Annotated in this window: 58 protein-coding genes, 1 tRNA gene and 1 pseudogene (1 of these 60 running past the window's edge); 29 read left to right on the top strand and 31 right to left on the bottom strand. The window is 67.2% G+C overall.

Annotation, left to right across the window (positions count from 1 at the left end):
* Positions 1–2,141 carry the 5' portion of a primosomal protein N' gene (locus HMPREF3113_RS10510; protein ID WP_070472590.1) on the bottom strand. 40 nt of this gene lie to the left of the window's left edge, so 2,141 of the gene's 2,181 nt are visible here — the first part of the coding sequence; it begins with the start codon at positions 2,139–2,141; its stop codon lies beyond the left edge, outside the window.
* Between the two features lie 437 nt (positions 2,142–2,578).
* Here HMPREF3113_RS10510 and HMPREF3113_RS10505 point away from each other — a divergent pair, with 437 nt between their 5' ends.
* The 4 genes from HMPREF3113_RS10505 (at position 2,579) to sppA (ending at position 7,606) form a co-directional block, all read left to right on the top strand.
* Positions 2,579–3,583 (top strand): hypothetical protein, encoded by a 1,005-nt coding sequence (locus HMPREF3113_RS10505; RefSeq protein WP_070472120.1) that lies wholly within the window; start codon positions 2,579–2,581, stop codon positions 3,581–3,583.
* Positions 3,576–4,139 carry a DUF3106 domain-containing protein gene (locus HMPREF3113_RS10500; RefSeq protein ID WP_070472118.1) on the top strand — a complete coding sequence of 188 codons (564 nt, stop codon included), beginning with the start codon at positions 3,576–3,578 and terminating at the stop codon, positions 4,137–4,139. The genes HMPREF3113_RS10505 and HMPREF3113_RS10500 overlap by 8 nt, the downstream gene beginning before the upstream one ends.
* A 119-nt stretch (positions 4,140–4,258) precedes the next feature.
* On the top strand, positions 4,259–5,623 hold the full coding sequence (locus HMPREF3113_RS10495) for an MATE family efflux transporter (RefSeq protein ID WP_019183573.1): 1,365 nt from the start codon (positions 4,259–4,261) through the stop codon (positions 5,621–5,623).
* Between the two features lie 75 nt (positions 5,624–5,698).
* Complete coding sequence (gene sppA / locus HMPREF3113_RS10490; protein ID WP_070472115.1) at positions 5,699–7,606, top strand: signal peptide peptidase SppA; 1,908 nt, start codon at positions 5,699–5,701, stop codon at positions 7,604–7,606.
* A gap of 73 nt (positions 7,607–7,679) precedes the next feature.
* Here the strand turns inward: sppA and HMPREF3113_RS10485 are convergent, their stop codons facing one another.
* Complete coding sequence (locus tag HMPREF3113_RS10485) at positions 7,680–7,916, bottom strand: hypothetical protein (protein WP_019183575.1); 237 nt, start codon at positions 7,914–7,916, stop codon at positions 7,680–7,682.
* 154 nt (positions 7,917–8,070) lie between these two features.
* On the opposite strand from HMPREF3113_RS10485, the gene HMPREF3113_RS10480 reads away from it, so the two are divergent.
* Entirely contained in the window at positions 8,071–8,847 is a 777-nt protein-coding gene (locus HMPREF3113_RS10480; protein WP_019183576.1) for an SDR family oxidoreductase, read from the top strand.
* A gap of 112 nt (positions 8,848–8,959) precedes the next feature.
* Here HMPREF3113_RS10480 and HMPREF3113_RS10475 read toward each other — a convergent pair whose 3' ends face one another.
* From HMPREF3113_RS10475 to HMPREF3113_RS10435, 9 genes are all read right to left on the bottom strand, one after another.
* Positions 8,960–9,613, bottom strand: coding sequence for a DUF4124 domain-containing protein (locus HMPREF3113_RS10475; RefSeq protein ID WP_070472113.1), 654 nt, complete (start codon positions 9,611–9,613; stop codon positions 8,960–8,962).
* A 25-nt stretch (positions 9,614–9,638) separates the two neighbouring features.
* Positions 9,639–10,442 carry a DUF4124 domain-containing protein gene (locus tag HMPREF3113_RS10470; RefSeq protein WP_070472111.1) on the bottom strand — a complete coding sequence of 268 codons (804 nt, stop codon included), beginning with the start codon at positions 10,440–10,442 and terminating at the stop codon, positions 9,639–9,641.
* Positions 10,443–10,485: 43 nt separating this feature from the next.
* Complete coding sequence (locus HMPREF3113_RS10465) at positions 10,486–11,046, bottom strand: L-threonylcarbamoyladenylate synthase type 1 TsaC (protein WP_019183579.1); 561 nt, start codon at positions 11,044–11,046, stop codon at positions 10,486–10,488.
* A gap of 102 nt (positions 11,047–11,148) precedes the next feature.
* On the bottom strand, positions 11,149–13,647 hold the full coding sequence (locus HMPREF3113_RS10460) for a DNA topoisomerase I (RefSeq protein ID WP_046272835.1): 2,499 nt from the start codon (positions 13,645–13,647) through the stop codon (positions 11,149–11,151).
* Positions 13,648–13,841: 194 nt separating this feature from the next.
* Positions 13,842–14,750, bottom strand: a complete 909-nt coding sequence (locus tag HMPREF3113_RS10455; RefSeq protein ID WP_070472108.1) for an RDD family protein — start codon at positions 14,748–14,750, stop codon at positions 13,842–13,844.
* A 45-nt stretch (positions 14,751–14,795) separates the two neighbouring features.
* Positions 14,796–15,542, bottom strand: coding sequence for a GYF domain-containing protein (locus tag HMPREF3113_RS10450; RefSeq protein WP_070472105.1), 747 nt, complete (start codon positions 15,540–15,542; stop codon positions 14,796–14,798).
* A 38-nt stretch (positions 15,543–15,580) separates the two neighbouring features.
* Positions 15,581–16,054 (bottom strand): DUF494 family protein, encoded by a 474-nt coding sequence (locus HMPREF3113_RS10445; RefSeq protein ID WP_019183583.1) that lies wholly within the window; start codon positions 16,052–16,054, stop codon positions 15,581–15,583.
* A gap of 42 nt (positions 16,055–16,096) precedes the next feature.
* The gene (gene dprA, locus HMPREF3113_RS10440) at positions 16,097–17,236 is read right to left on the bottom strand and encodes a DNA-processing protein DprA (protein ID WP_070472102.1); all 1,140 of its coding nucleotides are present in this window, start codon (positions 17,234–17,236) and stop codon (positions 16,097–16,099) included.
* Between the two features lie 74 nt (positions 17,237–17,310).
* A complete protein-coding gene (locus HMPREF3113_RS10435) occupies positions 17,311–18,441 on the bottom strand; it encodes a LysM peptidoglycan-binding domain-containing protein (protein WP_019183585.1) in 1,131 nt (376 codons plus the stop codon).
* Positions 18,442–18,567: 126 nt separating this feature from the next.
* On the opposite strand from HMPREF3113_RS10435, the gene def reads away from it, so the two are divergent.
* From def to HMPREF3113_RS10410, 5 genes are all read left to right on the top strand, one after another.
* Positions 18,568–19,080, top strand: a complete 513-nt coding sequence (gene def, locus HMPREF3113_RS10430) for a peptide deformylase (RefSeq protein WP_019183586.1) — start codon at positions 18,568–18,570, stop codon at positions 19,078–19,080.
* A 99-nt stretch (positions 19,081–19,179) separates the two neighbouring features.
* On the top strand, positions 19,180–20,103 hold the full coding sequence (gene fmt, locus HMPREF3113_RS10425; protein WP_070472099.1) for a methionyl-tRNA formyltransferase: 924 nt from the start codon (positions 19,180–19,182) through the stop codon (positions 20,101–20,103).
* A gap of 1 nt (position 20,104) precedes the next feature.
* Positions 20,105–21,448, top strand: a complete 1,344-nt coding sequence (gene rsmB, locus HMPREF3113_RS10420) for a 16S rRNA (cytosine(967)-C(5))-methyltransferase RsmB (protein WP_070472588.1) — start codon at positions 20,105–20,107, stop codon at positions 21,446–21,448.
* Positions 21,449–21,474: 26 nt separating this feature from the next.
* The gene (locus tag HMPREF3113_RS10415; RefSeq protein WP_070472091.1) at positions 21,475–23,196 is read left to right on the top strand and encodes an ArnT family glycosyltransferase; all 1,722 of its coding nucleotides are present in this window, start codon (positions 21,475–21,477) and stop codon (positions 23,194–23,196) included.
* Between the two features lie 111 nt (positions 23,197–23,307).
* A complete protein-coding gene (locus HMPREF3113_RS10410; RefSeq protein ID WP_083298769.1) occupies positions 23,308–24,615 on the top strand; it encodes an O-antigen ligase family protein in 1,308 nt (435 codons plus the stop codon).
* Here HMPREF3113_RS10410 and HMPREF3113_RS10405 read toward each other — a convergent pair.
* On the bottom strand, positions 24,600–25,418 hold the full coding sequence (locus HMPREF3113_RS10405) for a glycosyltransferase family 2 protein (protein WP_070472087.1): 819 nt from the start codon (positions 25,416–25,418) through the stop codon (positions 24,600–24,602). The two genes, HMPREF3113_RS10410 and HMPREF3113_RS10405, sit on opposite strands and share 16 nt — an antisense overlap.
* Here HMPREF3113_RS10405 and HMPREF3113_RS10400 point away from each other — a divergent pair.
* Entirely contained in the window at positions 25,417–26,475 is a 1,059-nt protein-coding gene (locus HMPREF3113_RS10400) for a CDP-glycerol glycerophosphotransferase family protein (RefSeq protein ID WP_070472083.1), read from the top strand. The two genes, HMPREF3113_RS10405 and HMPREF3113_RS10400, sit on opposite strands and share 2 nt — an antisense overlap.
* A 120-nt stretch (positions 26,476–26,595) precedes the next feature.
* Here the strand turns inward: HMPREF3113_RS10400 and HMPREF3113_RS10395 are convergent, their stop codons facing one another.
* From HMPREF3113_RS10395 to HMPREF3113_RS10380, 4 genes are all read right to left on the bottom strand, one after another.
* Positions 26,596–28,113, bottom strand: a complete 1,518-nt coding sequence (locus tag HMPREF3113_RS10395) for a PH domain-containing protein (protein ID WP_070472080.1) — start codon at positions 28,111–28,113, stop codon at positions 26,596–26,598.
* On the bottom strand, positions 28,110–28,634 hold the full coding sequence (locus HMPREF3113_RS10390) for a PH domain-containing protein (protein ID WP_070472077.1): 525 nt from the start codon (positions 28,632–28,634) through the stop codon (positions 28,110–28,112). The genes HMPREF3113_RS10395 and HMPREF3113_RS10390 overlap by 4 nt, the downstream gene beginning before the upstream one ends.
* An 85-nt stretch (positions 28,635–28,719) precedes the next feature.
* Positions 28,720–29,853 carry a GTP cyclohydrolase II RibA gene (ribA, locus tag HMPREF3113_RS10385; protein ID WP_070472075.1) on the bottom strand — a complete coding sequence of 378 codons (1,134 nt, stop codon included), beginning with the start codon at positions 29,851–29,853 and terminating at the stop codon, positions 28,720–28,722.
* 68 nt (positions 29,854–29,921) lie between these two features.
* Positions 29,922–30,839 carry a lauroyl acyltransferase gene (locus HMPREF3113_RS10380; RefSeq protein WP_070472073.1) on the bottom strand — a complete coding sequence of 306 codons (918 nt, stop codon included), beginning with the start codon at positions 30,837–30,839 and terminating at the stop codon, positions 29,922–29,924.
* An 85-nt stretch (positions 30,840–30,924) separates the two neighbouring features.
* Between HMPREF3113_RS10380 and dtd the strand changes: the two genes are divergently transcribed.
* From dtd to HMPREF3113_RS18375, 5 genes are all read left to right on the top strand, one after another.
* Positions 30,925–31,365, top strand: coding sequence for a D-aminoacyl-tRNA deacylase (dtd, locus tag HMPREF3113_RS18875; RefSeq protein ID WP_070426029.1), 441 nt, complete (start codon positions 30,925–30,927; stop codon positions 31,363–31,365).
* Positions 31,366–31,455: 90 nt separating this feature from the next.
* Positions 31,456–33,303: an RNA polymerase sigma factor RpoD gene (gene rpoD, locus HMPREF3113_RS10370; protein ID WP_019183598.1), complete on the top strand. Its 1,848-nt coding sequence runs from the start codon at positions 31,456–31,458 to the stop codon at positions 33,301–33,303.
* Positions 33,304–33,590: 287 nt separating this feature from the next.
* Positions 33,591–34,991, top strand: a complete 1,401-nt coding sequence (gene yjjJ / locus HMPREF3113_RS10365; RefSeq protein WP_083298768.1) for a type II toxin-antitoxin system HipA family toxin YjjJ — start codon at positions 33,591–33,593, stop codon at positions 34,989–34,991.
* Between the two features lie 56 nt (positions 34,992–35,047).
* Positions 35,048–35,123 (top strand) — tRNA-Ile (locus HMPREF3113_RS10360).
* Between the two features lie 307 nt (positions 35,124–35,430).
* Positions 35,431–36,459 (top strand): SDH family Clp fold serine proteinase, encoded by a 1,029-nt coding sequence (locus HMPREF3113_RS18375; protein WP_217628703.1) that lies wholly within the window; start codon positions 35,431–35,433, stop codon positions 36,457–36,459.
* Positions 36,460–36,505: 46 nt separating this feature from the next.
* Here the strand turns inward: HMPREF3113_RS18375 and HMPREF3113_RS10350 are convergent, their stop codons facing one another.
* The 13 genes from HMPREF3113_RS10350 to HMPREF3113_RS10285 all read right to left on the bottom strand — a co-directional run bounded on the left by HMPREF3113_RS10350 (position 36,506) and on the right by HMPREF3113_RS10285 (position 42,683).
* A complete protein-coding gene (locus HMPREF3113_RS10350; RefSeq protein ID WP_070472071.1) occupies positions 36,506–36,727 on the bottom strand; it encodes a helix-turn-helix transcriptional regulator in 222 nt (73 codons plus the stop codon).
* Complete coding sequence (locus HMPREF3113_RS10345) at positions 36,714–37,118, bottom strand: hypothetical protein (RefSeq protein ID WP_070472069.1); 405 nt, start codon at positions 37,116–37,118, stop codon at positions 36,714–36,716. Before HMPREF3113_RS10345 ends, HMPREF3113_RS10350 begins: the two co-directional genes overlap by 14 nt.
* Before the next feature lie 53 nt (positions 37,119–37,171).
* Complete coding sequence (locus HMPREF3113_RS18975; protein WP_254665279.1) at positions 37,172–37,495, bottom strand: hypothetical protein; 324 nt, start codon at positions 37,493–37,495, stop codon at positions 37,172–37,174.
* 91 nt (positions 37,496–37,586) lie between these two features.
* Entirely contained in the window at positions 37,587–38,555 is a 969-nt protein-coding gene (locus tag HMPREF3113_RS10335; RefSeq protein WP_254665278.1) for a DNA cytosine methyltransferase, read from the bottom strand.
* Positions 38,548–38,814 (bottom strand): hypothetical protein, encoded by a 267-nt coding sequence (locus tag HMPREF3113_RS10330; RefSeq protein ID WP_070472067.1) that lies wholly within the window; start codon positions 38,812–38,814, stop codon positions 38,548–38,550. The genes HMPREF3113_RS10335 and HMPREF3113_RS10330 overlap by 8 nt, the downstream gene beginning before the upstream one ends.
* Positions 38,807–39,025 (bottom strand): hypothetical protein, encoded by a 219-nt coding sequence (locus tag HMPREF3113_RS10325; RefSeq protein WP_070472065.1) that lies wholly within the window; start codon positions 39,023–39,025, stop codon positions 38,807–38,809. The genes HMPREF3113_RS10330 and HMPREF3113_RS10325 overlap by 8 nt, the downstream gene beginning before the upstream one ends.
* Positions 39,018–39,521, bottom strand: coding sequence for a phiTE_015 family protein (locus HMPREF3113_RS10320; RefSeq protein WP_070472063.1), 504 nt, complete (start codon positions 39,519–39,521; stop codon positions 39,018–39,020). Before HMPREF3113_RS10320 ends, HMPREF3113_RS10325 begins: the two co-directional genes overlap by 8 nt.
* Positions 39,518–40,057, bottom strand: a complete 540-nt coding sequence (locus tag HMPREF3113_RS10315; protein WP_070472061.1) for a hypothetical protein — start codon at positions 40,055–40,057, stop codon at positions 39,518–39,520. Before HMPREF3113_RS10315 ends, HMPREF3113_RS10320 begins: the two co-directional genes overlap by 4 nt.
* A gap of 2 nt (positions 40,058–40,059) precedes the next feature.
* Positions 40,060–40,968 (bottom strand): recombination-associated protein RdgC, encoded by a 909-nt coding sequence (locus HMPREF3113_RS10310; RefSeq protein ID WP_070472059.1) that lies wholly within the window; start codon positions 40,966–40,968, stop codon positions 40,060–40,062.
* A gap of 76 nt (positions 40,969–41,044) precedes the next feature.
* Positions 41,045–41,305: a hypothetical protein gene (locus HMPREF3113_RS10305; RefSeq protein ID WP_070472057.1), complete on the bottom strand. Its 261-nt coding sequence runs from the start codon at positions 41,303–41,305 to the stop codon at positions 41,045–41,047.
* A 181-nt stretch (positions 41,306–41,486) separates the two neighbouring features.
* On the bottom strand, positions 41,487–41,666 hold the full coding sequence (locus HMPREF3113_RS10300; protein WP_070472055.1) for a hypothetical protein: 180 nt from the start codon (positions 41,664–41,666) through the stop codon (positions 41,487–41,489).
* 217 nt (positions 41,667–41,883) lie between these two features.
* Positions 41,884–42,132: a helix-turn-helix domain-containing protein gene (locus HMPREF3113_RS10290; RefSeq protein ID WP_070472050.1), complete on the bottom strand. Its 249-nt coding sequence runs from the start codon at positions 42,130–42,132 to the stop codon at positions 41,884–41,886.
* 32 nt (positions 42,133–42,164) lie between these two features.
* The gene (locus HMPREF3113_RS10285; RefSeq protein WP_253247703.1) at positions 42,165–42,683 is read right to left on the bottom strand and encodes a hypothetical protein; all 519 of its coding nucleotides are present in this window, start codon (positions 42,681–42,683) and stop codon (positions 42,165–42,167) included.
* 142 nt (positions 42,684–42,825) lie between these two features.
* On the opposite strand from HMPREF3113_RS10285, the gene HMPREF3113_RS10280 reads away from it, so the two are divergent.
* Entirely contained in the window at positions 42,826–43,506 is a 681-nt protein-coding gene (locus HMPREF3113_RS10280; protein WP_175440349.1) for a hypothetical protein, read from the top strand.
* A 2-nt stretch (positions 43,507–43,508) separates the two neighbouring features.
* On the opposite strand, the gene HMPREF3113_RS18370 is transcribed toward HMPREF3113_RS10280, so the two are convergent.
* Positions 43,509–44,216, bottom strand: coding sequence for a S24 family peptidase (locus tag HMPREF3113_RS18370; protein WP_083298767.1), 708 nt, complete (start codon positions 44,214–44,216; stop codon positions 43,509–43,511).
* Between the two features lie 76 nt (positions 44,217–44,292).
* Between HMPREF3113_RS18370 and HMPREF3113_RS10270 the strand changes: the two genes are divergently transcribed.
* The gene (locus HMPREF3113_RS10270; RefSeq protein WP_139146344.1) at positions 44,293–44,529 is read left to right on the top strand and encodes a Cro/CI family transcriptional regulator; all 237 of its coding nucleotides are present in this window, start codon (positions 44,293–44,295) and stop codon (positions 44,527–44,529) included.
* Positions 44,530–44,628: 99 nt separating this feature from the next.
* On the opposite strand, the gene HMPREF3113_RS10265 is transcribed toward HMPREF3113_RS10270, so the two are convergent.
* Entirely contained in the window at positions 44,629–44,862 is a 234-nt protein-coding gene (locus HMPREF3113_RS10265; protein ID WP_070472042.1) for a hypothetical protein, read from the bottom strand.
* A gap of 165 nt (positions 44,863–45,027) precedes the next feature.
* Here HMPREF3113_RS10265 and HMPREF3113_RS10260 point away from each other — a divergent pair, with 165 nt between their 5' ends.
* The 11 genes and pseudogenes from HMPREF3113_RS10260 to HMPREF3113_RS10210 form a co-directional block, all read left to right on the top strand.
* Positions 45,028–45,591, top strand: a complete 564-nt coding sequence (locus HMPREF3113_RS10260; RefSeq protein WP_083298766.1) for a hypothetical protein — start codon at positions 45,028–45,030, stop codon at positions 45,589–45,591.
* Positions 45,588–45,914 (top strand): helix-turn-helix domain-containing protein, encoded by a 327-nt coding sequence (locus HMPREF3113_RS10255; protein ID WP_139146343.1) that lies wholly within the window; start codon positions 45,588–45,590, stop codon positions 45,912–45,914. The genes HMPREF3113_RS10260 and HMPREF3113_RS10255 overlap by 4 nt, the downstream gene beginning before the upstream one ends.
* Complete coding sequence (locus tag HMPREF3113_RS10250; protein ID WP_070472036.1) at positions 45,911–46,915, top strand: YdaU family protein; 1,005 nt, start codon at positions 45,911–45,913, stop codon at positions 46,913–46,915. Before HMPREF3113_RS10255 ends, HMPREF3113_RS10250 begins: the two co-directional genes overlap by 4 nt.
* Before the next feature lie 16 nt (positions 46,916–46,931).
* A complete protein-coding gene (locus HMPREF3113_RS10245) occupies positions 46,932–47,492 on the top strand; it encodes a hypothetical protein (RefSeq protein WP_254665277.1) in 561 nt (186 codons plus the stop codon).
* Complete coding sequence (locus HMPREF3113_RS10240; protein ID WP_070472033.1) at positions 47,479–48,009, top strand: hypothetical protein; 531 nt, start codon at positions 47,479–47,481, stop codon at positions 48,007–48,009. The genes HMPREF3113_RS10245 and HMPREF3113_RS10240 overlap by 14 nt, the downstream gene beginning before the upstream one ends.
* Positions 48,009–48,521 carry a hypothetical protein gene (locus HMPREF3113_RS18970; RefSeq protein WP_254665276.1) on the top strand — a complete coding sequence of 171 codons (513 nt, stop codon included), beginning with the start codon at positions 48,009–48,011 and terminating at the stop codon, positions 48,519–48,521. Before HMPREF3113_RS10240 ends, HMPREF3113_RS18970 begins: the two co-directional genes overlap by 1 nt.
* Positions 48,522–48,526: 5 nt before the next feature.
* Positions 48,527–49,309, top strand: a complete 783-nt coding sequence (locus HMPREF3113_RS10230) for a phage antirepressor KilAC domain-containing protein (RefSeq protein ID WP_070472030.1) — start codon at positions 48,527–48,529, stop codon at positions 49,307–49,309.
* Positions 49,309–49,737, top strand: coding sequence for an HD domain-containing protein (locus tag HMPREF3113_RS10225; RefSeq protein WP_070472028.1), 429 nt, complete (start codon positions 49,309–49,311; stop codon positions 49,735–49,737). Before HMPREF3113_RS10230 ends, HMPREF3113_RS10225 begins: the two co-directional genes overlap by 1 nt.
* Positions 49,738–49,775: 38 nt before the next feature.
* Positions 49,776–50,168, top strand: a complete 393-nt coding sequence (locus HMPREF3113_RS10220) for a hypothetical protein (protein ID WP_254665275.1) — start codon at positions 49,776–49,778, stop codon at positions 50,166–50,168.
* Positions 50,168–51,916, top strand: a complete 1,749-nt coding sequence (locus HMPREF3113_RS10215; protein WP_070472026.1) for an SNF2-related protein — start codon at positions 50,168–50,170, stop codon at positions 51,914–51,916. Before HMPREF3113_RS10220 ends, HMPREF3113_RS10215 begins: the two co-directional genes overlap by 1 nt.
* A gap of 148 nt (positions 51,917–52,064) precedes the next feature.
* Positions 52,065–52,694, top strand: a pseudogene (locus HMPREF3113_RS10210) (Lar family restriction alleviation protein); the annotation flags it as partial.

Here is a 52,694-nt window from a genome sequence, read left to right as displayed (position 1 = left end):
ACCCTGCGTGCCTGCGGCAGCGCGGAGATCTGCGGCGTCACCTGGTCCAGCACGCCATGCAGTGGGCGTCGCGCGGGTGAGGACAGCAGCAGCTGGGTGCGCTGGTAGCCGGCGCGGCGGGGCATCGGTGCCGGCATCGGGCCGTAGCGTTCCACCGCGGCATCGTCGGGAATCAACGCGCGCACCGCACTGAGCATCGCGTTGGCATGCTCCACCTGCTGCGCTTCGGCACGCAGCAGCGCCAGGTGCGCGAACGGCGGGAAACCGGCCGCCTCGCGCTGCTGAAGCTCCGCATCGGCAAAGGCGTGGTAGCCGCCGTTGACCAGCGTCTCCAGCAGGGGATGCCCCGGGTGGTGGGTCTGCAGCCAGACCTCGCCGGCATCCACCGCACGCCCGGCGCGGCCGGCGACCTGGATCAACTGCTGGGCGAGCTTTTCACTGGCGCGGAAGTCGGCCGAGAACAGACCTTCATCGATGCCGACCACTACCACCAGGGTCAGCTTCGGCAGGTCGTGACCCTTGGCCAGGATCTGCGTGCCGACCAGAATCCCCGCGCGATCGCCCAGCAAGGCCAGCTGGGTTTCCAGCGCATCGCGCTTGCCGGTGGTGCCGCGGTCGATGCGGATCACCGGGAACTCCGGGAAGGCCTCGACCAGATGTTCTTCCAGCCGTTCGGTACCGATGCCCTGCGGCTGCAGCGCCAGGCTGCCGCAGTCCGGGCACGCCAGCGGCGCGGACTGGCGCGCACCACAATGGTGGCATTGCAGGCGCCGGCCACCGGCATGCACGGTCATCGGCGCATCGCAGCGCTGGCACGGCGCGGTCCAGCCACAGTCATGGCAGAGCAGTACGGGCGCATAACCGCGGCGGTTCTTGAACACCAGCACCTGGTGCCCGGCCTGCAGATGCTGGGTGATGCCGGCCAGTACTTCCGGCGAGAGCCCATCGCGCAACGGTCGTTTGCGCACATCGAGCACGCGCACCACCGGCGGGCGCGCGGCGCCGGCGCGCTGCTTCAGGCGCAGGTGGGTGTAACGGCCGGCATACGCGTTGTGCAGCGATTCCAGCGACGGCGTGGCACTGCCGAGCACCACCGCCACGTCCAGTGCCTTGGCGCGCACCAGCGCGAAATCCCGCGCGTGGTAGCGGATGCCGTCCTGTTGCTTGTAGCTGCCGTCGTGCTCTTCGTCGATCACGATCAGGCCCGCATTCGGCAGCGGGGTGAACACCGCCGAGCGCGTGCCGACGATGACCTGCGCTTCACCCCGCGCGGCAGCCGCCCACACGCGGGCACGCTCGTTGTCGTTCAGGCCCGAGTGCAGCACATGCACCGGTATGCCCAGGCGGTTGCGGAAGCGCGACAGCGTCTGTGGGGTCAGCCCGATCTCCGGCACCAGCACCAGCGCCTGCTTGCCACGCGCAAGGCACGCCACGATCGCCTGCAGGTAGACCTCGGTCTTGCCACTGCCGGTGACGCCATCCAGCAGGTAGGCGGCAAAGCCGTCGGCGGCGGTGATCGCGGCGATCGCGTCGGCCTGTTCGGCGTTGGGCGCGGGGCCGCCCGCGGGCGAGGCCACGGCCGGCGAATGGGCCAGCGCGATCCGTTCAACCAGCCCGCGCTTGGCCAGCGAGCGGGCGGCGCTGCGCCAGTCGTCCATCAACGTATCCAGGCGGTCTTCGTTCACCACACCCTCGGCCAGGCACTCGGCCAATCGCTGCGGGCGCGTGCCGTTGCGCAACTTCGGCTGCGGGTCGTGCCCGGCGTCGGTGAGCTGCCAGCCCCACTGATGGGTGTCCGGCACTGCTTCACCGCGTCGCAGCGGGCCGGGCAGGCCCGTGCTGATCACCTCGCCCAGCGGCGCATGGGTGTAGCGCGCCAGCCACTGCAGCGAGCGCCACAGCTCGCCGGTCAGCAGCGGCGTGGTGTCGATCCACTCGATCGCCGCGCGCAGGCTGCCGGGATCCTCCACCTGGCCGATCCCGGCCACCACCCCCACCAGCTCGCGGGAGCCGAACGGCACCCGTACCCGTTGCCCGGTCATTCCCGGGTCCGGTACCGGCCCGGGCGGCGGGGCGTAGTCGAACAGTTGCGGCAGCGGCACCGGCAGGGCGACGCGCAGGGTCGAAGACGAGGAGGTCATCGGGCCAGTGTAGCGGGGCAGGTGGACCCGGATCACGCCCATTCACCGTCTCAACCAGGTGCGCGCCGAATCATAAATCCCACCTAAATATCCGACTTGATTGGAGATTCAGGCTTATCCACATCTTCTGTGGATAAGTCTGTGTGCCATTGCGTATGTGACCGCCTTGCGTCAGGAACTTCCGATGTTCTCCTTAGGTTGGTCAAAAAATAGCCAAGAAACAATGATCAATAAAAACAACAAGATAGCTGTGAAACAAAGTTGAAACAGACTTGACGTGGGCCTCACCTGCGGTTCTACCCCGGTTTTTCGTGGTGCTGTGCACAACCTTTTCCACCAGAACGCTTTGCAGACCGTGGCCGCTCACAGGAAATGAACATCTGCGCGCCGCAGCAGTGACGCAATCGCTATCATTTCCCCACAATGATGGAGTTGCTATGACGGCTGCGCCCGCCCCTGTTTCCTCTACCGCAGCCGGCGCGCTGTCGGCATTTCTTCGTGGCGTTGAACGCCGGGCCCTGGTCGTGGCCGAGCTGCAGTGCGGCGACCCGACCGTGGCCGAGCAGGCCCTGGTCGCGGTCATGCGCGCCTTTGCCGGGATCGCCAGCGACCTGCCCATGGCCCAGTGGCCAGAGCGGTTCTGGTCGCTGCTGGTGCACCGCGCACCGTTGCGGGACCCGGCCGCAGGCCAGTGGCCGGCGCCGCTGGCGCATCTGGCCGGGCTGGCCCCGCCGGCACGGCTGGCGTTCGTGCTGCGGATCGGCGGTGGGCTGGATGAAGCCGCTGCCGCACAGGTCCTGGATCTGCCGATGGCCGACTACCAGCACGCCCTGGCCGATGCCTGCCCGCGCGATGCCCATGGCAATCCCGATGCCGCTGGCTGGCGCGCCCTGGCCGAGCAGGTCCAGCTGCGCATCCGGGATCTGCCCGCCAGCCGTCTGCAGCGGCTGCAGCAACCCGTGGCCGCCCCGGCCAGCCAGCCATCGGACGCAGCGTCCTGGCGCACCCCGGCCAAGTCCGATGCCCCCGCCCAGCGCCGCCCGGACAGGCGCCAACGCGGCCGCCGTTTCCCATGGAAGGGCGTGCTGATCGTGGCCGTGACCGTCGGCGTGCTGCTGGGCGGTGCCACCTGGTGGAAACACGCCCGCCAGGCTGGCGACCCCGTGATGGATACCCCCGAAGGCGCGGTTGCCGATGCGGGCCCGGTGAAGGTTGAAGCGCTCCCGGCTGACGATCTGCCGAGCGTGGCCCCGGCTGCCTCGCCGTACGCCGCCAGCGATGCGGCGATGCTGGCCGATCCGGATCTGCCGACCGCCCGCGATGCCGATCTGTACGCCTGGTTCGCCGCCGGCGGCCCGGTCCCGGTCGACGAATCGCAGGCCCAGCCGAGCCGCCCCGAACCCGCCACCGCCGGCCTGGAGACGGCTGCCGCCGATGAGTAAGCCTGCCTTCCTGCTGATCGCCCTTGGGCTGTCCAGTGCGGCCATCGCCGCCCCCAACCGGGTCGAAGTGCCGCTGGCGGTGCCCGCGCCTGCCAGTGCCACCGCCCCGGCGATCCCGGCCACGCCTGCGGCGCTGGATCCGGCCCAGCTGCGCGAGCTGCGCAGCCGCTATGCCGCCTGGCAGGCCATGACCGAAAGCGAGCGTGCCCGTGTCCGCGCCGCGGCGGCGCGCGTGGCGGCCCTGCCGCCTGCCCAGCAGCAGGCGCTTCGCCAGCGCTTCGCCGAACAGGACCAGCGCTTCCGCGACGGCTGGCTGCTTGGCCCACAGCTCGGGCATGAGTTCACCAAGCTGCAGGGCCTGTTCGGGTATCTGCCGGCCGAGCAGCGCCCCACCGCGCTGGCGGTGCTGCGCCAGCTCACGCCCTCCCAGCTCACCCAGCTGACCCTGGTCGCCCAGCGCACTCCACCGCAGGACCGCGACCGCGTGCGCGCCGAATTCCTTGGCGTGGCGCCGGCCGCACGGGACAGCTGGCTGCGCGAGAACGTGGGCCACTGACGGCTTCGGCCCGTTTACCTGAAAGCGCGGCTTTTCCCCGGCCGCGCGCGTAAGATGGCGGGCCGCAACCCGGTGCCTGTGCCCTCCGCGCGCGACCGTAGTTGCCGTCTGTGACTCCCATGTCTACCGCTTCCTCCACGCCGCGCCTCTCCCGGGAAGTGCGCGCCACCGGTCTGCTCGCGCTGCCGCTGGTTCTGGGCCACGTCTCCACCGGCCTGATTTCCTTCGTCGACAACGTGATCGCCGGTCACCACGGCACCCACACGCTCGCCGCCGTCACCATCGGTACGGCGCTGCTGTGGCTGCCGATGCTGATCCCGATCGGCACGCTGATTTCGCTGACCGCTTCGGTGTCGCAGCTGCATGGCGCCGGCCGCGAGCGCGAGATCGGCCCGCTGTTCCGCCAGGCCCTGTGGCTGGCGCTCGGCCTGGGCCTGATCATGTTCACCTTCCTCACGGTGGTGCCGCCGCTGCTTCCCGCGTTCGGCATCGCGCCGGACATCGTGCCGGGCGCAACCGCGTTCCTGCACGCGGTGCGCTGGGGCGGGCCGGCGCTGACCCTGTACTTCTGCATGCGCTACCTCAGCGAAGGCATGCACTGGACGCTGCCGACGATGCTGCTCGGCTTTGGCGGCCTGCTGGTGCTCGCGCCGCTGGGCTATGTGCTGTGTTACGGCAAGCTCGGCTTCCCCGAGCTGGGCGCCGAAGGCCTGGGCATGGCCTCGGCGATCATGATGTGGCTGCAGGCGCTGTGCTTTGCCGGTTATCTGTGGAAGACCAAGCGTTTCGCCCACCTGCAGCTGTTTTCGCATCTCGAAGCGCCGCGCTGGTCGGCGATCTGGGACCTGCTGCGGACCGGCCTGCCGATCGGCATCACCGTGCTGATGGAAGGTGGGTTGTTCATCGTCACCGCGCTGCTGATCGGTCGTCTCGGCGCCACCGAAGCCGCCTCGCACCAGATCGCCATCAACGTCGCGCAGCTGTGCTTCATGATCCCGATGGGCGTGGCCGAGGCCACCACGGTACGGGTCGGCCATGCGGTCGGCAGCGGCAACGGGCTGGGCGTGCGCCGCGCGGCGATCGCCGGGCTCGTGATCATCCTCGGCACGCAGACGTTGTCCGCGCTGGTGCTGCTGTTTGGCCATGACGCCATCGTCGGCGTCTACACGGCCGACATGGGCGTGGCCGCACTGGCCTCGACGCTGTTGCTGTACGCGGCGGCGTTCCAGTTCCCGGATGGCATCCAGGTGCTCTCGGCCGGCGCATTGCGCGGGCTGAAGGACACCCGCGTGCCGATGTTCATCGCCATGTTCTCGTACTGGGGCCTGGGCATGCCGCTTGGCGCCGGGCTGGGGCTCGGCCTGGGCATGGGCCCGCAGGGCATGTGGCTGGGCCTCATCCTGGGCCTGACCGCCGCCGCGATCCTGATGGGCTGGCGCCTGCGCGTGAGCAGCGCCCGCGCCGGTCTCCCTTCGACACCCTGACTTGTGTCCGATGCCGGCGCGCCCGGCACCGGCTATTCTGGCACCACGGCAAGAAGCCACTCTGGAGTTACCCCCATGAACCAACCCGCGCGTCGCAATCCCGTCGCCAGCTTCTTCATCGGGCTGTGGGATGTGATGAACTTTACCCGCCGGCTGATCCTCAACCTGGTGTTCTTCGGCCTGCTGTTCCTGATCCTGATCCTGTTCATCGTCGCGATGGGCAAGAGCGCGACCTCCAAGGCCTCGCTGCAGGACCGCACGACCCTGGTGATCGCACCGGAAGGCCGGCTGGTCGAGCAGTTCAGCGCCGATCCGGTCAGCCGCGCGCTGGGCAAGGCAGTGGGTGACAAAGGCGCCGATGAGATCCAGCTGCGCGATCTGATCCGCGCGTTGGAGGCAGCAAAGACCGACAAGAAGATCGAGCGCGTGGTGCTGGAGCTGGACAAGCTGCAGCCGAGCGGCTTCGCTTCCATGCGCGAAGTGACCGTCGCGCTGCAGGAGCTGCGCGCCGCCGGCAAGCAGGTGGTGGCCTTCAGCGAGAACATGAGCCAGTCGCAGTACCTGCTCGCTTCGCAGGCCGATGAGGTCTACCTGGACCCGATGGGCGGCGTGGTGCTCGAGGGCCTGGGCCGCTACCGCCAGTATTTCCGCACCGGCCTGCAGGACAAGCTGGGCGTGGACGTGCACCTGTTCAAGGTGGGCGAGTACAAGTCGGCCGCCGAGCCGTATGTGCTCGATGCCGCCTCGCCGCAGGCCAAGGAAGCCGATCTGTTCTGGATGAACGATGTGTGGCAGCGCTACCTGTCCGACATCGCCAAGGCACGCAAGCTCGATCCGGCACAGCTGGCCGCCGGCATCGACACCATGCCCGAAGGGATCGCTGCCGCCGGTGGCGACCTGGCCAAGTTCGCCCTGCAGCAGAAGCTGGTGGACGGCCTGAAGACGCGCGAGGAAGTGGACACCCTGCTGACCGAGCGTGGCATCGCCGACGATGACGCCGACGGTGGCTACCGCAACGTCAATCTCGACGCCTACCTGAGCGTGCTGGACGGCCGTCGCTCGCCGGTGGATTCGCGTCCGCAGGTGGCGGTGATCGTGGCGTCCGGTGAAATCTCCGGTGGCGATCTGCCGGCCGGCCGCATCGGTGGCGAGTCGACCTCGGCGCTGCTGCGCGAAGCGCGCGACGACAAGGACGTGAAGGCCGTGGTGCTGCGCGTGAGCTCGCCGGGTGGTGAAGTGTTCGCCTCCGAACAGATCCGCCGCGAAGTGGTCGCGCTGAAGGAAGCCGGCAAGCCGGTGGTGGTCTCGATGGGCGACCTGGCTGCCTCGGGCGGTTACTGGATCAGCATGAACGCTGATCGCATCTACGCCGATCCCTCCACGATCACCGGTTCCATCGGCATCTTCGGCATGATCCCGAACGTGGCGCGCTCGCTGGACAAGATCGGCGTGCATACCGACGGCGTGGGCACCACCCGTTTCGCCGGTGCGTTCGACATCACCCGCCCGATGGATCCGGCCGTGGGCCAGGTGATCCAGTCGGTGATCAACAAGGGCTACGCCGATTTCACCGGCAAGGTCGCCGCCGCGCGCAACAAGCCGGTGGAAGCGGTCGATGAAGTCGCCCGCGGTCGGGTGTGGAGCGGTGCGCAGGCCAAGGAACGCGGCCTGGTGGATGACTTCGGTGGCTTGAAGGCCGCGGTGGCCGATGCCGCCAGCCGTGCCAAGCTCGGCGAGGCCGGCAAGTTCCGCGTGCGTTACATCGAGAAGGCGGCCACGCCGTTCGCGCAGTTCCTCAGCGGCTTCGCCAACAGCCATGCCGGTGCCTGGATGCTGGGCGAATCGGGCATGGCCCGGCTGATGCTGGCCCGTTCGATGCCGGAGCTGGACACCCAGCTGCGCTTTGTCGAAGAGGCCGCGCGTGACCCGCGCAACAACGCCGCGCCGGTCAAGACGCTGGTGTACTGCTTCTGCGGGCTGTAAGCGGCTTCAGCGGTTCTGTGTGACACCCGAACGCCCGGCCTGTGCCGGGCGTTCTGCCATCCGGCCGATGGGGTCAGGGGCTGGGCGGTGGCGCATCGCCGGTAGCGCGGTCCACCTCGGCGGCTTGAGCGTCGGCGGTCTTCTGCAACGTATCGCCCACGCCCTTGGCGCGGTCGATCGGATCGTGGATCGCATCGCGCAGTGCGGTCGCCTGCGGTTCCGGCGGTGTGTCCGGTGCCGGGGGCACCGGGCGGTTGCAGGCGCTCAGCGCGAGCATCGCGAGCAGCGGCAGGGCAGTACGGATCGTCATGGCAACCTCCCTCGGTGAGCCGGTGGCAGAGGACCAGTGTCCCACCGCCTCGCGCCCCGCGCGTGATGGCGCCCGGCGTGCCGGCCATCGCGCGTTATCCTATCCGGGCAGCACGACCGGTGCCGCATTCCATGGATTACCGCAGGAGAGGCACGTGAGCGCGCAACGTTGGCGACTGGATGGACAGACCGCATTGATCACCGGCGCCAGCGCCGGCATCGGCTTGGCGATCGCGCGCGAACTGCTGGGCTTCGGTGCGGACCTGCTGATCGTGGGCCGTGATGCCGATGCGCTGGAGATGGCGCGCGACGAGCTCGCCGATGCCTTCCCGGACCGTGAGATCCACGGCCTGGCCGCCGACGTCTCCGATGACGAAGACCGCCGCGAGATCCTGGACTGGGTAGAAGACCACAGCGATGGGCTGCACATCCTGGTCAACAACGCCGGCGGCAACATCAGCAAGCCGGCCACCGAATACACCGAGGACGAATGGCGCGGGATCTTCGAGACCAACCTGTTCTCGGCCTTCGAGCTGTCGCGCTACGCGCACCCGCTGCTGGCGCGGCATGCGGCTTCGGCCATCGTCAACGTCGGCAGCGTCTCCGGCCTGACCCACGTACGCAGCGGCGCGGTGTACGGTATGACCAAGGCCGCCATGCACCAGATGACCCGCAACCTGGCCGTGGAGTGGGCCGAGGACGGCATCCGCGTCAACGCGGTGGCGCCGTGGTACATCCGCACCCGGCGGACCTCAGGGCCGTTGTCGGATCCGGATTACTACGAGCAGGTGATCGACCGCACCCCGATGCGGCGCATCGGCGAGCCCGAAGAAGTCGCTGCCGCCGTCGGCTTCCTGTGCCTGCCGGCCTCCAGCTACGTCACCGGTGAGTGCATCGCGGTGGATGGCGGGTTCCTGCGCTACGGGTTCTGAGCCGGCCAGCGGCCGGCACTACCGATCACACAGTGCGTGGCAGCTCACAGGGTGCGCGGCAGCACGCGGTCATGGCGCACGGTCAATCCAGTCACGACGCGGGCAAACCGGGTCACGGGACCGGGCAATCGCTGTCGGCCAGCACCGCTTCCAGGCGCGCGCGCTCGGCGGTTGCAGCGGCCTGATTCTCCGGCGCAGCAAAGCGCTCGCGGCCGCGCGCGTCGCGGAAGCGCTGCTGCCAGCTGCTGCAGCGCTGCGCCTCGGCCACCGGCTCGCAGGCATCGCGGACCACTTCGCAGCTGGCCGCATTGCCTGGTGCCTGGCTGCCACCCAGCCCGGTCAGGGCCAGCGATTCGCACCGTGACGGGGCCGGTTCGCGCTCATGCAGGTAACGAACACCTTCTGCGGAGATGCATTGGTAGATGTCCGGCAGCGGCGGCTTGGGCGGCCCTGCAGCGTCGTGCTCGGCCGCCGGCGGTTGCGGGCGCAGGGCTGCACTGTCGAGCAGGCCACTGTCCTCATCGCCCGCCTGCGGCAGCGGTGGCATGGTGTGCGCGGTGGTGGGCACGGACGGCGCTGCCTCGGCCACGGCGGCGCCACGCACCGGCGCGCTGATCCGCTGGATGCGCTGTTCGCTGCCGGCGGGACAGGCCACGCTCTGGATGGTGAGGTTGCCGCCTGCATCGGTGCAGCGGAAGAACACCGCCTCGTCTGCCGCAGCGGGCAAGGACACGAACAGCAGGGGCAGCAGGAACCGTCGTTTCATCGCATCAGTGTAGAGCGCAGCGCGCTCAGTGGCCGCCGCAGTCCTGGTCCAGGCGCGCATCGATCCCGCGCTGCTCGCGGGTCAGCGCGTCACGCTCGCTCTGCAGCGCACTGTTGTAGCGGCGGATCAGGTCCCAGCGCCGGTCTTTCAACCGCGAGCAGACCTCCTGCGCGGGCAGGGCATGACATTCATCGCGCACCAGCACGTTGCCGGCCGGTACCACCACGCTGTTCCCCACGCCCGGGTACGGATAGCCACCGCCTTCCCACTGCGAGCTGCCACCACCGATGTTGATGCTGCCGCCGACCCGTGAGCCGCCGCCACTGACGGAGAGCGAGCCTCCACTGCTGCGCACCGAGCCGCTGCCCATCGGCATGATCGGTGGCAACGGCCGTGAGGGTGGATGGCTGCCCGAGGGCGGCCTCGGGCCAGGCGGATACGGCAGATAGGCCTCGGTCCAGATCGGCACCCAGCGCGGATTGCCTTCATTGCTGTCGCTGACGTAGCTGTCGCCCTCGCTGGTGGTGCATTCGTACATCGGCTGCGGCGGCTGCACGTGCACATACCGCACCTCGCGCTCGGGCGCGCGCGGCGCAGGCGTCGGCTCGGGCGCGCGGTCGCTGCGAACGACCTGCGGGGCCGGGTCGCGTGGGCGCTGCAGGTCGCGGACCTGCTGTCGGCCCTCGCGGCACGGGGCATCCTGCAGCGAGACGGCGCCGTTGCTGCCAACGCAGCGATAGATGCGTACGTTGTCGTTCTGCGCCGCAGCGGGCAGCACAGGGCCCACCAGTGCGAGCAGGGCCAACCACAGGGCAGGGCGCAGGATCATGCAGCCAGTGTGCGGGTTTGCCTGCCTGCGCGCAAAAGGCGGCTCAGCTGCGCAACACCTGGCCGCTGAGCGCATCGCGGATCGGCGTGGGCTGTGCCAGGCCACCGGTCTGGCCATCGATCAGGCCATCGAGCAGGGCCAGCAGGCGCGGGTCCAGCTCGGCACGCGTGCGTGCCGGCGGCTCGCCGGCAAGGTTGGCACTGGTGGAGACCAGTGGCCCGCCCCAGGCACGGCAGAGCGCGGCGACCAGCGGGTGGGCGCTGATCCGTACGGCGATGCCGCTGTGTTCGCCGGTGATCCAGCGCGGCGCGCGAACGCCGGCGGGCAGGATCCAGGTATTGGCACCGGGCCAGCTGGCCAGCACTGCGCTTTGGCGCTCCAGGGGCAGGACCTCCATCCGCACCCACCCTTCCAGCTGGGCCGGATCGGCGGCGACGAGGATCATGCCTTTTTCGACCGGCCGCTGCTTGAGCTGCAGCAGCTTCATCACGGCCGCCTCGTGCGCGGGGTCGCAGCCCAGGCCCCAGACCGCTTCGGTGGGATAGGCGATCACCCCGCCAGCGCGCAGCACGGGCAGGGCAGTGTCCACAGTGAGTTCGTTCATGGCAGGCAGGCCGGATGCATGGCCCGCATTATCCTCCCGCCGTGGCGGGAGGGGTCAACCCGGCCACAGGCAGGTTCACGTGACGTGACCTGCCCGAGGGGGTCAGGAGGCCTTTTTGACCGCCTTCTTCACGGCTTTCTTGGCCACCTTCTTGGTCGCCTTCTTCGCCGTGGCCTTCTTGGCGACCTTCTTCACCGCCTTCTTGGTTGCGGTTTTCTTGGTCGCTTCACCGGCAGCGGCTTTCTTGGCCGGTGCCTTCTTGGCCACGACCTTCTTGGCGGCCTTTTTGCCGAAGCCCTTGCGCACCGGCTTGCCGGTTTCTTCCATCAGCTTCTGCACCTCGGCCAGGGTCAGCGAGGCCGGCTCGCGATCCTTCGGGATCTTGCCGTTCATCTTGCCGTCGCTGATGTACGGGCCGAAGCGACCGTTCAGCACCTGGATCTCGCTGCCCTCGAATTCCTTGATGATCCGGTTGCGCGCGATCTCTTCCTTCTCTTCGATCAGGAACACGGCGCGGGCCAGGTCGATCGTGTACGGGTCGTCTTCCTTCTTCAGCGAGGCATAGGTGCTGCCGCGCTTGGCGAACGGACCGAAGCGACCGATGCCGACGCTGACGTCCTCATCCTTGTCCTGGCCGAGCGCACGCGGCATCAGGAACAGCTCCAGCGCGTCTTCCAGGGAGATGGTGTGCATCGACTGGCCGGGGCGCAGCGAGGCGAACTTCGGCTTGTCCTCGGCATCTTCGGCGGTACTGCCGATCGCCGCGTAGGGCCCGAAGCGGCCCAGGCGCACGCTGACCGGCTTGCCGGTCTTGGGGTCGGTGCCGAGCTCGCGCGCGCCACTGGCCTCGGCGCGGTCGACCGATTCGTTCTTCTCGCCGACCAGCTTGTGGAACGGTTCCCAGAAGCGCGCCATCAGCGGGATCCAGTCTTCCTCGCCACGCGACACCGCATCGAGCTCATCTTCGAGCTTGGCGGTGAAGTCGTAATCCACGTACTGGGTGAAATGGCTGGACAGGAACTTGGAGACCGCGCGGCCCACGTCGGACGGGCGGAAGCTGCGGCCTTCCATCTCCACGTACTTGCGGAACAGCAGGGTCTGGATGATCGAGGCGTAGGTCGACGGGCGGCCGATGCCATATTCTTCGAGCGCCTTGACCAGCGCCGCTTCGGTGAAGCGCGGCGGCGGCTGGGTGAAGTGCTGTTCGGCCAGGATGCGCTCGAGTGGCACGCGGTCGCCGGGCTTCATCGCGGGCAGCTTGCGGCCTTCATCGTCGTCCTCGGCACTCTTGTTGTCCTTGCCTTCTTCGTACACGGCCAGGAAGCCGGGCACGACCACGGTGGTGCCGCTGGCGCGGAACACGTGCTCGCTGCCGGCCGACAGGTCCACGCTGACGGTATTGAGCGTGGCCGGGATCATCTGGCAGGCGACGGCGCGCTTCCAGATCAGCTCGTACAGCTTGCGCTCGTCGTCGGTGAGGAAGCGCGCCACCTGGGCAGGGGTGCGCAGCGCCGAGGTCGGACGCACGGCTTCGTGCGCTTCCTGGGCGTTCTTGGATTTGGTCTGGTAGGTGTTGGGCTGGTCCGGCAGCGAGGCGATGCCGAAGTCGCGCGCAATCACGTCGCGGATCTCGGCCAGCGCGTCCTGGGAGAGGTTCACCGAGTCGGTACGCATGTACGAGATCAGGCCGACCGTGCCCTCTTCCTCACCGATCGCCACGCCTTCATACAGCTTCTGCGCGACCTGCATGGTCTTGCGCGTGGTGAAGCCGAGCTTGCGCGAGGCTTCCTGCTGCAGGGTGGAGGTGGTGAACGGCGGGGCCGGGCGGCGCTTGCGCTCCTTGCTGACCACGTCGGTGACGTGCAGGGCGCCCTGGGCGGCCTGCTGGATGCGCATGCGCGCGGCCTCGGCGGTGTCGCCGTCGGTCACGGTGAACTGTTCGAACTTCTGGCCGTCCAGCTTGATCAGGCGCGCATTGAAGTGCTGGGAGGGATGCGCGCACAGCGCGTCGATGCTCCAGTACTCGCGCGCGATGAAGGCTTCGATCTCTTCTTCGCGCTCGACGATCATGCGCAGCGCCGGGCTCTGCACGCGGCCGGCGGACAGGCCGCGCTGCACCTTGCGCCACAGCACCGGGGACAGGTTGAAACCGACCAGATAGTCCAGCGCGCGGCGCGCCTGCTGCGCATCGACCAGGTCGCCGGCAATCTCGCGCGGGTGACCCATCGCTTCCTTGATGGCGCGCGGGGTGATCTCGGTGAAGACCACGCGCTGCATCGGCTTGTCCTTGACCAAGCCGCGCTCGCGCAGGATTTCAGCGATGTGCCAGCTGATCGCTTCCCCCTCGCGATCCGGATCGGTCGCCAGGAAGATGTCGTCGGCGCCCTTGGCGGCCTTGACGATGGCATCGACGTGCTTTTCGTTCTTCTCGATGAGGTCGTAGCGCATCGCGAAGTTGTTGTCGGGGTCGACCGCACCTTCCTTGGGCACCAGGTCGCGCACATGCCCATACGAGGCCAGGACGGTGAAGTCCTTGCCGAGGTATTTGTTGATCGTCTTGGCCTTGGCGGGCGATTCGACGATGAGCAGGTGCTTGGGCATGGCGTCAGGATTCTATGGGCAGGGCCCCGGGGAGGGCCGCTAGGGTGGAGCAAATGGCCGCATTAGTGAAGCGGCGCGGGCGATATACATAAACCGAACGCCCGGGGGTGGGCCGGGCGTTCAGCTTTCTGCCTATTAGTGGAATCACGCCGGGCCGGCTCATGTCAAGCGGCCCGGTGTGAGGATTGCCCGGATCAGGACATCGATGCGATCACGCCGATCATGGCGATCATCACGCCGAACAGGGCCACCATGGCCAGCGCGGCGAGCACCAGGATCACGATGGTGACCGTGCCCAGGCCGCGCTGCTGCAGCTCGGGATGCTCGGTGAAGGCCCACTTGTCGACCACCAGGGTGTCGCACATCATGTCGTGCAGGGCCTGCTTGCGCTCGGTGAAGGCCGCCATGATGAAACCGATCATCAGGATCAGGCTGCTGACGATGGTCGCCAGGTAGCGGCAGAACGCGCGCAGGAAGCTGATCCGCTCGCCGTTGCCGCGCACGACCTTGATGCCGACGGCCATCTTGCCCAGCGTGGCGCCGCCGCGCGAGGCGTGGAAGCCGGCGTAGTAGCCGATGCTGATGACCATGCTGAGCAGCATCACCACCAGGGTCAGCGCGACCTGCACGCTTTCGTTGCCCGAGCCGGCACCCGTCAGGTTGATGATCATGCTCAGCGGCAGGGTGACCACGGTGAGCAGGATGTAATCGATGAAGTAGGCGGCGTAGCGTTTCCAGAACCCGGCATAGACCACGTCCTGGCCGTTGACCACCGCGGCGTTGGCGTAGCCGGTGGCCGCGGCCGGCGCGGTGTACGGCGAGTACGTGCCGCCGCCGGTGCCGGGCAGCGGGGCGGTGCCGTTGTCGATGGCGGTGTAATCCCCGCGCAGGTCGATGCCGCTGCCGAGGTCGCTGGCCGCAGCGGCCAGGTTCTGCAGCTGCAGCTCATCGACGGCCTCGGACAGGGGCGCCCACTGCGCGAACCCTTCCCGCCACACCAGCGTGGCCAGGGTGATGTCACCGCGCTGGAAGCGCTGGCGCATGTCGTCTGCGCTCAACGGACCCTGTCGGTCCTGGCCATCGGCGAAATACCACTCAGTCATTGCTTCAATCCCCTGTTGGGTGCATCCATGGACGTGTGTCCGTTATCAGCCGCGGCATTCCTGCGGCAGGTACTTGTCATCGGGCTCGCCGCTGCATTCCCAATGATCGGCGCCGTTGTAGTCCAACCACAGCAGCTTCCCATCCAGCGCGGCGTTGCCGGGCACGGTGAGCTGGGCTTCCACGCCGCAGTGGCCGTTGTTGAAACGGCCGATCCGCACGGTGCTGATGGCACCGTCGGCATAGCCTTCGGCCGGCTGGAAGCCCTCGTCATCGTTGACCGGGCAGCGGCCATGTGCGCTGTGGAACCCGGCCACCGCGAGCTTGACCGGGGCCAGCGTCACCAGTGCTTCACTGGTTTTGGCCCGCGCCACATAGTCCCGATAGGCGGGCAGCGCAAACGAGGCGAGGACCGCGCCGACGATCAGCACCAGCACCACGATCACGGCCGCAACGATGCCCACGATCGCGCACCCGCTCAATCCCTTGCGGGGTGGGGGAACGGCGGCGGGGTTGGCGGGGGACACGGGGGTGACGGGAACGCCGGGCGCGGCGGGCAGCGCCGGTGGCACGGCGGGGCCGGGAACCGGCTCTGCCACCACCTCGACGGCGGGGGCGAGGTCCAGCCCGATCTCGGCGGCCACGGTTTCCAGCGGCTGCCACTGGGCCATGCCGTCGCGCCAGACCAGCGTATCGCGCCCGATGCGGCTGGAACGGTAGAGCGCGATCAGCTCGTCAGCAGGCAGCGGACCGCGCTGCTGACTGTTTCCTTCTGCAAAGAACCACTGGTCCACCGGCCCGCTCCTGAATGCGCAAGGCGCTCAGTGTAAGGTCAGTGAAGCGGTTCCGGCTCGTCCACGAACATCTGGGTTTCCATCCAGGCGTAGGCAGCCTCTGCCCCTGGTTGGTTGAACAGCACCATCAGCACGACCCACTTGAGGTCGTCCAGGTCCAGTTCGTCCTGGTCCAGCGCCATCGCACGGTCCAGTACCAGCTCGCGCTGGCTGGCGTCGAGAATACCGTGCTGCTCCAGGAACATGAGGAAACCGCGGCTTTCCACGTCCAGCTTGTCCAGCTCGGGGCCATGGAAGATCCGCACCGGGCCGTTGACACGGCCCAGCACGACGGCCGGGCGCTGCTCGGCGAGCGCGTCCAGCCAATCGAAGGCTTTGTTGATCTCGGTGGGGCTGAAGCCGGCCTGGATCAGGCCGTTCTGGAGGGAGTCGCGGTCGCGGATGAGGTCCGCGTCTTCGCTGAAATAGTGTTCGAACAGGTACAGCAGGACATCCAGAATGCTCTCTTTCATTGCCCCTCGGCCTGCGTCAACGACGCTGTGGAGGTGAAGAAACTAGGGTTTTCGACAGTAGCGACCATGGGCGGCCATTACCTTTCCATCCAGTTCCATGACCAGCAGCATGGCCGACAGCTGGGCCGCCGTCAATCCGCTGCGCTGGATCAGTGAATCCATACCCGTTGGGTCGTGATCCAGGGCTTTCCACAAGCACTGGTAGTCCGGGTCGGTGTAGGAAGGGGCGCGCTCGGGCGCCGGTCGTGCCTGTTCAGTGGGGGCGTCCAATCGGGTTCGCAAGGCCCCGGCCAGGGTCTGGGCCAGGGCGGTCAGGCCGGCGGTCACCTCCGCCGGCTCCTCGACCAGCGCCGCACCCTGCCGGATCAGCCGGTGGCAGCCGCGGGCCCGTGGGTTGCGGATCGAGCCGGGCAGGGCGAACACCTCGCGGCCCGCCTCGGCGGCGCAGCGGGCCGTGATCAGGGCCCCCGAGCGCTGGGCGGCCTCGATGACCAGGGTGCCCAGGCTGAGGCCGGCGATGATGCGGTTGCGTGCGGGGAAGTGCGCCTGGCTCGCCGGCATCCCGGGCGCGTATTCGCTGACCACCGCGCCGGTGGCGGCAATCCGTTCATGCAGGGCGGCATGCCGGGGCGGGTAGGTCTGGTCCAGACCGGTGGCCACCACGGCCACGGTCATGCCCCCGGCGACCTGCAGGGCGCCCTCATGGGCCTGGGCATCGACCCCGGTCGCCAGGCCGCTGATGATCGACCAGCCATCGCCGGCCAGCGTGGTGGCGAAGGCGTGCGCGTGCTCGCGGCCGCCGGGGGAGGGCGAGCGGCTGCCGACCACCGCCACCGCCGGATGCCACAGGCGCGTCGGGTCTCCGTCCACGAACAACGCCACGGGCGGTTCCTCGATCTGGGCCAGCAGCGCCGGGTAATCGGGATCGGTGAGGGCCAGCAGGTGGTGGCGTTCGTCTGCCAGCCAGGCCAGGCCGTGGGCCAGGTAGCCTTCGTCCGGCAAGGCCAAGCGGGCGCGTTGCGCGGGGCTGCATCCGGCGGCGCGCCAGGCGCCCGGACCGGCGCGCAGCGCCGCGGCCGCGTCCGGGAACTGGCGCAGCAGGCGCAGGCGGGGCGGCAGGGCGCCTCCGGCGAGGACGACGGTGAGCAGGGCGGTGGAGGAGGCAGGGCAGCAGATGGGCATCCGCTTACCCTGAGGCGCAAACGACGACGGCGCCCTAGGGCGCCGTCGGAGGGCAGGGTAGGATTCCGCCGCGCTTACTGCTTATCGGGATGCAGTGCCGAATAGCCGACGTGGACCGGCTTCACGCCTTCCATCACCAGCGCGTAGCTGACGTTCTCGAAGGTGCGGAACACCATCGCGTGGGCGGCGTACTCGTCCGGCAGGGTGACCCGGCCGGCACCGCTGGTCAGCGAATCGTCCATCCGCGACGAGTTCGGGTAGTCCATCCGGTGGGCGACGTGGCGGCCCTGGCGCCACAGCGAGAACACGGTGCCGTTGTCGACCCCGTTGGCGCTGCCGGCGGAGATCGCGATCACATCGCGCGGACCGCCCGAGGTGAAGGTGTCGGCCACCGCCAGGACGCGCACATCCAGATCGGCGGTCTGCGGGGCGGGCACGTGCGGCACGAACTGCAGATCGTACGGGCGGGCTTCGACCGGCACCAGGCGATCACCGGCGCGCACTTCGCGGCCGTCGACCTGGCCCTGCAGCACCAGCGAGGTCACCTCGACATCGCCGCTCTGCACGCGGCTCACCGTGCCGACGTTGATCTGGGCCAGTTCGTAGCCCAGCGTCTGGTGGCGCTTGCTGGGCACGATGAAGGCTTTCCAGACATTGCCGCTGCCGGGCGTGGTGTCGCCGCGGGCGTTCAAGTCTTCGGTCGGCTTGGGCAGGGCGTACTGCACGGTCGGGCGGACCACCGCGTAGCGCTGGCCGACCTGGGCGTTCTCCAGGCCCCGCACATAGGCGGTCTGCCCGGTGGTGGCACGCAGGCGGTTGTCTTCCAGGTTGACCACATACGGCAGCGACTTGACCTCGTCGACCACGCTCAGCTGCTTCAGGAACGGCTCGACCTGCTCCAGCGGTACGCCGTTGATCGGGGCCTCCTGGCGCGGGCCGGGCTGGGCCACGACGCGGTCCAGATAGGCCAGGCTGAGCACGTCACCCGGGTAGATCAGGTGTGGATTCTTGACCTGCGGGTTGGCCTGCCAGATCTCCGGCCATAGCCAGGGCTTCTGCAGGAAGCGCGCCGAGATATCCCACAGCGTGTCCCCTTTGCGCACGACATAGGTATCCGGGTGCCCGCCATTCATTTCCACGGCGGTAGCATAGGTAGCAACGGTCAGCATCGCCACGGCGACGACCGTACGAGTTCGTTCAAACATAGATGTGGTGCCTGATTCCCCAACAGGTTCGCGCACTATAGTCCAGAAACCGGGGCGCGGGGCAAGCGTTGGCGATAGAATCGCCCTGTACGCCGCTTCGACCGGCGCCCCCTACCGGTATTTGCCATGGCCCTCCTGCCCATTCTCGAATTTCCCGATCCGCGCCTGCGTACCAAGGCTGCGTTGATCGATGCCGCCGACGTGACCACGCCGGCGTTCCAGACCCTGATCGACGACATGTTCCAGACCATGTACGACGCCCCGGGCATCGGCCTGGCCGCCAGCCAGGTGGACGTGCACAAGCGCTTCATGGTGATCGATGTCAGTGAGGAGAAGGACACCCCGATGGTGTTCATCAATCCTGAAATCGTCGCCAACGAAGGCGGCCAGGTCTACCAGGAAGGCTGCCTGTCGGTGCCGGGCATCTTTGCCGACGTCACCCGCGCCAACCAGATCACCGTGCGTTACCTGGACCGCCATGGCGTGGCCCAGGAACTGACCACCGACGGCGTGCTTGCCGTGTGCGTGCAGCACGAGATGGACCACCTGGACGGCAAGCTGTTCATTGATTACCTCTCCCCGCTCAAGCGCGAGATGGTGCGCAAGAAGCTGGCCAAGCAGCGCAAGCACGTTGCCTGAGGTGAGGGCAGAGACCGCCGCGCGGGCTGACCGCGCGACGGGTCCTGTTGCGCGGCGCCGGACACCGGCGCCGTTTTACTTTCTGTTAGTGGGGTCGCCATGAAGATTGTCTTTGCCGGTACGCCGGAGTTCGCCGTGTCCTCGCTGCGTGCCGCCGCCCGCCACCATGAAGTGGTCGCGGTGTACACGCAGCCCGATCGCCCGGCCGGCCGTGGCCGTGGCTTGGCACCGTCGCCGGTCAAGCTCGAAGCGATCGCGCGCGGCATCCCGGTGTTCCAGCCGGAAAGCCTGAAGACCCCCGAAGCGCAGCAGCAGCTGCGCGATCTGGCGCCGGACCTGATGGTCGTGGTGGCCTACGGGCTGATCCTGCCCAAGGCGGTGCTGACCATCCCGACCCACGGGTGCTGGAACGTGCACGCCTCGCTGCTGCCGCGCTGGCGCGGTGCCGCGCCGATCCAGCGTGCGATCCAGGCGGGCGACGCCGAGACCGGCGTGTGCCTGATGCAGATGGAGGCGGGACTGGATACCGGCCCGGTGCTGCTCAAGCAGCACATCGCGATCGGTGCCAACGATACCGGCGGCCAGTTGCACGACCGCCTGGCCGAGCTGGGCGCGCAGGTGCTCTCCGACGGCCTGGGCCTGCTGCGCGCGGGCATCAAGCCGATCGCCCAGCCGCAGCCCGAGGCTGGCGTGACCTATGCGCACAAGCTCGACAAGGCCGAAGCCCGTCTGGACTGGGCGCAGGACGCCGACGCGCTGGCGCGCACCGTGCGTGCGTTCAATCCGTGGCCGGTCGCCGAGGCGATGCTGGTCGGCGAGCGTGTACGCATCCATGGTGCGATCGCGCTGGATGACAACCAGGGCAAGGCGCCGGGCACGCTGCTGGCCGCCTCGCGCGATGGTATCGACATCGCCTGCGGTCACGGCGCGCTGCGCCTGCGCGTGCTGCAGCGCGAGGGCGGCAAGGCGATCACCGCCGCCGATTACCTCAATGCCCGCCGCGACCTCGTGGCAGGTGCCTGAGATGACGACGCCCCGTCCCGCCAAGCCTGCTGGCGCGTACACCGCCCATACCGCCCCCGGGGTACCCACCCGTGTGCTGGCCGCGCGCGTGCTGGCCCAGGTGATCGGCCGCGGCCGCTCGCTCAAGGCCGAGCTGGCCACCGCGTTGCCGACCCTGGACGACAGCCGCGACCGCGCGCTGCTGGAGGCGCTGTGCTTTGCCGTGCTGCGCCGCCGCGCGGCCTATGACGCGGCGCTGGCGCAGTGGATGCCGCGGCCGCTGAGCGTGCGCGAAGACGAGCTGCGCGCGCTGCTGCTGGTCGGCTTCGCCCAGCTGGACGCGCTGGAACTGCCGGCGCACGCCGCGCTCTCGGCCACGGTCGACGCCGCGCGCGCGATGGGCCGTGATCGCCAGGCCGGCATGGTCAATGCACTGCTGCGCCGCGCCCAGCGCGAAGGCATTCCGCCGCTGCCCGCGCGCGACGCCTTCCCGCTGTGGATGGCCGAGAAGATCGAGCAGGATTGGCCGGACGAGGCCGAGGCGGTGTTCAGCGCCAGCCTGCAGGCCGCGCCGTTGTGGCTGCGGGTCAACCGCCAGCACGGCAGCCGCGAGGCGATGCTGCAGCAGATGGAAGCCGCCGGCATCGCTGCCGAAGCCTCCAGCATCGGTGCCGATGCGATCCGCCTGCCGGTGCCGGTCGCGGTCACTGCGCTGCCCGGCTTCGCAGAGGGCGCGCTGTCGGTGCAGGATCTGTCTGCCCAGCAGGTGGCCGATGCGCTGGCGCCGCGCCCGGGCGCGCGCGTACTCGATGCCTGCGCTGCACCGGGCGGCAAGTCCGCGCACCTGCTCGAGCGCGATCCGACCCTGCACCTGCTGGCGTTGGACATCGATGCGCGCCGGCTCAAGCGCATCAGCGAAACGTTCGCACGCACCGGCGTGGGCCAGAATGCGAAGGTGCTGGCCGGTGACGCGACCGATCCCGCCAGCTGGTGGGATGGGCAGTTGTTCGACACCATCCTGCTCGACGCCCCGTGTTCGGCCACCGGCATCATCCGCCGGCAGCCGGACGTGCTGGTGCACCGCCGGCCGACCGACATCGACGCCCTGATCGCGCTGCAGGCACGCCTGCTGGATGCGTGCTGGACGATGCTCGCTCCCGGCGGAACCCTGCTGTATGCGACATGCTCGATCCTGCGCGATGAAAATCAGTTCCAGGTCGAAGCGTTCCTGCAGCGCACGCGTGGCGCGGGCTTCCTGCCGCTGGGTGAGGTGTATGGGCACGATTCCTGGGCCGGTCGCCAGCGCCTGCCGGGTGAGGACGGTGCTGACGGCTTCTTCTATGCGCGTCTGCTAAAGAAGGGTTGAACCGAACCCGGCTAGAATCCCGCCCCATGTTTAACCACCGCGCATCCCGAGAGTTCTGGCTGCTTGCCCTGATGGCCCTGCTCGTTCTGGGGGCCGGCCTGGGCATGCGTGATCCCTGGCCGTCCGATGAACCCCGCTTCGCACTGGTCGCCAAGCAGATGGTGGACAGCGGCGACTGGCTGTTCCCGCACCGGGGCACCGAGCTGTATTCGGACAAGCCACCGATGCTGATGTGGTCGCAGGCTGCGCTGTACTCGCTGATCGGTGATTGGCGCGTGGCGTTCCTGCTGCCCTCGCTGCTGGCCGCGCTGGGTACCCTGGCCTGTGTCTACGACCTTGGCCGCCGGCTGTGGACGCGGCGGGTCGGGCTGTATGCCGCCTGGGCGCTGCTGTTCGCGCTGCACTTCACCTTCCAGTCCAAGAAGGCCCAGATCGACCCGCTGGTGGTGTTCTTCATCACCTTGGCCAACTACGGCCTGCTGCGCCATCTGCTCAGTGGCCCTGCGTGGCGCTGGTGGTGGCTGGGCTGGTTCGCCGCCGGGCTCGGGGTGATCACCAAGGGCGTGGGCGTGATCGCACTGCTGATGATCCTTCCGGCGGCGGTGGCCTCCGTACTCGGCTGGCCGCGGGTCAAGCTGCACTGCCGCGACTGGCGTTTCTGGCTCGGCCCGCTGGCGTTCGTGCTGGCCATCGCGCTGTGGCTGGTGCCGATGGTGGTGACCGCGCTGGGCAGCGGCTCGGCCGAGTACCGGGCCTACCTGGACGACATCCTGTTCCGGCAGACCGCCAAGCGCTATGCCCAGTCCTGGGATCATCACCAGCCGTGGTGGTACTTCCTGGGCACGATGCCCTCGATGTGGATCCCCGGCTTCCTGGCGATTCCGTGGGCGATCCCGGCCTGGCGCCGGCGCCTGCAGCGGCGCGATGCGCGCTACCTGCTGCCGCTGGTGTGGTGGCTGTTGATCGTGCTGTTCTTCTCGATCCCCAACGGCAAGCGCGACGTCTACATCCTGCCGGCGCTGCCGATGTTCTGCCTGGCGCTGGCACCGCTGCTGCCGGGGCTGCTGCGCAAGCGTGCGTTCCAGTGGCTGCTGGGCGGCTTCGTGGCCCTGCTGGCGGCCGGCCTGCTCGGCATCGGCATGTCCATGCTGGTCGGGCAGCCGGGCTTCGAACGCAAACTGATCCTCGACCGTGGCATCGATACCGCGGTGACCTCCGGCCTGGGCTGGGTCGCGGTCGCACTCGGCTGCTGGGCCGTGCTCACCCTGTGCATCGCAGGCGTGCGCCGCTTCCACCTGGCCGTGGTGGCGACGCTGACCATGGCCTGGGTCGCATTCGGGCTGATCGGCTACCCGCTGTTCAACGACTCCAGTTCCGCCCGCGGCCTGATGCAGCAGGTCGGCCAGCGCATCGGTCCAGACGCCGAACTGGGCCTGGTCGCCTGGAAAGAGCAGAATCTGCTGATGGCCGACCGGGACGCCGCCACCTTCGGTTTCAACCGACGCTGGGACCGGCAGCTGGGCGATGGCGTCGCCTGGCAGGCGGCACGTCCGCAGCAGCGTTGGTTGCTGGTGCAGGAGGACGCACTGCTGGCCTGTGTGGACCGCACCAGCGCCGAGCTGGCCGGGGTCGCCAACCGCCGGCGTTGGTGGTTGGTAAGGCCCGGTGACATCCATGGCCCCTGCGTGGCCAGCGCCGAAGAGCAGGAGCGCGAACGCGCGCTGCACCGGATCGATGGCGATGAGTGAGGTCTGCACTGCTGGCGGCCTGCCCGGGCGGGAACCGCAGGACCGTGGGCGCCGGTCGCGTCCAGTGCAGTCACGGGCCTGCGTGCCTGCGTGTGGCGATCGAGGTTGGCAATGATGTTTTCCCGTGGATCCGAGCCGGCCACGCCTGTTTCCCTGCCGCCGCTGCAGGGGCGTGCCGGCGTGGCGCACTGGATCGCCACCGTGGGCCTGTTCTGCATGCCCGCCCTGGTGCTGACCCTGCCGCAGAACCTGCTGCCGTACGGCATCCTTCTGCTGCTGAGCACGCTGCTGGCGCCGGACTACCTGTGGCGCGCGCGTGGCCTGGCCGGGCGGCCGGTGAAAGTGCTGGCCTGGCTGGTGGTGGCCGCGATCGCCTTCGCGCTGCTCTCGATCCATCTGTTCGAGCAGGGGCTGCGCGATATCGACAACCGGTCGCGGTTCGTCGTGATCCCGTGGATCGCCTTGTGGGTGTGTGCCTTGCGGCCGGATATCCGCTGGCTGTGGGCAGGTGCCCTGGCCGGCCTGCTCGGCACGATGGTGCTGTCGATCCTGCAGGTGGCCGGGGGCGCGCCGCGTGCCGACCTGAGCACCAATGCGATCGTGCTGGCCGACATCGTGCTGGTGCTGATGGTGCTGCTGGTCTTCTGCCGGCCACACCAGCGCTGGACCTGGGTGATCGTGGGCATGGTCGCCGGCTGCGTGACCATCGTGCTCAGCGGCAGCCGCGGCGTCTGGCTGGCGCTGCTGGCGCTGCTGGTGGTGATGGCGATGAGCCTGCGCTGGCGCACCGGGCGTGCGCGCCTGGGCGTGCTGCTGGCACTGGTGGCGATCGCCGGCACCTTGACCCTGACCATCCCGAGCCTGCGCGAACAGGTCCGCCTGACCGAGCTCAAGCACGACGTGGTGCGGATGGAGCGCGGCGACAGCGACTCGTCCGCCGGAGCGCGCGTGGAGCGGCTGCAGGTGGCCTATGAAACCTTCCTCGACCATCCTCTGACGGGGGTGGGCATCGGCCATTTCGACAGCGCCATGCAGCGCCTGCCGGTGTGCCGGGATGATCCGAGTGAGCAGCGCTGCCACCTGGGCCATGCGCACAACGATCTGGCCGAATGGGCCGCGACCCAGGGCGCCCCGGGCCTGCTGTTGCTGCTGGCGATCTATGGCGTGCCGCTGTGGGTGTTCACCGGTCTGCACCGGCGCAGCGGCGAGCAGACCTTCCGTGGCCCGGCCGCCGCCGGGATCATGGTGGTGGTGACCTATGTGCTGTGCGGGATCACCCAGTCGATGTTCGCGCACCAGATCACGGCCAGCTTCTACGTCACCATCGTCGGCCTGCTGGCCGGGTTGTCGATCGTCCAGGGCAATACCCGGCGCCTGGCGTTGGCGCGGGCCCAGGCCCAGGCTCAGGCGTCGGGCTGATTCCGCGGCGGGTCGGTGACCGGCTGCCCGTTCTGCAGCATCCACAGCATGATGGTCTTCTGGCGCACGTAGTTGGCGCGCACATAGGCGTAGACCAGCCCGTGCCAGCCATCGCGGAAGCCGCCGCGCAGCAGCAGCCCGCGCCAGAACCGCCACGCCGGCGCCAGGATCAGCTTGGGCAGGGTGGCGCGCTTGCCCCGCGCGAACTCGTGCTCGGCCATCATCCGCGCGTAGCGCTGGGTCTTGAGCAGCTGCTGTTCCAGCGAGCGGTAGGGGTAATGGATCAGATCACCACGCAGGGTGCCCACCGCGCCATCCACGCTGGCCGCCTCATGGATCTCGCGCTTGCCGCGCCAGCCGCCATGGCGGCGGTCGAACAGGCGCAGGACCCGGTCCGGGTAGGCATTGCCATGCTTCAGGAACTTGCCGAAATACGCGGACAACCGCGCGAAACGGTAGCCGTGGTGGCCGGCGAAGCCGGCAGCCTGCGCGGTCAGGATCGCCTCGCGCAGGGCGTCGCTGATGCGCTCGTCGGCATCCAGGCACAGCACCCAGTCGTGGGTGGCCTGCTCGACGCAGAACGCCTTCTGGCTGCGGAACCCATCGAACCGGCGCTGCAGCGCCCGCGCCCCGGCCGCCGTCGCGATCGCCACCGTGGCGTCGGTCGATTGCGAGTCCACCACGACGATCTCGTCGCAGAAGGCCAATGAGGCCAGACAGTCGCCGATGCGGTCGGCTTCATTGAACGCGATAATGCAGGCCGAAATGCGAGGCCGTTCAGTGGGAGCGGTCGAGGAGGACATGATGGCCGAGTACCTGCTGTTTGCGACGGAGCGTTATGCGCTGCCCATTCTCGCCCCTCTGGCGCAGGCGTTGCACGCATCCGGTCAATCGGTGTCGGCCTGGTTCGCCGATGGCGCCGCCGGCGCATCGCTGCCCGGCGTGCCCAACGTCGGCCTGAAAGAGGCGCTGGCGCTGCGCCCACGTGCGGTGTTCAGTGCCGCCAACTGGGTGCCGCCGTTCATCGCCGGGGCCAAGGTGCAGGTGTTCCACGGTTTCAACGTGCAGAAGCGCGACAGCGCCCGTGGCCACTTCCGGGTGCGGGGACTGTTCGATCTGTACTGCACCCAGGGCCCGGCCACGACCGCCCCGTTCCGCGAGCTGGCCGCGCGCGAGGGCCACTTCGCCGTGGCCGAGACCGGCTGGCCCAAGCTGGACCCGCTGTTCCGCGATGACGGCGGCCTGAGCGCGGGATTGCGCGTGCCGGCCCAGGGCCGCCCGGTGATCCTGTTCGGTTCGACCTTCACCGAGCGCTTGAGCGCGGCGCCACACCTGTACGACCAGATCGCGGCCGACATCGCCCGCGGCGATCACTACTGGCTGCTGACCCTGCACCCCAAGTGCGCGCCGGAGCTGTTCGATCGCTACCGCGCGCTGGCTGGCCCGCATGCGCGCTTCATCGAGCCCGAACAGGTGATGGCCGCGCAGCGCGCCGCCGATGTGCTGGTCTCGGACACCTCCTCGATCGTGTCCGAGTTCATCGTGCAGCACAAACCCGTGGTCACCTTCCGCAACCGGGTGCCGCAGCCACACATGATCGATTTCGACGACGCCACGCAGCTGCCCGCGATGCTGGCCCAGGCGTTGGATCCGGCGCCGGCGTTGATGGCCGAGATCCGGCGCTACGCCGATACCATCCACCCGTTCCGCGATGGCTATTCCTCCGAGCGGGTGATCGCCGCGACCGAGGATTTCCTGTCCGGCGAACTCGGCACGCTCAAGCGCAAACCGTTCGGTGCGTGGACGCGCGGCCTGCAGATCCGCAGGGATCTCGGGTATTGGGGACCGGCCAAGCGCTGAAGCATCCTTGGCGATGCCGGTCGGGTTAGGGCGAGCCGGCGAGCAGCCGACAGCACCGGGATGCACCCCCTGCGTGGACGGTGTTCATCCGGTCGGTCCACGCCGTGCGTGGAGGCTCGTCTACCAGCGCAGGCGGCGCTTGGCCAACGCCCGGCCCAGCTGCTCGTACACCGCGCGTGCTTCGGCCTCCGGCAGGTACTGCAGCACCAGCGGCGTGCCCATGCCCGCGCCGGCGGTATCCAGCCACACGCTGGCCGTGCCCAGCCGGCGGTCCAGCGGCGAGCGGGTCAGACGCAGCGCCTGCAGCTTGTCCAGCTCTGCAAAGCGCCACCAGCGCTGCCACCAGCCGCCACGCACGGCCACGTAGTCGTCATCCAGGTGATAGCCGATGCGGTCCATCTGCCGGTGCGCGCGGAATGCCGACCACGGCAACCACAGCAGCAACAGCGCGCCCCACGGACCGCCGTACCAGATCGCGCCCGCGCTCAGCAGCGGAACCACGCACAGCGCGCCCAGGCACAGCCGCCACCAGCCGCGCCTCTGAACCGGCTGCCAGCGCGCCGGCGGCCACTGCAGGTGTGGCAGCAGATGCTGGACCAGCCCATCGCACACGGCCGGCGTCGCCAGCGGCGCGAGTTCGCGCAGGTCACGCCGCTCGCCTTCGCCGGGGTTGCCGGCCGCGATATCGATGCGCAGTTGGCGGCGCTGGAACCAGCGCTGCAGGGCCGTCTCGCGCAGCGTCCAGGCCTGGATCCGGCGCCGCGCCACGCTGGTGCGCATCCGCGTCAACAGTCCGCTGGCCACGGTCAGCCGACGCTCGTGCTCACTGAGCCGGAAACCGTAATAGCGCAGCAGCGCGAGCACCACCGAGAGCACCCGCAGCAGCACCCAGAAACCGGCCACGGCCAGCACTGCGGCAATCGCCCAGAGCCACATGCCAGGGTGCAGGTGGCTGGCATAGCCGAAGGCCTGGCGCCCGCCTGCTTCGATCACATCGGACACGCTGCCACGCGGGAACAATTGCAGCATCGCACCCAGCACCGCCACCACCACGACCCAGCCGCGGTTGGACAACAGCCCGATGCTGATGACCTCGCCGGGGCCCAGCGCCAGCAGCACGTCCTCGGCAGGCTCGGCAAGCGCCGCCTCGCCCCCGGCCGCGGCCGGCGCTGCCTGGCCACGCTGGCGGACCAGCCGCTCCAGTGCGAGCGCCTGGTCCAGCTTGAGCACCCGCATTTCTGCCTCGGGTCGGTTGCCGCCGGCCGATTCCAGCTTCAGCTCGGCCACCCCGAACAGGCGGTGCAACGGGTTCTGGTGCACCACCACGTTGTGGATGCGGGCGAAGGGAATCTCGCGGCGATTGCGCGCGAACACGCCGCTGCGCACCGTGATTGCCGTCGCCCCGATCCGGTAGCGGTAAGTGAGGTACTGCAGCACCGAGTACGCCACCAGCACCACCACGGCGATCACCGGGCCGATCGACAGCCAGAACTCATCGCGGTCGCCGCGCTGGCCGAACACCACCAGCGCGATCAACGGCACCAGGCCCTGGCGCAGCTGCATCAGCAGTACGAACAGCCACGACCAGGGATGCAGCCGCTGCTCCGGCGCGGCATCAAGCGGCGGCGGAATACTCACAGGGCGTCGTCGTCCTGGTCCAGCTGGTGCGCCAGGGTATCGCGCAGGCGCTCGGCATCGGCGCTGTCCAGGCCACTGAGTGTGACCGCGCTGAAGCGGCTGCCGGCGGTATGCACGACCAGCGTGCTCAACCCGGCGCTGCGTTCGATCGGGCCACGCCGCAGATCCAGGTGCTGCACGCGCGAAGTCGGTACGCGGGTTTCGTTCTGCCAGAGCAGGTCACGGCGCAGCCCGAGCCCTTGGGCATCAAGCCGCCAATAGGTGCGGCGCTGGCGGCGGAAGGCGAGCGCGGCACCGATCAGTGCGCCCAGCAGCACCACGCCGGCCGCGCCCCACCAGCGCCCCGGCAGATCGAACACCACCCACAGCGCACCGAACGCACCGCCGATCAGCAGCGCGCCGGCGATCGCGCCACCGAAGGCGGCCAGCGAGGCCGAACGCAGCGGCAGCGGTTGCCAGTCCGGCGCGGCGGGCGACGGCGGCAGGGGCGGCGGCACGGGAGTGTCGAGGAAATCGGACAAGGCAGGGCGCTCGGCTGGAAACGGGCCGGGCGCATGCGTGCAGGTGCAACCGCCCGTGGCGCAGACGGTAGCAGGTTGCCGTGGGCTATTGCGCGGCCTGGATCAGCGCATCCACATCGAGCAGGTGGCCGGCGCGTTCGGCCTTGGTGCGCAGGTACTGTTCGTTCTCGGCGGTGATGTCGCCGGTGACCGGCACGCAATCGACCACGTCGATGCCGGCATTGCGCAGGCGCTGGGCCTTGGTGGGGTTGTTGCTGAGCAATTGCACGCGGGTCACGCCCAGGCCCTGCAGCATCGCCACGGCACTGCCGTACCGGCGCTCGTCGGCACCAAAACCAAGCTGCGCATCGGCGTCGATCGTATCCAGCCCATCGTGCTGGTAACCGTAGGCGCGCATCTTCGCGGCGATGCCGGTGCCACGGCCTTCCTGGTCCAGGTACAGCAGTACGCCGCCACCAAGCTCCTTGAGCTTGCGCAGGCCACGCCGCAGCTGGTCGCCACAGTCGCACTTGAGCGAGCCGAACAGATCGCCGGTCAGGCAGGAGGAGTGCACGCGCACCGGCACCACGGCGGACAGGTCCGGCGTGCCGACGATGATCGCGACCTGGTCGCGCTGGGCCACGCCACCGCGGAACACCGCGAATTCGGTCATGCCGACCTCGCGCAGCGGGACCGGCGAGCGGGCCACCAGCTCATAGGCGTGCGCGGCCTGCTCGGCGCCCTGGCTCAGGTCGCACAGCGAGACCTGGGCGCAGCCGTCGAAGCGGCGGTCATCGGAGTTCAACAGCACCCCGACCATCGCCGGCAGCAGCAGGCCTAGGCGGGCAATCTCCACCGCGCCATCGTCCAGCGCTTCACCGCCGGTCCAGCCGGGCGGCATTGCGCCGGGATCGCGCAGGTAGCTGAGCGAGGGCAGTGCATCGAAGTCGATGCCGGCCAGCGGCACGCGCGCGCCACGTTCGGCACTGACGCCGAGCACGCGTGCGCGGGTGGAGGTGAGGAACAGGTAGTGGCGATCTTCCGCGGCGGCGGCGAAGGCGGTGAAGCTGGTGCGGGTGCTGCTGTCCAGCGCGATGAAGGCCAGGCGCAGGCCGTGGCCATCGTCGATCACCACCGGGCGACCGGCGCGCAGTTCGGCCACCGCGCGCTCGCAGCGGATCGCGGCCGGGTCGCCGAACAGGGAAGAAGCAGAAGACATGGCAGGGGCCGTGGGGGACATCGTGGTTTCCACAGTGGGGACGGAAAGCGCCGATTCAATCGCGCCAAGGGCGCGACGCTGCGTCGCAGTCAGTGCGGATGGTCCTCGGTGGCGTAGGGATCGTCCTCGCCGCTCTGCGGTGGGCGCAGCGTATAGCGCTTGTAGGTCCACTGGTACTGCGCCGGATCGCGGCGGGCGATGCGTTCGATGCCGGCGTTGAGCGCGGTCGCGGCGGTGCGCGGGTCCGGGTCGGCCACGGCGGGCGGGGTAGATTCGATGTGCAGGGCGAAGTCCATGCCCGGGCCGATCCGCTCACACCAGCCGTACAGCACGGTCGCGCCGGTGCGCTCGGCCAGCCGGTTGACCAGGGTCATGGTCAACGCCTCCACGCCGAAGAACGGCGCGAACACCCCGTCGCCGGCCTTGGGCTGCTGGTCGGGCAGGATGCCGGTGGCGCCGCCGTCCTTGAGCACCTTGAACAGCTGGCGCACGGCCGGGCCCTCGGCCCGGACCTGCTGGACGTTGTCGCCGCCACGGACCAGCTGCAGGAAGGCATCGCCCACCGCTTCATCCGGGGCCTTGTAGACGATCGCGATCGGGCCGCGCGAGGCCAGCCACTGGTTGAGCAGCTCCCAGTTGCCGTAGTGCGGGGCGGCCACGATCACGCCGTTGCCGGCAGCCAGGGCGGCGTCGTACAGCGCCTCACCGTGGCGCTCGGTGAGCCGGGCCAGGTTGCGCTCGCGCGGCTGGGTCCACAGGCGAAGGGTTTCGATCGCTTGCAGCGCGGTGGAGCGCAGCACGTTCCTGTGCAGCGCCGCGCGTTCGGTATCGCTGAGTTCGGGGTAGGCCAGCTCAAGGTTGCGGCGGGTGACGCGGCTCTCACGGGCGTTGAGACGGATCCACAGCCAGGCCAGCAGCGTCGCGACGGCACGCAGCCAGGACCAGGGCAGGCGGGTGAACAGGGCAGCGGCGCGGTACGCCAGGCGGGCAGTGGTGTGCGGTTTCATCGCTGCGAAGTCTAGCCGCTGGCGGCCAGCCTGTCGGCGCGCGGGCGCGTTAAGGTAGGCCGCCTTCAGTTGCGGAGCCCTGCCGATGCTTGTCCTGATCCAGCGCGTGAGCCAAGCCAGCGTCCATGTCGAGCAGGCCGTCGTGGGCCAGATCGGGCCCGGCCTGCTGGCCCTGGTGGGCATGGAGCCGGGCGACACCGAGGCCCAGATCACCCGGATGGCCGATCGCCTGCTTGGTTACCGTGTCTTTGGCGATGAGACCGGAAAAATGAACCGGTCGCTGCGCGACACCGGCGGCGGATTGCTGCTGGTCAGCCAATTCACCTTGGCGGCCGATACATCCAGCGGGATGCGGCCGGGCTTCAGTACCGCCGCGCCGCCGGCGGAGGCTGAACGCGGATTCAATCGACTGGTCGATATCTGCAGACAAAAACATGCCCCGGGGGTGGAAACCGGCCAGTTTGGTGCCCATATGGTTGTCAGCCTGGTCAACGATGGTCCCGTGACCTTCCTGCTCAGACCCTAGCCCCCGGGACCACCGCCCGGGAACGCGGGGCGCCGGGCTGGTATAATGCTAGGTTCTATTCCCTCTCCCAGCCGGTGGCGCGAGCACTACATGGCCAACGAACGTCCTGCCCAGCAAAACGACATCAAGCTTCTGATCAGCAAGGGCCTGGAACAGGGCTACCTGACCTACGCCGAAGTCAATGACCATCTGCCCGACGACATCGTCGACCCGGAGCAGATCGAAGATATCATCGGCATGATCAACGGCATGGGCATTGATGTCCATGAAGTTGCTCCCGATGCAGAAACCCTGTTGCTCAACGATGGCAACACCGGCAACCGCGAAGTCGATGACACCGCGGCCGAAGAAGCCGCCGCCGCGCTGAGCGCGCTCGACACCGAAGGTGGCCGCACCACCGACCCGGTGCGCATGTACATGCGCGAAATGGGTACCGTCGAGCTGCTGACCCGCGAAGGCGAAATCGCCATCGCCAAGCGCATCGAAGAAGGCCTGGGCCAGGTCCAGGCCGCACTCGGTACCTTCCCGGTATCGGTGGAATCGCTGCTGGCCGACTACGACGCGCACAAGGAAGGCAAGAAGCGCCTGGCCGAAGTGATCGTCGGCTTCAACGATCTGGTCGAAGAAGTCCCGGCCCCGGCCGTGGCCGAAGACACCAGCGATGAGGCTGACGAAGACGCCGATGAAGACGACGACGGCGACGACGTCGAGGAAGAGGCCGGCCCGACCGGTCCGGATCCGGAAGAAGTCGCACGCCGCATGCAGGCCCTGAGCGATGCGTACACCGCGTTCAAGAAGGCCGCTGCCAAGGGCGACCGCAAGCCGCTGGCCAAGCTGCGCGACGACATGGCCGCCGTGTTCGTGACCCTGAAGCTGCCGTTGCCGCTGACCGATGTGCTGGTCAAGCAGCTGCGCGACGTCATGGCCTCGATCAAGTCCCACGAACGCCGCGTGCTGAACCTGGCGACCGTGACCGCGCGCATGCCGCGCAAGGACTTCATCCGCTCGTGGGAAGGCAACCAGACCAACCTGGAGTGGGTGGAAGACGCACTGAAGCGCAAGCAGAAGTGGTCCTCGGCCCTGCGTGACGTGAAGGACCAGATCATCGCCGAACAGCAGGCGACGATCGACATCGAGAAGACCACCTGGCTGGAACTGGACGAGCTGAAGGAAATCAGCCGCGCCATGGCCTACGGTGAAGCGCGTGCGCGCAAGGCCAAGAAGGAAATGGTCGAAGCCAACCTGCGCCTGGTCATCTCGATCGCCAAGAAGTACACCAACCGCGGCTTGCAGTTCCTCGACCTCATCCAGGAAGGCAACATCGGCCTGATGAAGGCCGTGGACAAGTTCGAATACCGCCGTGGTTACAAGTTCTCCACGTATGCGACCTGGTGGATCCGCCAGGCCATCACCCGTTCGATCGCCGATCAGGCGCGCACCATCCGTATCCCGGTGCACATGATCGAGACGATCAACAAGTTGAACCGCATTTCCCGTCAGATGCTCCAGCAGTATGGCCGCGAGGCTACGCCGGAGGAGCTGGCCAAGGAAATGGACATGCCGGAAGACAAGATCCGCAAGGTGATGAAGATCGCCAAGGAGCCGATCTCGATGGAAACCCCGATCGGCGACGACGAGGATTCCCATCTGGGCGACTTCATCGAGGACACCAACGTGGAGTCCCCGATCGAGAACACCACCAACATCAACTTGTCTGAAACCGTGCGTGACGTGCTGGCCGGCCTCACCCCGAGGGAAGCCAAGGTGCTGCGCATGCGCTTCGGCATCGACATGAACACTGACCACACCCTCGAGGAAGTGGGCAAGCAGTTCGACGTCACCCGCGAGCGTATCCGCCAGATCGAAGCGAAGGCGCTGCGCAAGCTGCGTCATCCGAGCCGGTCCGAGCAGCTGCGCAGTTTCCTGGATATCGATTGATCGATACCGGCGCATCGCGTTGAAACCCGACAGACCCCGCGCAAGCGGGGTTTGTTTTTTTGGGGCGGGTGGCGGCGCAGCGGATGGAGCGGATGTTCGAAGGGGTGGGGGATCGCTGGGCTGATCGCGTGATTTCGTTGCGTGTTTCGTAACTTAATTACGGATGTTTTTTCGGTGTTCTCCGCGGTGATGGTATTTTAATCAATGGCTTATGAGTTTAATGGGGTTGCGGTTCGCCGAAGATTGGCGTATAGATTCGTAACTTAACTCGTCCCGAAACTCAGGCCATGGCCCGTCCCCGTACCGTCCAGCTCCAGACGCTGTTCGACAACCTGCCTGCTGGCGAGGTCGTCTCAGCTGCCGATCTCGTCGATCGCCTGGGGGTTACCCGGACAACGTTGAGTCGTCTTGTCGCCGAGGCCGGGGACCGCCTGGTGCGACTTGGCCGCACCCGCGCCACGGCCTATGCCATCCGTCAGCAGACCGCCGCGGGCAGCGAGTGGCCGCTGTTCCGGCTGGGGCCGGACGCCACCCTTGAAGAACTGGGCACGGTCGTGGCACTCACGGGCGAGACCTTCCACGTGGCGACCACCGCCGCACGCCCCAATCTGACCCGTTCGCCAGACGAGACCGTCGATGGCCACTTCCCGGGGCTGCCGTGGTACCTGGACGACCTGCGGCCACAGGGTTTTCTCGGGCGTACGTTCGCGCATCGTCGCGGGCGTGACCTGGGCGTCCCCGACGACCTCAATCGATGGCAATTGGGTGACACGCTACAGGCGCTGGTGCGTGCAGGCGGCACCGAGATCGGTGATCTCCTGCTGGGCGGCGATGCCGTGCAGATGGCGTTGCGCGCGCTCGATGCGCCTGGCGATCATGTCCTGGCCGGGCAGCGCGCACGTCGTTATCCCGAGCGCGCGGCGGCGGCACTGGAAGGCGAAGACGTCGGATCGTCGCCGGGTGGCGAGCAACCGAAGTTCACTGCCACGGTGGAGCATGAGGGAGGGCGCTATGCGGCGCTGGTGAAGTTCGCGCAGCCCACCGCAGGCGAGGCCGCAGAACGCTGGGCAGACCTGCTGGTCTGCGAGCACCTCGCCCTGCAGTGCCTGCGCGACGCCGGCGTGCCGGCAGCAGCGTCCGAGATCCTCCAGACCGACACGCACACGTTCCTGGAAGTGCAGCGCTTCGACCGCACTGTCGACGTGCTCGGCCGGCGTGGCTTCGTCTCGCTGCTGGCGCTGTCCTCGGCCTTCGCTGGTGACGTGACCGTGGACTGGGGGACCGCCGCCGACGCGCTGCTGACGCAGGGCTGGGTCGATCGCGACACGCAGGCCGCGATGGGAAGGCTGCACGCGTTCGGCCGGCTGATCGGCAACAGCGACATGCATCAGGGCAATCTGGGTTTCCACCTGGTCGATCGCGGCCCGCTGCCGTTGGCGCCCGCGTATGACATGTTGCCGATGTCATTGGCACCCTCGCGCACAGGCGTGCTGCGTGCGGCTACGCCGCTCGCCTCCATCGCGCCGGAGCGCAGCGGCCAGCTCGCGCACCTGCACTGGGCAGCGCCGCTGGCGGTGGACTACTGGCAGCGCGTGGCGGGTTCGGCGCTGCTGCGCTCGGGCGGGCTGCGTGAGCTGGCGGCGGAGAATGCGCGTCGGGTGCAGGCGATGGGGCAGCGTTTTGGCTGATGTGAGGGTTGCAGTGGAAAGCGCCTACAGGCCTCCACTACACTGTGCGGCCGCAAGGGCCTATAGCTCAACGGTTAGAGCAGAGGACTCATAATCCTTTGGTTGAAGGTTCGAATCCTTCTGGGCCCACCATCGAATCAGGCACTTAGGATCAACCGCAGTGCCTTCGTCGTCAAGCCATCGACCTCCGGTGACCGCTCGGTGACCGTTCCTCTAGAGCAGTCCAGAGTTCGAGCGGTAGCAACCAATGGCCCGGAATTTGCATGCTCACAGTAGCGTCGCTGAAGATTCTTAATGGATTGTTATTCGTTAAGGTTGAAGTTGACGGCGAGAGTCCAACCGGATGAGAACTGCCTTGACTACCGGTAATATGCGCCCAGCCAGGACGGCTGCTTTATAGGGGAAGGGTGTGACAACGCAAACGCCGCTGGAGCAATTGTTGAGCGAAGATCAAGATCGCGACTACCTCGTGATCTCTGCGCCAATTTCCCGTCATCTGCACGGGCAACTCAGTGACCTTTTGGCGACTCGGCCACTCAAGCCGAAGGCAACAGTTTTCCTGACTACGTATGGTGGAGATCCCGACGGCGGGTATCGCATCGCTAGATGTCTCCGCCACCACTACAAGGCTGGGCTGCGGGTAGCGGTTCCAAGCTGGTGCAAAAGCGCCGGCACCCTCGTGGCAATTGCCGCAGACGAACTGGCCATCGGTGACAGAGGGGAACTTGGCCCGTTGGACGTTCAGGTTTTCAAGGGGTCGGAGCTGCTTGAACGTAGCTCGGGTCTTGATATCACGGAGGCATTGGCCTTTGTGGGTGACCATGTCCGGGCTGGGTATCACTCGATGCTTAAGGAGGCCAGGAGAATGGGGCTCTCCACGAAGCTAGCTTCCGACATGGCCGCCCACATCGGGGCTGCCATTGCTGCACCCTTGTTGACACAGGTGGACCCGTTACGGCTGGGCGAGCTCCAACGCGCCACCCGGATTGCCAACGACTACGGCGGTCGCCTTGACGCGTATTCGCAAAATCTTAAGCCTGAGGCTCTACAATCTCTTATCGGAGCCTACCCGTCCCACAGCTTTGTGATTGATCGCAAAGAAGCCGGTGAGCTTTTTCACCGGGTGTATCCGCTGACCGAGGCAGAGTCACGATTCGTAGCCGCCTACTGGGTTTTCTTCCAGGAAGCGCGTGACGAGGCTCCTCAGTTCCTCGAATTGCCCAAGAATTCAACCAATGATGCAGGTGCCTCCAATGAATCCGATCCTGAAGCTCCAAATGACGGCGTCCCGCCCGACGCAGACCCGGAAGCAGGTTCAGACGGCCCAGGCAACGGCGGCAATCCACAATCAAGTGGCGAAAGCTTACGAATTCGCTCAAGACGTTCGAGAGGCGCGGGCCAAGAGGGCGCATCTAGGGAGCCAGGAAAAGCTGGGCTTCAAGAACTGCTTCACTCTGTGAAAAGCTGACTTAGCGTACGAAGAAGGGGGGCCATAGCGGCCTCCTTTTTCGTTTCTAGCCGACTATCTTGGGCTCCCAAGGCGGCGAGACGCGTCGCGATTCGATCCAACGGCGCACGTCCGAAAAGAACCATCGAGTACTGCCACCCACTTTGTGCGATTTGGGGAATGCGCCCTTTGCCATTTCACGATAGATGTAGCTCTTCTTCATCCCGGTTTGGGCTTCAACCTGCTCGAGCTTCAACAGGATCTCGGGAATGTTCTCAGCTGCGCCCATGGCGAGCCTCCATTGCTTCAGATGCGAATTCCGGCAGCAGCGCGCCCTGTGATCCGGCACGTGCGCGCGCCAACTGGTTTGCGATCTGCATCAGGTCCAAGGTTGGATCGTTGAAGAGGGCCAGACCGATCTGGGCAGTCAGCCTCTGGTTCGCCGTTGCCGCCAGCGGAGCCGGTGTGTCGATCGTGGCGACGGCGTAAGCGCGCCAGGCATCGCGGGCGGCCTTCAGCTGCGGCTCTCCGACGAACGTGAATGTCAGCGACCAGCCGCCGGCGGCGGACTGCTCCGAACTGGTCAGCGCGGTTTCAAGCGCTGCTGCAACCGCGATCGCAGCGCGCAGCTGGTGGATCAGCGGAGACCGTTTCTCCGTGCCGATGTGCTTAATGTTCAAGGTTATCTCCTTCGTCTACTTTTTAATCGATCTGCGCTTTCTTCCGCGATGGCTCAAATTTCCTCCTGCAGCAGCAGCGACGGGTTGATGTTCCAGCCTGCCTCGCGCGCGGCGCGCAGGCGCAGATCGTTGGCGTCGAATTCATCCAGCTGCAGCAGGGTGATCACACCCTCGATCTGACGCGGAAGCAGAGGCCGGCGGCGGCCGAACACGCGCCACACGCTGAGCACCTTGCAGTTCCATACGGGTGCAAGGCAGCCCAGCTGCTTCCCGTGCTCGCGGCAGTACCTGCGGATCATGTCGCGCACCGTGGCGTGTGCGGGAGCGACGCCACGCAGGGCTGCGCGGACAGATGCGGCTTTGGGGCCGGGGCTCATGAGACAGCTCCATGTTCAAGGCCCGGCTGCCGCCCGGCGCGCGCCTCATCGATCAGCACGCGCGCTGTGTGCTTGGCCTGGCCGTCCGTCTTCATGCGGCCGCCTTCAGCGCGAGGATGATTTCTCGTTCAACGGTCGGGCAGACCGCATTCCCCAGCATGTGCATGGCATCGCGCTTGTTGTTCGGCAGCTTGTAGTTGGGCCGGAAGCTCATGGCGGCTCTGGCTTCCTCCACCATGACCATTCGCATGCGGTTCCCGTCGATCACCGCCCATCGGTCGCGAGTGGTGATCGTGCCAATCGGGCGCGAAAGGCTACGGCCGGTCAGGCCAGAGCCATTGCCGAAGTAGGGAGCAATGAACTGATCGCCGAACGCCGCGCGCCCGGCCTTGATGCGGGCCAAGGTGGCTGCCGAGCGGCCCGGCTGCTCGATGAAGGACCATTTGCCGGCGTTGAAGTCGATGAAAGAGCTTGCCGGCACGAGGTCGCGGCGCGGAAAGCGTAGCTCCAAGGGGTGCTTGCTCTTCGTCAGGATGACAAACACCCGCTTCCGATGTTGCGGTACGCCGAAGTCAGCCGCATCCAGCAGGTGCGGACTGACTGCGTAGCCAAGAGCCACCAGTGCGGCGCACCAAGCGGGAAACAACTTCCATTTCAGGAACTCTGGCACGTTCTCGATCACGGCGGCCTCCGGGAGCCAGCGCTCCACGGCGGCGATCACCGCCCATGCTGTGGACCTGGTGGCGTCGTGATGCGGCCTTTCCTTCCCGCGGGCGTGGGTGTGCCCCTGGCACGCGGGCGAGGCCAATAGCAGGTCGAAGTGCGGCAGAAGCGAGAAATCCATCTGCTGGAGGTCTTGGCAGAAGTGCTTGGTCTTTGGGTGGTTGGCGGCGTGGATGGCGATTGCGGTCGGCGAGTGATTCGCTGCGGCCACCACCTCGCACCCGGCCTGCTCGGCCCCGTCGGTTGCGCCGCCGCCGCCGCAGAAGAAGTCCACGGCTTTCACCAGTGCAGACTGCTGCGGCACGGGGAAGCTTAAGGAGCGGGAGCCATCAGCCATGGGAGCAGTCCTTGTGTTCGGTATCGGGGCGAAGCCTGGTGCGCCGGTCACGCGGCGGCTTGACGGTGGCCAGGGTGACGGGCTCGGCGCTGGTCACAGCCGGGCGGAACCGCGACGGGCTCCAGTCGCAGGACTCATCGGCGGGGATATGCCCGAACATCGCTGTGCAGCGGCGGCAATGCACGCAGTCGCCGCAGGTCTTTCCCTCGGGCAGGTCCATGTCGTCGCCGGTGCGGCCGTAGGGGTTGCGATCAGCCATTGGTCGGCTCCCTTGCCTGGTCGAGTTCGCTGGCGCCCATGCGCAGCAGCTTGTGGGCGATGGCGTAGGTTTCCGGGTGCAGGTCGTCTGCGTGCTCAGTCGCCTCGAAGAACATCACGGCGAATGCAGCGATCACGCGCGCGTCCGGGGAGGAATCGGCGCTGTTGAGGATGCGCATGGACTTCTCGTGGTTGAGTTCGATCTCAGCCATTGCCCACCCCCGGCGCTGCATCGCGCTGGTCGATCAGGGCCAGCAAGTCCGCTCGGCACGCGTCAGCCGCGCGCTGTGCCTGCTGCCCCTCGTACGAGAATGGGTATTCCAGTTGCTTCCACTGCTCGGCCAGGGCGCGCAGCTGCCCCAGGTCGATGCCCTGCGCGGGCGGGGCGGCGTACAACAGCGCCCCAATCGGCAGCGGCTTCGACAGACGCGCCTGCGGGTTGCGCGCGCTGCCCTGATATACCTCACCCACCGGCTCTTGCGCCCCCGGCTGACGGGCGGCGAGGGCGGCTTTCCAGCATTGCCAGGTCAGCTGTGCATTCGGGCAGGCATACACGTCCGGGTGGTCCGCATCGCGGTCGGTGATGATGTTGCCGCCGCGGTAGCTCTGTGCGTGCGCCCACGCCTCAAACTGCGCCCGCGCATCCCCCTGTGACTCGGCCAGTTCCACGCGCTGCGCGTCGGATGCCGCGTTGTTCTTGGTCGTCATGGCTGGCTTCCCTTCTCGTGGTCTCTGATGCGGTCGATGAGGTATGTGGCTTCCTTTCGCCATTTGTCGCGGTCGAAAGGGTTGAGGTTCTTGGCGAGGTAGTGGAGCTGTTCGAGCGGCTGGATCAGCCAGGTGATGCGGAAGGGCATAGATGAGCGGTGGTCGCGAAGCGGGGCATGCGGCCGGCAGTCCGGTCCTGCGAGCCATTCGGCTTCGTCGCAGTCCAGGCATCGGCCGTCACCGTTGCTTCCGGGCGGCCATCGGTGCTCCTGCCTTCCGACCGGCGGGTGCAGGTAGAGCGCGCGGATGATCAGATTCCGGCGCTGCGGGTTGATCACGTCCTCGGGCTCGGCCTCTTCCCAGGGCTCTCTGCTGCCGCGGCGCCGGCACTCGTACCGGACCGGCTTCTGCGAGCCATACAACTGCTCCATGAAGACCTTCGCCCAGGCAGCAGCGACCTCAGCCGGCACCGGCTCACCCGCGGTTCCTGCCCGGCGCATGGCGCGCACGGTGGAGGCGACGGTCGGTGTCTGCATGCTCAGGCACCCGCGCTGCTGATGCGGAAGGCGGCGGCCAGCACGTCGAAGAGCTGGCCGAACTCGCCGGTCTGCAGGGCGAAGCGCGCATCCAGTTCCGCGCGCCGGCCGTGCTCGTCGGTGTCCGCCAGCTTGTCGAGCGCCCCATCCAAGAACTTCAGCTTCCGCACGATCAGGTCGTCGCCCAGCACGAACGACAGGTTGTCTTGAAGGACCAAGGCAAGCTTGGTGACCTGCTTGCCGGCGTCCAGGTGACGGCCGATTTCATCGCTCAGCAGCTCCTGTTTCTGAAGGCGCGCTACGCTGCCTCCTTCGACGGGATCGCGCAGTTCGGCTTCTTCGCCAAGGCTCAGGCCTTCCGGCAGGGGCTCACCAGCGATCCAACCAGTCAGCACCGATCGTGGGGCCACTTCGGCGTTCAGTGGCATGGCAGGGAAGGAGCCCAGCAGGGAGCGGATATCGGAGATCACACTCTCGCCATTCCCGCGGCTGCTGCTATCAACGAACACCACTCCGCGCTTCAGGTCCAAGAACACGTCGGTGCGGCCAGAGATGACAAGGGCGCGCGGCATCAGCTCGTGCAGGAGGTCGTCCTTCATGCGCTTCCGCTCACGTCCGCCGGGCTTGCGCCCCTCGTTTTGCTCGATTTCCTCGATCTTTACCGCTAACAGGTTGTTGACCGCCGCGGCCGGCATGATCTTCTTCTCGGTTCCGACCGTGAGCCACAGCCAGTCGCCGATCCGGTGGGACAGGACGGTGGTTTCCTCCCGGCCGAACGGGGAAATGAAGCCGCGTGAGGTCATTTCCAGCGGTCCGACCGGCTTCAGCTGCATCTGCGGCAGCAGTGCATCAACTTCGGAGAAATCTGTGGCGCTCGGAAAGCGGAACAGGATCAGATTGCGAAGGAACATGTGATCTCCAAATCAGTTCGTGTCGACGGCGCGGCGGCCGGTTTAAGCGGTGCTATCGATGGGGTGCCGCGCCAGGTCAGTCCTGCAGCGGGCAGTCGCGCCGGCCGCGCGGCCAGAGGGATGGCATGCGCTTCTGCCATCCGGCGTAGTTGACGCGGTGACCTGCCTTGACCGCGCGCTGTTGCATCCCGCCGAACTGCACGCGCAGTCCATGGAAGCGGTCGGGGTGCGCGATCAGTGCTGCCCGGTACCGCTCCAGGCGCTGCTCTGCAGTCGGTCGAACGGTGCTGGCGAACACGGCGTCATGGCCGCCGCCCAGCAGATGCAAACCGTCCATCAGCGCACCAGCCTGTGTGTGCCTGGCGCGATGCGCTCAAGCCGTTCCGCCGCATCGCGCTGAGCCTGGCCGCTGGCTTGGTGGATGCGGTACGGGTGCCGGCGCGGCCTCTTGGCGCGATCCAATGCCGCGCGTTGCTCTTGGGTCAGTGCCGGTGCCGGCAGCTTGATGGCAGGCGCTCTCATTCGATGTGGTCCTCGCTCCTGGCGTGCTGACGCAGCGCGTGGTCGACGGCCTCGCAGTCGTCGCAGACATAGCTGTTGGTCGGGTCGCATTCGCAGCGGTGGGCTGCCGGCGCTATCGGTCGCGCGAGCGGCGGGATGCCGATGCGCATGTGCTCAAAGAAGTCGTGCTCGGTCACGAGTCACCGCCCCGGGCGCGCAGCATTCGGCGCAGGCTCTTGCGCACGTCAGCGATGGCACGGCCCGCGCTGACTCGGCGGTCCAGCACGGCGAAGGCTGCAACGTCTGCGGCAGCTGCCGCCTGATTGGGGGAGAAGCCCATGCTGGTGGCGGCGGTGGCTACGGCCCTCGCTGCCCCAGCCGCGCGTACGGCGAGCGGGTAAGTGACTATGGCGATCATGCGGCACCGCCTTGGCTGATCGTGTAGCCGCGGTTGCGGGTGGCGTTGATGCGGTAGCCGTGCTGGCCCAGCTTCTGGCGTAGGCGGCAGATGGTCACTTCCACCGTGTTCGATTTGCGGGTGTTGGCGCCGTACAGCTGCTCTTCCAGCGAAGCGCGGCTGATGGGAGCTTCGCCCGCATCGATGAGCAGCTGCAGCACCTTGGACTCGGTGGGGCTGAGAGGCAGGCGGGAGCTGCCGACCATTGCGGCACGCGGCTCAGTGCGAAGGCCGGCGATCACGGTGCCACCTCGATGAAAGCCAGGTCGTGCATCACGCACTGCGCCCGGGTCAGTACGGCAGACGTGCTCGGCTTATTTCCGTCTGCGGTCGGAAGGGGGAAAACCGCATTGGCCCGGACGCATGCCGCCGGGGAGACCTGATAGGACCCGCTCAGCACGGCATCGGCCGCGTCGAGGGCCAGCTGCCATCGTGCTGGCTGGAAGTTCTGGGTGAGGGCTTTGGTGATGCCGGGGGCGCAGTCGGGGACACGACTCGCGTCGCGGAAAGCGTTGAGGCTGGTGTTGGCCACCGTGGCACGCAGAGCCCAATCGTCGGCGGCGGCCAGTTCGTACACGGCCAAGGCTGCGCAGATTCGCGGGCTCGTGATCACCAGCGTATCGGGGGCATCCACTGCGGCTTCCGCTGCCGGCGCGTCACCGGGAACGGCCCAGGCCGCAACGGCCAAGACGATGAAGCATGCGAGAGCGACAAGGCCAAGGCGGGCTGATCGCAGGTTGCTGGGGGTCAAGGGCATTGCGTTTCTCTCCGAGGTCGGCGGAAGCCGGCTGCGCGACAATAAAAGCACGCTAATACGGAGAATGCAAGCACGCTTATTCCGCGTGCTTCTACGCTACTGCTCACATGGAGCAGGAGGTGTGGGGATGGAATGGCGGAAAGTGGCTGTGCTGGCCGTGGGCGGGTTGATTGGATCGGCGTATGCGCAGTCTGGCTCTATCCCAGAGGTCAAGCGCCAGGCGATTGGGTTGGAATCTCACAACAACATCCGCAAGGCGGATGCTTCGGAAGCCGGCGTAGAAGCCAGGGCCGCGGGCTTCGAGTTCATGGGAATCACCTTGGGCGGTCCGCTGGTACGGGAGTGTCCGCAAGAACGGTCCTACGGCGGCAACCTGTACGACGTCGCTTCACGTACTTCCGCGTGCTGGGCGACATTCAGCATGCGGCCAGATCCTCGACTTAACGTCCGCAACAACAGAGCCCTCCCCGTCGCGCCACTGGACAACAAGCGGCCTACCGGCACGCAGGCTGTGACTGCAATTGTGGTGAACGGAAGGATTGAAGGGCTGCGGGTGGAAACCGATGGCTTCCGGCATGCCAATGAACTGCTCGAACAGCTTCAGAAAAAGCTGGGCAGGCCCACCTGGCAGGAAACCGGGGAGGTTCTGAGCGGCGTAGGGGCCAAATTCGCAAGCCCGAAAGCTGTGTGGGAGCTGCCGGATGCGTACGTTCAGTTCAACGGCATCACAGGCACTGTCGATGCTGGGCTAATTGTCGTGTACACGCCGGCGCAAAAGGCGCGCGAAATGGCGCGCCAAGCTGAGAACGCCAGTTCCTTCTAGCCTCAGACTTCGTGCGCGCTGCGCAGCAGCGCCAGGCCCAGGATCTTGCCGCCAACGTGGAGCTGATCGGCCTCGTGGGGCGGCACTACCTCGCTGAGGTACTTCCGGTTGGTGCTGATCACGTGCAGGCCGTCCCGCAGCAGCTGCAAGCGCTTCACGTAGGTCAGCCCGTGCAGGTTAATCAGATACAGGCCATCTCCGTCGAAGTAGTCCTTGGCGACGTCCACAAAAACCACGTCGCCATTCTTGATGTCGGGGTACATCGAATCTCCGCGCACGGTTACAAGACGCACGCGATCGCCCTCCGGCACAAAGCCCAACTGCTGCCGAACCTGCCACTCTGCGATGTCGAGCTCCCGGACCACGTCCGGGTAATCCTGATTCATTGCGCCAAAGCCCCCTGAAGCTTCGCCTTCCATTACTCGGAGACGAACATAGCCAGAGGGTGTCTCACTGATTGATATCGCGTCTCCCTGAGACTCGTCCCAGCGCTCAGGTAGCTCACCTGCAATCAACCACTCAACCCGGAAAGGCTTGTAGACACGAGCAAGCTTCACGGCCGTTTCGCCGCTGAGCGACTTCGTCTTGCCATCTTCTAGCTGATAGAGCGCGGAGGCAGTTATGCCGGCGCGTCGCGCGGCGTCTGCAGGCTCGGTAATGCCGCACTCAATTCGTGCGCGCTTCAGGCGGGTGGCGAGGGCAGTAGTCATGTTAGCGAGCTTATTAGTCCGTTAAGTAAGCGTGCTTGCATAAAGAATGAAAGCGTGCTTATATGGGGCCATGAACATGCCCCGGATCACCAAGGAAGAAGCCATTGCCGCCTATGACGGCAATGCTGCCGCGCTTGCGCGCGCGCTCGGCATCACCCCGTCAGCTGTGTATCAGTGGCCTGAAGGTCAGATTGATGACCTCTGGGCGCTGAAATTGCGCTTCGTGCTGATGCCGGCGCATTTCCAAAAGCTCCAGCGTCCACCCCAAGACGATCCCGATGCTGATCGGATCGTCCCAGTAGAGGTGGCTTAAGCAATGAGCGCTCGTACTGGGGATGACTCTCATGTCGTCGTTTCGATGCCCCCTGGTTGGACCTTGGAAGAGGCACCAGAGGGCAACTACACCATTCGCTTAGCTGATGAGCCTGGGCCCGGAGAGCGGGGGCCGAAAATGCATGTCGATATCGCCCACGTCGCCCTGAGTGACGAACGAAAAACTTCCGTTTGTCGGCAGAAAAAAAGTCACCGACGAGCCTGAGTGGAAATGAACCGTGACGTCTACGTCTCGTCCGGTGGTGTTGTTGACGGTGTTCTTTTTGCCGGGCTGGGGTTCCAGCTGAATCTTTTTAACTTGATCGCTTTCCATGGCGCACTCCCTGCGTGCTGTGTTGTTGGCACAACAAGCTTAACGCCGGGAGTGCGCTATCCCAACTCAATTTGTAGGTCGTCCTGTCCATGGCGACCACTTTGCATCGCCTCCCGAGGTGCGTAAATGAAGCCTGATCCTCAGTACCAAGAACCGCGATCCTCGGTGGTGTTCCGCCACACGACTGGCGCTGTCCGCAACAGCGGCCACACCGATACGAGCCTGGCCCAGGCAATCGCCGAGCAGTACCAGGCAGACGTGGCCCCCAGTGAGCGCAACGTCCAGTTCCACTCCGGCGATGACGCAGACAGCATCGAACGCGCGCTGAAGGCGAACGCCCAGCTGGTTGGCCGCATCCGCAATGGCACGGTCAAGATGCCGGTGGATTTGGAAGAGTCGTGGGTGCGCGCGCTGCCGCCGCAGTGGCGCGACGCCTGCTCCCGCGAGTTGGCTCAACGCTATGGCTTCCTCGGCGCGCGGATCCCGATGATGGAACCGCATGCTGGCGTGTTGGCTGTGGCCCGTCTGTCGGTCGAGTTTGGCCACACGTTGGAGGCGCTGACCAACATCCTGGCAGACGGCCGCATCTGCCCCAAGGACATCCCGGAACTGCGCCGCGCGCTGGACGAGATGGGACAGTTGGAAGCCGAGTTGGTGACCGCAAAGCGCTACGTCACCGGCCACCTGCAGGATCTGGCACCGCGCGCGGTTGGTGGTGGGCGCCAATGACTTCGGCAGTCATGGTGAGCTGGGCGATCACCGTGGTCGGTGAGTTCGATGCCGTCGGCCGCCGTATTCCGGACAACGTGGTGCAGCTGCTGCCCATGGTGGAAGTAGTGCTGTGGGTTAAAGAGCAGCCGCAGCCATTGCAGGTGGATGCGCTCCAGGCGCAGTTCGGCCTCTCTCGCGCCACGGCGTACCGATGGCTGACCGCGCTGCAGGACGTGCACGATCCTGCTGCTGCACGGGAAAAGCTGCCAGACGACCGTGCGCCCTTCGCAGGCCGCCCAAAGGAGGCGCAATTGCTGCGCGGCGCGGGGGATCCGGTGTGATCTATTTCGAGATGTACCCCGGCGACTACCTCAAGGACACAACGCGGCTGTCCCTGACCGATCACGGTGTCTACTTCAAACTGATGCTCGCCTACTACTCGGAAGAGCAGGCGCTGCCGGAAAGCTTGGCGGAGCTGTACGTCATCGCCGGTGCCATCACTTCGGGCGACAAGGCCGCAGTGAAGAAGGTGGCCGAGCGTTATTTCCCGGTGGCCGAGGATGGCCTGCGCCACAGCAAGCGCTGCGACGAACAGATCGCCACCGCTCAGGTCCGCATCGCGGAAGGCCAGGGGCGCCGGGAGGACAGGAAGAACAGCGAGGCCGAGCGACAGGCACGCACCCGTGCCAGACGCACGATGCTGTTCGAAGACCTCCGCAATGTGGGCGTCGTGCCGGACGGTATGGCCACCATGGCGCAGCTGAAGGCGCTTCACGTCACGCATGTGACTGGCGACGAGCGCGTGACTTCCGACCGAATGTCACGCGTGACAAGTCACGCCGCGTCACGCGTGACAGAGGGTGTGATCACAGGCGTGAACACGGGTAACCAGACCCCAGACCCCATATCTATTACTCCAGATACATCACTGCACGCTCAAAGATCTCTGAGCGGTGTGACCGATGCGGGGCGTGCGTGCCTGCTGATGCGTCAGGCAGGCTGCCACTCGACCAACCCCAGTCATCCCGACCTTCTCGCCGCGCTGGCTGAAGGCGTGACCCCGGAGGAATTGGGCGACACCGCAGCCGAGGGACTGAGCCGTTCCCCGCCTGTCGCCAAGCCCTTCCCCTGGGCAATCCAGACCGCTCGAAGCCGAAAAGCCGCCGGCGCAACGCCGACGAACACCACCACCACCGGAGGCCCCAATGCAAACTCTCAGCTCGGTTCTGCCGACCACGTCGCAGAGCAGCGACGCAAATTTGAACAGCGCTCGGCAGCTGGCGGCTTTGGCGGACCAGGCAGCGACGTCATCGACGCCGACTTCGAACTCGTCCAGCACTGACCCGGATCAGCGCGCGGTGAGCGCCCTGTGGACGGTATGGGAGCGCATGGCTGGCATGTTCCCCGGGAAGTGGGTGCGCGAGAACGGCTCTTCCCCGGTGAACAACGCTGGCGGCCTGACCACAGCAGGCGAACTGTGGTTCCAGGTGCTGACCGGCATCACCCCGCGCCAGGTGGCAGACGGCCTGGCCAACTGCCTGCGCAGCGCCCTGCAGTGGCCGCCGAACCCCGGGCAGTTCCGTGCGATGTGCCTTGGCATCCCGGCCCTTGCCGAAGTTGATGGCCAGATGCGGCCCGGGCAGGCCCATAGCGGATTCACCGTGCTGGTGCGGTCTAAGTTGGACCTGCACGCCTACGCCACAGCTGAGAGCGGCGCGGTGCAGCAGCGCATGCTGGCCAACGCCTACGAGCGTGCGGTGAAGCACGTCATGGACGGCGGCGCCGTACCCGCGGCGGTGGCCGCGCTGCCCGCGCCAAAGCTCGAACCGCAGGTTGTGCGCGATCGCGATGCGGCGCGCAGTGCCATGGCACAGGCCGCCGCTGAGCTGGGATTCGGAGGCATGCATGGAGCCAACTGACATCCGCGCCTACCAGCGGCAGCTGGTGCAGTTCTGCCTGGGCATCCATGGCGACAGCACTGCAGCTGAGGCGCTGGAACTGATGGGCAACGCGGCACTGGAGGCAGGAGCGCCGCGCGAGGCCATGTTGCTCACCACGGCTGCCGCGGCCGGGCTGTTGCGTGAGCTGGACCGCGAGGGGCTTGTTCGTCGCTGCGAGAACCGCGCCAGTGGCCGCGACGGTCGGCCTGTGGCCACCTGGGCAGTGACCGATTCAGGCCGCGTGGAAAGCATGCCGCTTCCGCCCTCGGGCCAGCAGCAGCTGGCCATGCCGCAGCTGGCACCGGCACCAACGCATCGCACCCGTGGTGGTCTGACCATCCAGCAGCTGATGGGCCTGCTCAACGTCGAGTTCGACTGCATGCTCGAGCAGATGGACCGCGAGCACCAGGCCACACAGCAGCGTGCGCGCCAAGAATTCGAGGCCTTCCGCCAGCGCGCGATGCGCGTGTGGGCCGCTTCAGAGGCATCCGCCTGATGGCTCCGAAGACGAAGGGGCGCCGCTCGCTGCGCTACGCCACCACCCAAGAGATGCCAGAGGGGATGCGGCGCCTGGTCGAAGCCAGTACAGCGGCTGCAGTGCCCCAACCGACCGCGGCACGTGTCTACCGGCCCCCAGCCGCCGCGCTGCCCTTGGCGAGCGGTAACGCCGCCGGCAAGGTCGCGCGCGGCAGGCCGCGCCACGTGCCGGGCGAGATGAACAAGACCGAAGAGGCCTACGCCGCACACCTGACGCTGCAGCTGGCCGCCGGCGCGATCGCATGGTTCCGCTTCGAGTCCGTGAAGCTGAAGTTGGCCGAGAAGACGCATCTGACCATCGACTTCTTCGTGATGACGGCCGCCGGCGAACTGGAGGCCCACGAGGTGAAGGGCTTCTGGGAGGAAGACGCCCGCGTGAAGGTGAAAGTCGCCGCGGCGATGTACCCGTTCCGGTTCCTGGCAGTCCAGCGCGCCCCAGGCGGCGGCTGGAAAACGGAGGTGTTCTCTTGAACGCGATGATGATTGGCGGCGCCAGCGTGCGCCGCGACGATGTGGGCAGGTTCTGCCTGAACGATCTGCACCAGGCCTCCGGCGGCGCCAAGCGGCACCAGCCCAGCGACTGGCAGCGCCTGAAGCAGACCGAGGAACTGGTGGCCGAACTGGTCAAATCCGGGGATTCCCGGGTTTACCCCGTGCACTCGGTCGCCGGCCGCTATGGCGGTAGCTACGTGGTGCGCGAGCTGGTCTACGCCTATGCGATGTGGATCAGCCCCAGCTTCAGCCTGCAGGTGATCCGCGCCTACGACGCGCTGGCGGCCGGCGCGCCCGCCCCCGACCCGATGCAGGCGTTGACCGATCCGGCGACCCTGCGCGCGCTACTGCTGTCCTACAGCGAGAAAGCCGAGATCCTTGAGGCGCGAGTGCAGTACCAGGAACCGCAGGTCCGCGCGCTGCTGCGGCTGACCCAGGCCGATGGCGCCTTCAACATCAGCACCGCGGCCAAGATGCTGCAGGTGCAGCCCCGCCAGCTGTTCGCCTGGTTGTCTGAACATGGCTGGATCTACCGGCGCGCCGGCAGCAGGAACTGGCTGGCCTACCAGACCCGTCTGCAGCAGGGCGTGCTGACGCACAAGGCCAGCGTGCAGCGGAGGGAAGGAGAGCCTGATCGCGTGCACGAGCAGGTGCTGGTCACCGCCAAGGGTCTGTCGCGGCTGGCCGAAAGCATCGACCGGGACCAGATGACCTGGGCGCAGCCCGACGCGGCGACCGGGCTACAGCTGGCTGCGGAGGTGGCCTGATGGAAAACGCATTGGTGAACGAGGCTCGTTGGCTGGCGGAAGAGGCACATGCCACCCAAACCGACAAGGCCGGCCGGCCATACATCGAGCATGTGGCTCGGGTCGCAGCGGCGGTCGCCGGCGATGACGCCGCCGAAATGGTGGCATGGCTCCACGACGTACTGGAGGATCAGCCGGCCTTCGCGACCAGCGTCATCCAGTTCCCGCAGGACGTGGTGGAGGCTGTGTTCGATCTGACACGCGGCGTGAACAAGAGCGAGGCGTTCTACTACTGGAGCATTCGGCAGAACCCTCTGTCGCTCAAGGTGAAGCTGGCGGATATCGCCGACAACAGCGATGAATCGCGACTGGTCCTGCTGGATCCGGAGACGGCGGCTCGCCTACGGGCGAAGTACGCCAAGGCGCGCGCTGCGCTGGGGGTGAAGTGATGGGCGGTCCGATCAACACGCAGCGGGAGGTGGCACCGATGAAGCCGGGCACCGCCATGGAAGAGCAGCTGCAGCTGAAGGGCATTGGCCGGCTGCTGGGCGGGTTCGGGTATCGCTACGGGTCGGAGGTCCAGCTGCACGAGGTTCTGGCCACTGTCCTGGACAAGGCTGGCCATGCGCACGTTCGCGAGTACCGGCTGGATGCAAGCAACCGCGCTGACTTCTGGCTGGATGGTCTGGTGATCGAGGTGAAGGTGGCCGGCTCGCTTGCCGATGCCCTGCGGCAGGTCGGGCGCTACATCAACCTGCCACAGGTGCGCGGGGTGCTGCTGGTGACCACCGAACGCTGGGGGGAACGCCCGCTCGTGGCCCGGCCGGCCTGGCACGGCAAGCCCTTCAACATCATCCGCCTGAAGAGGCAGGCACTGTGATGCAAACGACCTACGGAACCCTCCTGTACAGCGCCGCCGGCAGCACTTGGCGGGTGATCTGCGAGCCGCAGGTGCGTGCGCGCATGAAGCGCGTGTTTCCCCGGGTGCGCCAGCACGCCGCTGAGCACATCGACCTGTCGGCCACACCCGAGAACAGCCGGGAGCTGCAGTGGTTCACGCAGCGTTACCCGCTCTCGATGGATGCCGACACCGAGCGCGCGCTGCAGCTGCTGGCCGCCGAGCATGTGGATATGGAGCGCAGCCTGGGCGAACTGCTGGCCGGCCGCGTGCAGATCCCGGAGTTCACCCTGGCCAAGCCGCCGCGCGAGTACCAGCGTGTGGCGGGGGCGCAGCTGTCCATCCGTGGTGGGCTGCTGCTGGCTGACGATCTTGGCCTCGGTAAGACGGTCACCGGCATCTGCCCCATGGCCGCGCCGGGCAACCTGCCGGCGGTGGTGGTGTACCCGGCGGCGCTGCCGAACCACTGGCCGGAGAAGCTGGCCGAGTTCGCGCCGCAGCTGCGCGTGCACCACATCAGGAAGGGCGCGCCGTATCCGCTCGTGCGCCAGCCGAAGCAGCGGATCAAAGATCTGTGGGACACGCTGCCGGACGTGATCCTGGTCAGCTATCACAAGCTCCGGGGCTGGGCTGAGACGCTGGGGGAGATTGCGCAGTACGTGGTGTTCGAGGAATGCCAGCAGCTGCGCAGCCCGGACAGCAGCATCCACAGCGCCTGCCGCCACCTGGCCAGCCGAGCACGACTGCGCATGGGTCTGACCGCCACCCCGATTTACAACTACGGGTGCGAATTCTTCCACGTGGTCGACCCGCTGCTGCCGGGCTGCCTGGGCACCTATGACGAGTTCCTGCGGGAATGGTGCATCGCCGCGCCGGGGGAGAAGGCCAAGCTGCAGGACGCAGAGCAGTTTGGCCAGTACCTGCGGCGGCAGGGGATCATGCTGCGCCGCACCCGCAAGGAAGTAGGGCGCGAGCTGCCGGCGCTGTCGAAGATCCCGCACGAGGTCGAGGCCGACGCCAAGGCGCTAGACGCCATCACCGGCGACGCCGCAGCGCTGGCGCGGATCATCCTCCGGGCCAACGAGCAGTACCGCGGCGAGAAGATGCAGGCCGCCGGCGAGTTCGACCGGCTGCTGCGGCAGGCTACTGGCGTGGCCAAGGCACCCTACGTGGCAGAGTTCGTCAGGCTGCTGCTGGAGAGCGGCCAGAAGGTGCTGCTGTTCGGGTGGCACCGGGAGGTCTACAGCATCTGGCAGGAGAAGCTGGCTGCGCACAACCCGGTCATGTACACCGGAAGCGAGTCGCCGAACCAGAAACAGGCGGCGAAGGAGGCATTCATCGCCGGCGACAGTCAGGTGATGCTGATCAGCCTCCGCTCTGGCGCGGGCATCGACGGACTGCAGCACGTGTGCAGCACCGTGGTATTCGGCGAGCTGGACTGGTCGCCCGGCGTCCACGAGCAGTGCATCGGCCGCGTGCACCGAGACGGCCAGGCTGAGCCGGTCATGGCGTACTTCCTCCTCTCTGACAGCGGCAGCGACCCGATCGTGTCGGACGTGCTCGGAGTGAAGCGCGAGCAGATCGAGGGCGTGCGCAGCCCAGGGGAACACCTGGTGGAGCGCCTGGACGTAGGCGAGAACCAGTTGCGCGCGCTGGCCCAGCAGTTCCTACAACAGCAGGGCGCAGCCCTGGAATCAACCAACGTTACAACCATGGAGATCTCCCGATGATTCCCAAATTCCTCAGCCTGGACGAGGCAACCCACCACCTCTATCTGGAAGGAAATGAGGGCCCCATCAGGTGCCAGGTCGATGGCAGCCTGTGGGAGGTCTGGCGGGATGGCCGGTCCCGCTGGGTCAGCAAGTGCGAGGTGGCCTGATGTCGACAGTGGTGGCGCCCGCGGTGGCCCTGACCCCTTGCGGCAACTGCGGCAGCGAGGAAGTGCGCATGCGCGCGCGGGGCAGTGCCGGCAGCCGGCGTACCGCGCAGGTGGTCTGCGCGCGCTGCAGCGCCCATGGTGAGCTTTGCGTCGGGATCGATGCAGAAGATCAGGCGGCCCGGGCATGGACGCACAAGCCCCACGCGCTGGCAGCGCCGCCGGCGACCCGAGTGGTGCGCGGCCGAATGCCGGTGTCGGAACCCACCCTGCAGCGAGATCCGCTCGAGCTGATCGCTCGCATGCTGGTCGGCGGGAGCTTCCGCGAGCCATCGGACGGCAGATCAACCATGCCGCCGCTGACGTCTGCCGACATCGCCGGCGCCGTCGGCATGATGCGTGACTCGGTGGCCAAGCAGGCCGTTCTTGCGGTGGCGCTGCGCGGGCAGGGTGTGTCCTTGTCGTCGCTGGGGCGCTCCATGGCCAGGCGGGTGATGCGACAGATCCAGTGGCAGCGCCGCCTCGGCACAAAGCCCGCGCTGAGAATGGAAGACCCGGCCGACCGCTGGCGAATGAGACTGGTGCTGCAGGACGCGGTGAACGGTAATCCCCCCGCTTTTAACCGTCAGCAA

This window comes from Stenotrophomonas sp. HMSC10F06 (assembly GCF_001807865.1).
GTDB classification, from domain to species: domain Bacteria; phylum Pseudomonadota; class Gammaproteobacteria; order Xanthomonadales; family Xanthomonadaceae; genus Stenotrophomonas; species Stenotrophomonas bentonitica_A.
Note: the sequence above shows the minus strand (reverse complement) of the source record. Positions and strands in the feature narration are given on the sequence as shown.

Excerpts from the sequence above, each read along its gene's own strand:
- HMPREF3113_RS10505 (WP_070472120.1), top strand. The coding sequence starts at position 2,579 with ATGACGGCTGCGCCCGCCCCTGTTTCCTCTACCGCAGCCGGCGCGCTG.
- HMPREF3113_RS10500 (WP_070472118.1), top strand. The coding sequence starts at position 3,576 with ATGAGTAAGCCTGCCTTCCTGCTGATCGCCCTTGGGCTGTCCAGTGCG.
- HMPREF3113_RS10495 (WP_019183573.1), top strand. The coding sequence starts at position 4,259 with ATGTCTACCGCTTCCTCCACGCCGCGCCTCTCCCGGGAAGTGCGCGCC.
- sppA (WP_070472115.1), top strand. The coding sequence starts at position 5,699 with ATGAACCAACCCGCGCGTCGCAATCCCGTCGCCAGCTTCTTCATCGGG.
- HMPREF3113_RS10485 (WP_019183575.1), bottom strand. The coding sequence starts at position 7,916 with ATGACGATCCGTACTGCCCTGCCGCTGCTCGCGATGCTCGCGCTGAGC.
- HMPREF3113_RS10475 (WP_070472113.1), bottom strand. The coding sequence starts at position 9,613 with ATGAAACGACGGTTCCTGCTGCCCCTGCTGTTCGTGTCCTTGCCCGCT.
- HMPREF3113_RS10470 (WP_070472111.1), bottom strand. The coding sequence starts at position 10,442 with ATGATCCTGCGCCCTGCCCTGTGGTTGGCCCTGCTCGCACTGGTGGGC.
- HMPREF3113_RS10465 (WP_019183579.1), bottom strand. The coding sequence starts at position 11,046 with ATGAACGAACTCACTGTGGACACTGCCCTGCCCGTGCTGCGCGCTGGC.
- HMPREF3113_RS10460 (WP_046272835.1), bottom strand. The coding sequence starts at position 13,647 with ATGCCCAAGCACCTGCTCATCGTCGAATCGCCCGCCAAGGCCAAGACG.
- HMPREF3113_RS10455 (WP_070472108.1), bottom strand. The coding sequence starts at position 14,750 with ATGACTGAGTGGTATTTCGCCGATGGCCAGGACCGACAGGGTCCGTTG.
- HMPREF3113_RS10445 (WP_019183583.1), bottom strand. The coding sequence starts at position 16,054 with ATGAAAGAGAGCATTCTGGATGTCCTGCTGTACCTGTTCGAACACTAT.
- dprA (WP_070472102.1), bottom strand. The coding sequence starts at position 17,236 with ATGCCCATCTGCTGCCCTGCCTCCTCCACCGCCCTGCTCACCGTCGTC.
- HMPREF3113_RS10435 (WP_019183585.1), bottom strand. The coding sequence starts at position 18,441 with ATGTTTGAACGAACTCGTACGGTCGTCGCCGTGGCGATGCTGACCGTT.
- def (WP_019183586.1), top strand. The coding sequence starts at position 18,568 with ATGGCCCTCCTGCCCATTCTCGAATTTCCCGATCCGCGCCTGCGTACC.
- fmt (WP_070472099.1), top strand. The coding sequence starts at position 19,180 with ATGAAGATTGTCTTTGCCGGTACGCCGGAGTTCGCCGTGTCCTCGCTG.
- rsmB (WP_070472588.1), top strand. The coding sequence starts at position 20,105 with ATGACGACGCCCCGTCCCGCCAAGCCTGCTGGCGCGTACACCGCCCAT.
- HMPREF3113_RS10415 (WP_070472091.1), top strand. The coding sequence starts at position 21,475 with ATGTTTAACCACCGCGCATCCCGAGAGTTCTGGCTGCTTGCCCTGATG.
- HMPREF3113_RS10410 (WP_083298769.1), top strand. The coding sequence starts at position 23,308 with ATGATGTTTTCCCGTGGATCCGAGCCGGCCACGCCTGTTTCCCTGCCG.
- HMPREF3113_RS10400 (WP_070472083.1), top strand. The coding sequence starts at position 25,417 with ATGATGGCCGAGTACCTGCTGTTTGCGACGGAGCGTTATGCGCTGCCC.
- HMPREF3113_RS10405 (WP_070472087.1), bottom strand. The coding sequence starts at position 25,418 with ATGTCCTCCTCGACCGCTCCCACTGAACGGCCTCGCATTTCGGCCTGC.
- ribA (WP_070472075.1), bottom strand. The coding sequence starts at position 29,853 with ATGTCCCCCACGGCCCCTGCCATGTCTTCTGCTTCTTCCCTGTTCGGC.
- HMPREF3113_RS10380 (WP_070472073.1), bottom strand. The coding sequence starts at position 30,839 with ATGAAACCGCACACCACTGCCCGCCTGGCGTACCGCGCCGCTGCCCTG.
- dtd (WP_070426029.1), top strand. The coding sequence starts at position 30,925 with ATGCTTGTCCTGATCCAGCGCGTGAGCCAAGCCAGCGTCCATGTCGAG.
- rpoD (WP_019183598.1), top strand. The coding sequence starts at position 31,456 with ATGGCCAACGAACGTCCTGCCCAGCAAAACGACATCAAGCTTCTGATC.
- yjjJ (WP_083298768.1), top strand. The coding sequence starts at position 33,591 with ATGGCCCGTCCCCGTACCGTCCAGCTCCAGACGCTGTTCGACAACCTG.
- HMPREF3113_RS10350 (WP_070472071.1), bottom strand. The coding sequence starts at position 36,727 with ATGGGCGCAGCTGAGAACATTCCCGAGATCCTGTTGAAGCTCGAGCAG.
- HMPREF3113_RS18975 (WP_254665279.1), bottom strand. The coding sequence starts at position 37,495 with ATGAGCCCCGGCCCCAAAGCCGCATCTGTCCGCGCAGCCCTGCGTGGC.
- HMPREF3113_RS10335 (WP_254665278.1), bottom strand. The coding sequence starts at position 38,555 with ATGGCTGATGGCTCCCGCTCCTTAAGCTTCCCCGTGCCGCAGCAGTCT.
- HMPREF3113_RS10330 (WP_070472067.1), bottom strand. The coding sequence starts at position 38,814 with ATGGCTGATCGCAACCCCTACGGCCGCACCGGCGACGACATGGACCTG.
- HMPREF3113_RS10325 (WP_070472065.1), bottom strand. The coding sequence starts at position 39,025 with ATGGCTGAGATCGAACTCAACCACGAGAAGTCCATGCGCATCCTCAAC.
- HMPREF3113_RS10320 (WP_070472063.1), bottom strand. The coding sequence starts at position 39,521 with ATGACGACCAAGAACAACGCGGCATCCGACGCGCAGCGCGTGGAACTG.
- HMPREF3113_RS10315 (WP_070472061.1), bottom strand. The coding sequence starts at position 40,057 with ATGCAGACACCGACCGTCGCCTCCACCGTGCGCGCCATGCGCCGGGCA.
- HMPREF3113_RS10310 (WP_070472059.1), bottom strand. The coding sequence starts at position 40,968 with ATGTTCCTTCGCAATCTGATCCTGTTCCGCTTTCCGAGCGCCACAGAT.
- HMPREF3113_RS10305 (WP_070472057.1), bottom strand. The coding sequence starts at position 41,305 with ATGGACGGTTTGCATCTGCTGGGCGGCGGCCATGACGCCGTGTTCGCC.
- HMPREF3113_RS10290 (WP_070472050.1), bottom strand. The coding sequence starts at position 42,132 with ATGGTCGGCAGCTCCCGCCTGCCTCTCAGCCCCACCGAGTCCAAGGTG.
- HMPREF3113_RS10285 (WP_253247703.1), bottom strand. The coding sequence starts at position 42,683 with ATGCCCTTGACCCCCAGCAACCTGCGATCAGCCCGCCTTGGCCTTGTC.
- HMPREF3113_RS18370 (WP_083298767.1), bottom strand. The coding sequence starts at position 44,216 with ATGACTACTGCCCTCGCCACCCGCCTGAAGCGCGCACGAATTGAGTGC.
- HMPREF3113_RS10270 (WP_139146344.1), top strand. The coding sequence starts at position 44,293 with ATGCCCCGGATCACCAAGGAAGAAGCCATTGCCGCCTATGACGGCAAT.
- HMPREF3113_RS10265 (WP_070472042.1), bottom strand. The coding sequence starts at position 44,862 with ATGGAAAGCGATCAAGTTAAAAAGATTCAGCTGGAACCCCAGCCCGGC.
- HMPREF3113_RS10255 (WP_139146343.1), top strand. The coding sequence starts at position 45,588 with ATGACTTCGGCAGTCATGGTGAGCTGGGCGATCACCGTGGTCGGTGAG.
- HMPREF3113_RS10240 (WP_070472033.1), top strand. The coding sequence starts at position 47,479 with ATGGAGCCAACTGACATCCGCGCCTACCAGCGGCAGCTGGTGCAGTTC.
- HMPREF3113_RS18970 (WP_254665276.1), top strand. The coding sequence starts at position 48,009 with ATGGCTCCGAAGACGAAGGGGCGCCGCTCGCTGCGCTACGCCACCACC.
- HMPREF3113_RS10230 (WP_070472030.1), top strand. The coding sequence starts at position 48,527 with ATGATGATTGGCGGCGCCAGCGTGCGCCGCGACGATGTGGGCAGGTTC.
- HMPREF3113_RS10225 (WP_070472028.1), top strand. The coding sequence starts at position 49,309 with ATGGAAAACGCATTGGTGAACGAGGCTCGTTGGCTGGCGGAAGAGGCA.
- HMPREF3113_RS10220 (WP_254665275.1), top strand. The coding sequence starts at position 49,776 with ATGAAGCCGGGCACCGCCATGGAAGAGCAGCTGCAGCTGAAGGGCATT.
- HMPREF3113_RS10215 (WP_070472026.1), top strand. The coding sequence starts at position 50,168 with ATGCAAACGACCTACGGAACCCTCCTGTACAGCGCCGCCGGCAGCACT.